The following is a 55,028-nucleotide window of genomic DNA, read 5'->3' as shown; positions in this document are numbered from 1 at the left end:
GCGGCGATGGCTGCGCGGTGGTCGCGGGTGGGGTAGCCTTTGTTGACCTCCCAGTTGTAGCCGGGGTATTGGAGGGCTGCTTTTTCCATGAATTCGTCGCGGTAGGTCTTGGCGAGGATTGAGGCTGCGGCTATGTTGCCGAGCTTGGAGTCGCCTTTGACTACGGTGACGTGGGGGATGTCTTTGTAGGGTTTGAAGCGGTTGCCGTCGACGGCGATTGCACCGGGGACGACGTCGAGTTTGTCGAGGGCGCGGTGCATTGCGAGGATGGATGCGTTGAGGATGTTGATGCTGTCGATTTCGGCGTGGTCGCATGACGCGACGGCCCACGCGACGGCATCGCGCTCGATGATGGGGCGGAGTGCTTCGCGCTGACGCGGGGTGAGTTTTTTGGAGTCGTTGAGGAGCTCGTTGGTGTAGCCGTCGGGGAGGATGACTGCGGCTGCAAACACGGGTCCTGCAAGGCATCCGCGCCCGGCTTCATCACAGCCGGCTTCGAGGATGAAGGGAGTGGTGGAGGAAGGGAGCATGTCTTTAGTTTTTTGTTTTTAGTATAGAGATTAAAGTATAGAGTATAGATTTTTAAGTATAGAGATTAAAGTATAGAGTATAGATAATAGTATTGGCTGTATGGGGAGGAGGGTGATGAGGGAGTAAGTAAGGTGGATGGAGAGAGTAAGGATAGGTGAAGTGAAGAAGGGATAGGGCTTTGAGAGTGAGGGGATAGGGTACTTACACTTAGTGCTCTTCCCTCTATACTCTATACTTTCCCCTCTATACTATAGTGCTTTATCCTCTATACACTTTACTCTCTATACTCTATACTTTACCCTCTATACTCTTTATATGTCCATGAATCCGTAGCCGAGGCCGGAGTGGTTGACGATGTTCTGGCCGTAGACTCCGAGCTTTTTGCGGAGGCGGGAGATGTTGACGTCGACGAGGCGGGGGTTGTTCATGTCCTCACCGGGCCAGGCGGTGGCGAAGATTTCCTCACGGGTGAAGAGCTTGTTGCGGGAGCGCAGGAGGTGGGTGAGGATTGTGAATTCGGTGGGTGAGAGCGAGATTGTGTCGCCGTCGATTATGAGTCCACGGGAATCGACGTTAAGGATAAGTGTGCGGTACTCGATTGTGCGCGAGGTTGCTACGGGAGCGAAATTTCGGTGTCGGCGGAGCACAGAGCGCACTCTCGCCATGAACTCACGGAGCGAAAAAGGTTTCACCACATAGTCGTCAGCACCACTGTTGAGTCCTGCGATAATGTCGTTCTCTCTGTCGAGGACCGTACAGAACACCACCGGGATGTGGCGGGTCATACGGTCGTCCTTCATGCGGTCAAGGAGTTCGAATCCGTCGATTTCACCGGGGAGCTTTATTTCGGTGATAACGAGGTTGAAGGATTCGAGCGGAAGTGTGAGTGCTTCTTCTGCTTGAGAAACCGACACAACACGGTAGCCTTCGCTCCGAAGGTTTGCCTCGAGGAGCGACGTAATGTTTTTGTCGTCATCAACGAGCAGGATTGCTGGTGTTGTCTGTGGTTCTGAATTACTCACGGATGTAGATAGATTTAAAAGAGAAGAAAGGATAATACTAACGGTTGACTGTAATGCAAAAATAAGAACTCTTTATGTTTCTGAAAAATTTGTAACCAAATTGTGTGATGTTTGAAATCAAATTGTCATGAAAAATCGGTGTTAATCTATTATAAAATATGTGTATTTTAAATTTTAGCTGACAATGGTTGGGTAATTGGCGGAATAATGATTACCTTTGTTGATGTAAGCACTTAAAAACAAAAAATCCAACATAAATATACTATGGAACCTAAATACAGAAGAGTCCTTCTCAAACTCAGCGGCGAATCGCTGATGGGCAAGCAGGGCTACGGCATCGACAGTGACCGTCTGAATGAATATGCGCGCCAGATAATGGAGATATGCTCGATGGGCGTGCAGGTTGCGATCGTCATCGGCGGAGGCAATATCTTCCGCGGAGTCTCGGGTGCAGCCAAGGGTTTTAACCGTGTGAAGGGCGACCAGATGGGTATGCTCGCCACCGTCATCAATTCGCTTGCGCTCTCGTCGGCTCTCGATTCGATCGGACAGCCCGCGAAGGTGTTTACGGCGCTCAACATGTATCCCATCGGTGACTACTATTCAAACCGCGTGGCCATCGAGGCACTGCAGCGCGGCGAGGTGGCAGTGATTGCCGGCGGAACAGGCAACCCCTTCTTCACTACCGACACCGGCAGTGCGCTGCGCGGCATCGAGGTTGAGGCCGACGTGATGCTAAAGGGCACACGCGTCGACGGTATCTATACCGCTGACCCCGAGAAGGATCCGACAGCTACCAAGTTTGACAAGATTACCTACGATGAGGTCTACAACCGCGGACTCAAAGTGATGGACCTCACTGCTACCGCGCTCTGCAAGGAGAACCATCTGCCGATTATCGTCTTCGACATGGACACTCCCGGCAACCTCCTCAAGGTCATCAAGGGTGAACCGATCGGAACCCTCGTCTATTAACAGGATGACCGTTCCTGTCACCACTCAATACTTTATACTTGCCACTTAATACTTAAAAATATATGGAACCCTCCGACTACTTAAATCCGGCCGAAGAAAAGATGGAGTTGGCCGTGGCTTATCTCGATGAGGCACTTGCCCACATCCGTGCCGGCAAGGCCAATCCGAAAATTCTTGATTCAGTACGCGTGAGCTACTATGGCACGAATGTGCCTGTGTCGCAGGTCGCTAACGTGTCGGTCCCCGATGCGCGCACCATCACCATCACTCCCTGGGAGAAGCCGATGTTCAAGGAGATTGAAAAGGCTATCATCAATTCCGAGCTTGGCATCACTCCCGAGAACAATGGTGAGATTATCCGTCTGTCGATTCCGCCGCTGACCGAGGAACGCCGCCGTGCGCTCGTGAAGCAGTCAAAGGCTGAGGCAGAAACTGCCAAGGTGAGTGTCCGTAACGCACGCCGCGATGCCATCGACGGTCTGAAGAAGGCTGTGAAGCAGGGCATGAGCGAGGATGTGGAGAAGGATGCTGAGAATGATGTTCAGAAGCTCCATGACCGCTATCTGAAGAAGATCGACGAGCTCTTCGCCGCCAAGGAAAAGGAAATCCTTACCGTGTAAGTGCTTACCCACCGATAAGGGAAGGGCACATAAGGACATAAAATCAGAAGGGACATAAGTTTTTTCAGCTGATTCAAAACACTGAATTTAATTTATGTTCCTTCTGATTTTATGTCCTTATGTACCCTTCTATCTTATGTGTCCTTCTATAATGAGGCACAGTGGGGATTATTTCTTGTAGAGGACGGGGTTGGTGGAGGGGTCGTTGTACATTTTCATCTGGCGGTAGACTTTCATGTACTTGCGGCCGGCGGCGATGTCGTCGAGAAGCTGGTCGATGGCTGTGGTCAGGTCCTGTTCCTGCTGGAGAAGCACATCGAGCTTTGCCTGACACTTTGCGACGTGTTCGGGGGAGGCATCTGTGCGCTCGACCTCACGGGCCATGTGGTAGATTTTCAGAGCGAGAATCGAGAGACGGTCGAGGGCCCATGCGGGGCTTTCGGTGTTGATTGTCGCTTCGGGGAGGGGTGTCACTCCGGAGTATTTCTCACGGAAATAGGTGTCGATTTCCTCCACCATGTCGGTACGGTCCTGGTTCGACTTGTCGATGCGGCGTTTGAGGGCGAGAGCTGCGACAGGGTCGATGTTGGGGTCGCGGATTATATCTTCGAGATGCCACTGCACGGCATCAATCCAGTTTTTGGCGAAGAGAGTGGCTTCGATGCTTCCTTCGGGGTAGGGGTTGGCAACACGGGCGTCGACGTCGTCGGTGACGTGGTAGAGCGCTGTAGTGTCAGCGAAGATTCTGAAAGAGTTGCGTGCGAAATTCATGGGTTATAACTTTTGGTTAAAGTGTGGATAATTAATAAATGCAAAGATGGCGATTTTTATTGTCTAAAACAAAGGAGAGGCCCGAAAAAAATGCTTAATTTTGCTCTTCAGGTGCCTTGAAGGTGTCGTTTCCTTTAGAATTTTAAGGGAATGATGAATCAGGAATCAAGGAACCGCGATATGAAATAAATTTTGAAGAAATGCAGACCGTACTCTTCCATTCAACTATTTTCGGCCCGATCCGGTCGCGCCGTCTCGGAGTCTCGTTGGGTGTGAACCTCACGCCTGACGACGGTAAAATCTGTTCGTTCGACTGCCTCTATTGCGAGGCGGGATTCAATGCGCAGGGGCCGGGAACCACCGGTTTTCCACCGCGCGAACGCGTGGCGCGGCTGCTGGAATCGCGTCTGAAAAACATGAGTGAGGCGGGCGAACCGCTCGATGTGATTACCTTCTCGGGCAACGGTGAGCCAACGCTTCATCCGGAATTCGGAGGGGTGATTGACGATACAATCCGCATCCGCGACAAGTATTATCCTTCGGCGAAGGTGAGCGTGTTGAGCAATTCGACGCGTCTTGACCGCGAGGAGGTGTGCAAGGCTTTGCGCAAGGTCGACAATAATATACTGAAGCTCGACTCGGCCGTCACGGAGACCATGCGATTGATTGACCGTCCGAATAGTCCTGCATTTACGTCTGAGAAGGTCATCGACGAGATTGCTCAGTTCAAAGGGCAGTGCATTGTCCAGACAATGTTTCTGCGCGGAGAGTTCGAGGGCCGGAAGATTGACAATACCACTCCTGAGGAGGTCGATGCGCTCATTGAGGCGTATAAGAAAATCACTCCAAGGGAGATTATGATTTATTCCATCGACCGCAAGACTCCTGCTGAGACGCTCGAAAAAGTTGAGCGTCCAGAACTGGAGAGGATAGGGGAGAGGATTGCAGCCGAGACCGGAATTCCGGTTCAAGTTGCGTAGGAGAGCCGGAGGGGGAGAGACCGGGGATTGGATTGGAGTCGGACAATTTGGACGAGTCGGACGAGTCTGACAGGTCCGACAAGTTTGACTCGTCTGATAATTCTGGCGAGGTGGCCGGAGGATGGTTTGATTGTTGTCCAAGGTCGTTTGGCATACGCGCTACAGCGCGTCCCTACAAAGCTCCGCTATTATCTCTATACTCTATACTTTACTCTCTATACTAAAAAACTCTCTATACTAAAATCATGACTGAGCCTGTAATTACACCGCGTCCGCTTGCCAAGGGGGACCGCATAGCTATAGTGTCGCCTGCGGGGATTATAAAGCCGCAGCTTGTCTACAACTGTCTGCCGGTGCTTGCCGACAGGGGGTGGGTCCCTTACGTCGGTGAGAATACCTTTAACCGTGCGGGAACTTACGCAGGCACGGACGAGGAACGTTACAAGGATTTGGAGACGGCATTGACTGACCCTGACACGCGTGCTATCATCTGCGCGCGCGGTGGCTACGGTTGTGTCCATCTTCTCGACCGGCTCGACCGACTTCCGCTGCGCGACGACCCGAAGTGGATTGTCGGTTACAGCGACATCTCGGCGCTCCATGCGCTCATGACAAAGCATGGGATAAAATCCATCCATGCTCCAATGACGAAACATATAGCGCAGCATCTCGGCAAGGATGACGACTCGCTTCTCCTATTCAGCGAACTCGAAGGTGCGACTCCCGACATCGAGTCGGAGGGACATCCGCTTAACCGTCCAGGCAAGGCCGAGGGGCTGCTGGTGGGGGGTAACCTTGCGGTTATAGCAGGACTGGTGTCGACCCCCTTCGATGTGATTCGTCCGGGACGCATACTTTTCATCGAGGACATTGCCGAACCTATTTATAAAATCGAACGCATTCTCTACACTCTCCGTCTGAGCGGAGCGCTCGGCTCGCTTGCCGGTCTTGTGGTCGGGCAGTTCACCGACTATGCCCCCGACAGAAATTCGGCAAGCATGGAGGAGATGATCTCGCGCATGGTCGAACCTTACGGTTTCCCCGTGGCCTTTGGTTTTCATGTCGGTCATGTCGACCATAATGTCCCGATGATTTGCTCTTCGACCGTGAGACTTGAAGTCGACAGAAATTTTTCAAAGCTCGTGACGATAGGGTAGGGGAGAGGTTTGCCGAAAATTATAAAGAGAATACTGAAAATATACGTTGATAAATTTGAAATGTGTCTGCTATTTTAACAAGGTCTGTTAATTGGCTAATAAAATAGTTGTGGCTTCGAGAGTTGAAAATTCGTGAATAAGTGACCGAATCTTTTGAAATATTCAATTCTCAGAGGCTTAAAATTGGTCTTGAATTAGGATAATATGTTGATTATTAATAATTTAATGTTGATTTTTGGCTGTCGCCAAAGCAGGACATTTAAAAATTTTGACGTTAATTGAAAAATTGATTAACTTTGTAACATGAAGAAAATAGAGTGGCTGACCGATGGCACGACTAAGATGCCCGAATTTGTTGACACCGCACGTCTCGAAAAATGGATTGCTGCGGTGGCGGCCTCACACAACCGCATTGTTGGCCCTCTCACCTATATCTTTTGCGACGACCCGAAAATCATCGAGGTCAACCGTCAATTTCTCAATCACGATTATTTTACAGACATCATCACCTTCGACTATTGTCGCGGGAAGATGATTTCAGGCGATATGTTCATTTCACTCGATACTGTCCTGTCCAATTCAGAGATGGTCGGCGCCACATACGAGCGGGAATTTCACCGCGTCGTCATTCATGGTGTGCTGCATCTCTGCGGAATCAACGACAAAGGGCCGGGTGAACGTGAAATCATGGAATCTTTTGAAAACAAAGCACTAATATTATTAGATGAGATTTGACTATGACCTTGTGGTCATAGGTGCGGGTCATGCCGGATGTGAGGCTGCTCATGCTGCCGCCCGTCTTGGCGTCCGTACCCTGCTTATGACCATTGACATGAACAAGATTGCGCAGATGAGCTGCAATCCTGCTGTCGGCGGTATCGCCAAGGGACAGATTGTTCGTGAAATCGACGCTCTCGGCGGAATGATGGGTATCGTCACCGATGAGAGTGCTATCCAGTTCCGTATGCTCAACCGTTCGAAGGGCCCTGCAATGTGGAGTCCGCGCGCTCAGAGTGACCGTATGGAATTTTCACGCCTCTGGCGAAATATTCTTGAGAATACCCCCAATCTTGACATCTGGCAGGACTCGGCGACATCGCTTGTCATTGAGGATGGACGCGTGACGGGTGTGAAAACCGCACTCGGCGTGGTCTTCAACACCAAGAGCGTCGTGCTTACTGCAGGCACGTTCCTCAACGGACTCATGCACATCGGACCCGTACAGCTTCCGGGTGGACGTGTGGCCGAACCTGCGGCCCACGGCATAACCGAACAGTTGCGTGAACTCGGTTTTGCAACTGACCGCATGAAGACGGGAACCCCGGTGAGAATCGACGGGCGTTCGGTCAACTGGAGCCTCACCACCCTGCAGGAAGGTGACGACGATTTCCATAAGTTCTCCTATCTTTCCAACATACACCGCAAGCTGCGTCAGCGTCCCTGCCACACGGTCTATACCAATCCGGAGACCCATCGCATACTCCGCGAAGGTTTGCCCGATTCGCCGCTCTACAATGGCCAGATAAAAAGCATCGGGCCGCGCTACTGTCCGAGTATCGAAACAAAAATCGTCACCTTCGCCGACAAGAATGAGCATCAGCTTTTCCTTGAACCGGAGGGTGAGGTGACGACTGAATATTATCTCAACGGCTTCTCCTCTTCGCTTCCGGTCGACATTCAGATTCGCGCTCTTGAAACCGTCCCGGCACTTAAGGATGTCCAGATTTACCGTCCCGGCTACGCCATCGAATATGACTTTTTCGACCCGACTCAGCTCTACCATACCTTGGAGACAAAGATGATTTCCGGCCTATATTTTGCCGGTCAGGTCAACGGAACCACGGGTTATGAGGAAGCTGCAGGGCAGGGATTGGTCGCAGGAATAAACGCGGCATTGAAAATCAAAGGTCAGGAGCCTTTCACTCTTGCCCGTGACGAATCGTATATCGGTGTGCTCATCGATGACCTCGTCACCAAGGGTGTCGACGAGCCTTACCGCATGTTCACATCGCGTGCGGAATACCGCATACTTCTTCGTCAGGACGATGCCGACATGCGTCTCACTCCGCGCGGCCATGCCATCGGTCTCGCCACTGATTACCGCTATGAAATCATGGAGAGCAAGCGCCGTCAGCGCGACGCGCTGATTGAATTCTGCAAGGAATTTTCGGTGAAGGCAGCGTTGATAAATCCATATCTCGAAAGCATCGGAGAGCAGCCGTTGAAGCAGGGAGTGAAGCTCTACGACCTCGTGTTGCGTCCCGCTCTCAACATTCATATTCTTGCCGAAGGGATAGAGCCGTTGGCCGATTTCCTTAAGAATGAAATCGAGGAGGAGCGCCGCGAGGAGATAATCGAAGCTGCCGAGATTCTTATAAAATATCAAGGCTACATTCAGCGCGAAAGTCAGATTGCCGATAAGCTTCGCCGTCTCGAAAATCTGACTATCCGTGGAAAAATTGACTATTCAAAACTGACTTCCCTCTCGACTGAGGCGCGTCAGAAACTTGAAAAAATCAATCCTGAAACAATTGCCCAGGCATCGAGAATTCCCGGTATTTCGCCTGCCGACATCAATATCCTCCTGCTCCTGATGGGACGCTGAAAAGCGTGTTTCACGTGAAACAATTCCGGTAAAATTACAGCAAAAATTTCCGCAAAAGCTGCGATTATGCAAAGCGTCATTCGTTAGAATTGAAAGCAGTCCTGTCAAAAAAAAGGAATGCGGAAAGAGGTCGGATTGAAGTTCGCCGGAATTAGATTTGCCAGATTGAGATTCGTCGGATTGAGATTCGTCGGATTGAAGTCCGCCGGAATTAGATTTGCCGGATTAAGATTCGTCGGATTGAAACCTGCCGGATTGAAGTTCATCGGGCATACGTGCTACAGCGCGTCCCTACAAGCCATCGACCGACAACCCAAAACTAACAACTGTCAACTCAAAACTCACAACTCCCAACTGAAAACTTTAAACTTAATACTTATAAAGAAATGGAATATCTAAAGCGACGCATCCGCGATGTCTATGACTTCCCTCAGAAGGGCATCATCTTCCGCGACATCACCACTCTCCTTAAAGATCCCCGTGGACTTCACATCATCGGCTGGGACCTTTCACAACTTTACCGCGACAAAGGTGTTACTAAGGTTGTAGGCATCGAGTCGCGCGGCTTCATCGGAGGCTCCATCCTTGCTTTCGAACTCGGTGCAGGATTCGTGCCTGTCCGCAAGCCCGGCAAACTTCCCGCCGACACAATCAGCACTTCCTACGACAAGGAATATGGCAAGGACGTGATCGAAATCCACCGTGATGCAATCACTCCCGATGACGTTGTCGTTATCCATGACGACGTGCTTGCTACCGGTGGCACTATGGCCGCTGCCTACGAGCTTGTGAAGTCAATGAACCCGAAGAAAATCTATATCAATTTCATCATCGAGCTCCTCGATCTCAAGGGCCGTGAAAACCTCCCTGCCGAAGCCGAGGTGACCTCGTTGATTACATATTGATTCATCGAACGGATACAATTCACAGTTCCTGAGTCTGCACGTTTATTGTAGACTCAGGAACTTCATCTGAAACCGTGCCGACGGATTCAACAAACGCACGGAAACACCCTCTAAACGTCCTTACTGTTCACTATGGCCAAGCATAAGAAATCGGCCTCGCTGACCGAGAAAATATCCATCCTGCCAGACACCCCCGGAGTGTATATGTACTACGATTCCGAGGGAACGGTCATCTATGTAGGCAAGGCCAAGAATCTGAAAAGGCGTGTCAGCTCATATTTCAACCGCACCCACGATTCGCTCCGCACCAATCTTCTTGTGCGGGCCATCGTCGATATGAGCTATATTGTGGTGCCTACCGAGCAGGATGCACTCAACCTTGAGGCATCCATGATAAAGGAGTATCAGCCGCGCTATAATGTGCTTCTGAAGGACGATAAATCCTACCCCTGGATAGTGGTGACCAACGAGCCGTATCCGCGAGTTTTCATGACCCGTCAGCGCATCAAGGACGGGTCGAAATACTATGGACCGTACACCGACACCGGCTCCGCGCGCGCCACTCTCGAACTCATCAAGAAGGTCTATCAGGTGCGTTCCTGCCGTCCGCCGATGACTCTCGAATGGGTCCGTGCGGGCAAGGGCCGTCTCTGTCTTGACTATCATCTGAAGCGCTGCAAGGGGTGCTGCACAGGGCTTATCTCGCCCGAGGACTACAACCGCGACATCGACAAAATCCGCGCCATTCTGCGCGGCGAGACGGGCGAGCTTCTCAACTATCTCCGTGGCGAGATGGAGAAGCTTTCGATGGAATTGCGCTTCGAGGAGGCGCAGGAATTGAAGGAGCAGTTCGACCTCATCAAGCGTTATCAGGCCAAGAGTGTCATCGTCTCCCAGACCATCGAGGATATTGATGTGTTCGGTATCGACGATGAAGAATCGGATGTCTACATCAACTATATGCACGTCCGTCGTGGAGCCGTCGTGAAGTCTGTCACTCTCGAATTCAAGCGCCGTCTCGACGAGTCGCGCGCGCAGCTTTTGGGCTATGCGATGTCGGAGATTTCCGAGTCGCTCGGCATGAAATTTTCCGAGGTGATAGTGGCGGAGGAACCCGACGTGGAGATGCCCGATGTCAAGTTCATAATCCCGCAGAGAGGCGACAAAGCCAAGCTGCTGGAGGTGTCGGAAAAGAATGCCCGACAGCATCGCGTCGATAAAATCAAGACCATGGAGAAGCGCAATCCGGAGACGAGAACCGACCGGATACTGACGCGCATGATGTCGGATTTCCACCTCTCGGAACTTCCGAGGCACATCGAATGTTTCGACAATTCAAACATTCAGGGCACGAATCCTGTGGCATCCTGTGTGGTCTTCAAGGACGCAAAACCGAGCAAGAAGGACTACCGACATTTCAACATCAAGACCGTCGTCGGACCCGACGATTTCGCTTCGATGAAGGAGGTGTTGACGCGGCGCTACACACGCCTTGTCAACGAAGATCAGCCCCTCCCGCAGCTCATCGTTGTGGATGGTGGTAAGGGTCAGTTGTCGGCGGCTGTGGAGGCTCTCGACGATATGGGACTGAGAGGAAAGATTGCCGTTGTCGGCATTGCGAAGCGTCTTGAGGAAATCTATTTTCCGGGCGACAGTATTCCTCTCTACATTGACAAAAACAGCGAGACGCTGCGCGTGGTGCAGCATCTGCGCGACGAGGCACACCGCTTCGGAATCACCCATCACCGCGACCGTCGCAGCAAGACTCAGGCGGTATCGGAACTTGATGGAATCAAGGGTGTCGGCGAGAAAACGCGCACTGCATTGCTGACTCATTTCAAGAGTGTGAAGCGTCTGCGCGAGGCCGACCTTGACACCATTGCCGACGTTGTCGGCCCCTCAAAAGCATCCATTGTCTACGGTGCTTTGCATGGCGGAGAATAAGAGAATCGAGGCGGTTTCGACAGGCTCGGAGCGGGTGGGTTGGAGTGATTGATCTTGCATACTTGCGGCATTGTTTGGTGGATTTAGGGGCGGCTGTTTGGTGGATTTTGGGGCGGCTATTTGGGGATTTAATATGTGAATTTTTTTTGCGGGAGATTTGCATTATCGCAGTAAAAACCGGGGTCCGGAATATTAACTTTGCAATGTCGGGAATGTAGTTTATTTGGCATAGCGGTTCATCGGGATGCGAGAATATTATGGGGAATCGGTTAAGGGGCCGATTCAAAATTTGGGTCAAAATCCGAGTCAAATTTGGGTTAAAATTCAAGTCAAATTTGATTCAAATCCGATTCAAATTTGATTTAAAATCCGATTCAAAATCCGTGTGAATTTGGTGCATCCAAAGTTCATTTAGCATACGCGCTACAGCGCGTCCCTACAGCCAAAACTATTATCTATACTCTATACTTTAACCTCTATACTAAAAAATCTATACTCTATACTTTAATCTCTATACTTTAAATTTTAAAGCAATGAAAATGCTTCTCCTCGATTACTTCTGTGTGCTTCTCGCGGTTCTTGCCGACCTCATCAGCGGGGTTAGGAAAGCCAAAATGAGAGGCGAAAAATGCACCTCTTCCGGGCTTCGCCGCACGGTCGACAAGATAGGTCGCTACTATCTCGCGCTCTTCTCCATGACCATTATTGATGCGCTACTGATTGCCTCGCTCCACTATCTGAAAAGCTCCGGAGTAAACCTCATTCCGCTCTTTCCCTACCTGACATCTTTCGGTGCCTTGGCGCTCGCTCTGATAGAGGTCAAGAGCATCTGCGAACGCTCGGATGAGAAAGGCGACCTCCGCACCACTGTCGCCCAACTTCTCGACCTCCTTACCCGTCTCCGCCTCAAATAGTGAATGCCGCCTTATCGGTCCTCGCGCATGGTAAATTCATGTCAAAACACGATGTGTCGTAACCAAACCCCAATATCATAACCAAACGACAATGTCCTTGTAGGGACGCGCTGTAGCGCGTATGCCCGATGAAATAGTAAACTCCATGAGAAAATCAAGAGGTACAGAAATTCAAAAATGACAGAAATTACAGGCGTTTTTCAAAGCAGATTTGATTAATTCATCAAGTCTACGGTAGCTGAAAAAACATCTGTAATTTCTGTTATTTTTGAATTTCTGTACCCCTTTAATTACAAGGGTAATTTCTATTTCATCGGGCATACGCGCTACAGCGCGTCCCTACAGACGGCATGTCCGGCTTGCCTGTCGTGGGGCGTGGCCGGACAGCCGTGGGGATTAATTTTAGCGCTTGATCTTAAGCGTTGCCGGAGCAATCGTGCGGGAGCTGAGACGGAGCAGATAGAGGCCGGGAGCGAGGTGTTCGAGTGAAGTCTCGCGGGCCGATACGCGGAGCGAATCCATCAGTCTGCCGTCCATTCCATAGACCTCAAGGTTTGCACCGATGGCCTCGTCGCCGGTGGTGAGAGTGTGTGTGAAGCTGTCGTAGGAAACCTCAGTTCTGACGATGACACTCTCGATTCCGCTCTGTCCGAAATCGTTTGTCATAAGCTCACCCATGAGCGAATTCAGATATACTTCAAGGGCTGTATAGCCTTCTGAATTGAGAAGATTGTTGTCGGCAATCTCAGGGTTGAGATTGTTTTTCTTCTCCCATTCATCGGGCATACCGTCGCCGTCGGTGTCGGTCGGTACAGTGTAATTCTTGTCATACTCATAGAAGCCCTCGACGTCGTTCTCAGTGTCGATAATACCGTTGTTGCCATGGCTGCCGGTTCCGTTCTGCACGTCGGCTGCCACTCGGCGTTCGACTGCATCGCGGTTGACTGTACCTGCTTTGGCTACAACTGTCTTGAAGGCATCCTCTGCACTCTCGAAGTCATAGAGCATGTATTCCTCGGGGACATACTGACCGTAGGGCTTGACAACGCTGTATCTGTACCACGGAGTCTTTGTCACGATGCGCTCGTCGACACGGATGTCGGAGAGACTGTAGGTCTCCGCTGCCATTCCCTGCCAGTTGTCGGCTGTGGCGTTGGCGATACCCTCGGCGATGTTACCGTTAACATACCACTTCGCGGGACCCCATGAGGTGGCACCGGGACGGGCGTAGCTTGAATTCACGAACTCTACCTTCGACTTATCCGAAACGGGACCGGGCTTGTAGTAGTTGTTCATGAAGTTACATTCGTGGGCCGAATTGTTGCCGTTGAACTTGGAAATCTCAGCAGTGTTCTCACCGCCGTAGCATCCGCCGCGTTTTCCGTAGTTGTAGTTGACGTTGTTGACGTATTCCATGAACACCACATAGTCCTCGCCACGCGCGCCGTTCAGACGAGGTGAGCGGCTGTTGTTGTGGGCAAGAAGATTGTGGTGGTATGTGGCAGGCGAACCGCCCCACTGGCAGCCGTAGCCACGGGCACCCTTCGAATGTCCGGCGTCATAGAGACCTTCGTGGACCATCGAATACTGGACGGTGAGGAAGTGGGAATCGGCGGTGTTCATATTCTCCTCGACCGACCATCCGAACGAGCAGTGGTCGATGATGAAGTTCATGCAGTTCTCGGCTCCGAGAGCATTTGCGGCAAGCACATTTCCCTTGACATCTTTCTGTCCGACACGGAAGCGGACATTGCGCACGATGAAGTTTTCAGAACCTCCGAAATTGACTTTGTTGTGGGTGATGACGATGCCTTCGCCGGGTGCGGTCTGTCCAGCGAGAGTCCAGTCGGAACGCTTGACACGCATGTCGGAGTTGAGCACGATTTCACCGCTCACCTCAAAGACGATTGTGATGGGTTCGCCGGGATACTGGTTGAAGGCCCAGCGGAGTGTACCCTCGGAATTGTCATCGGCGAGGCTTGTCACCTTGACCACCTTTCCGCCACGGCCACCGGTTGCATATTTGCCGAAACCTTCAGCGGTCGGGAATGCGAGGGGACGGACATCTTTGGGGACGTTTACGGCCTCTGAGGTCACGCCGTGGCGTGAAACCGAAGCAACGCTATAGTCTGTTGCCGAAGTGCCGTCAGAAAGCTCGAAAGTGCTGTCGGCGGTCATGGCGACGAAGTTGCCGTTGAGACGGATGATGTAGGCTACGCTTGCATCATTGCCTTCCCAAGAAATCGAACCTGACGAAACTGAAAAATTAGTAGGTGCGGGCGCGCCTTCGAGGATGCCTGCGAAATCAAAGGGCACGTCGGATAATTCAGAGAACAGGAATTCAGGATTCATGTAGGCCTTCACCTCAGCCTCTGTAGCTTGGTGGCTGAAGGATACGCGTCCTGAGGTAGCAATCGGGTTTCCGGCTGCATCAGTGTTGCCGTATTCATAGAATGAAGCTGTGTTCTCGCTTCCGCTCCAGTCTTTCCAGCCGAGAGCATTGATATGGGAGCCGAGGCGGCAGTTGATGAACATTGTGCCGGCATCCTCTTTCCACGGGCGGCCGAGGTAGTATTTGCCGTCAGCAACGCCCTCTTCAGCCTTGATGTCGCAGTTGCGGAAGAAGAGACCTGCGCGGAATTTCGACTCCGAGAGTTCGGGATACATGCGCTGCGAAAGCACAAGGCGCGAGTCGGAAGGAGCCGCGATATAGCCTCCCCCATTCAAGCAGAGGATGGTGCAATTTTCGAACCATTCGAGACCGCTGTCATAGATGAAGTCTGTCGCGCCGGAGATGGTGCAACCGGTGAAATATCCGCGTGAACCTCCTGCGGCTTTGTAGGTATCCTGATAGCCGGAGATGATGCAGTTCTTGAAGACATGAGCATCTGCTTCGGTGTAGAGTGCTTCGGCTCGGCCTACATTTCCGGCAGTGTTGCGGATGGTCAGGTTCTCGGCATAGAAGCGCGGGGTATAGACGTTGAGAGCGCTGCAGTCGTAGTATTGGCTGATGCTTCCGCTATCGCGGTCCTTTGACGATGTGAGGATGGTTGTTGCAGCGTCAGCGCCGATGAGCGAGATAAACTTGTCGTGCTTCTGGCGGGTGCCGCAATAGATGTTCTCGTCATAGACACCGGGAGCAATGTAGATGATGCCACGGTTGCCGTCGGGCACGGCGTCGATCGCAGCCTGGATGGTGGTGTGGTCGCCTGAGCCGTCAGGGTTGACGTAGAGGAGTGTGATTTCCGCATCGTCGTCGGGGGCGGGAACCGCGGGCTGTTCGGGTTCATCGCCTCCACCTTCAAATCCGAATTTCGAGAGGTCGGTCAGCTCGCCGACAGCTCCGACGGGATTGGCTTTGGCGTAGGCTGCAGCTTCGGCAGTCAGTTGGTCGCCGTAGATTTTGAGCTTATGGACACGGGGAGCCTGACGCTGTGCGAGCGGGTCGATTGTCTGCCATGAGAAGTCTGCTTTCTGCACCTGCGAATCGCTGTTTGCAGCGCCGTCGCCGTCCCAGACTCTCCAGCGGAGTGAGACATCTTTCTTGTCGATGACATTCTCCATGAAATATCCCTGGTCAGAGAAGATGGTGTAGCCAGACTTGTGCTTCTCCGAACCCATCCATACGAGGGGTTCCCAGTCGCCATCGCCGACCTTGATGTCACACTTGATACCGCGGCCCCATGAGGTTGATGACCATGACCACTGTATGCGTTCGACGTAGGGGATGTGGTCGATTTCCATCCATCCGTGGAGCGATGTCACGCCGTCTTCGGATGGATTGCGACACATCTGTACGAATCCGGCCTCGCCTTTGACGGGCTTGCCGTTTTCAAACACGATGTTGTCTTCAAGATAGGTCGTGTGGCCGGGCTGCTTCCAGTCGTTGTAGGTTGTCGCGTTCTTGTCTTCGTAATACTGGCGTGAGAATGCTGCCGTAGCGGCCGCAAGTCCGTTGCTCGAAGCGGTGGTGGCGAAGGTGCAGTTGTGGAATAGAATCGGATAGTTCACGCCTTCCGAGCCGATAGCCGGAGTTGTGAGGACGGCGTTGACATAGACACCCGATGCGAATTCCGGACATTGCATTCCGGTGCCTGAATTGCCCCATGTGTTGGGCCAGGAGGTGTCGGAAAAGTTGATGTCGATGATTTTCGGGGAGGTTGAGGTGTCGGTCCATTTCTCGACAATGCACGATGGATCTTTTTCGCCCGGTTGCTGGGCATAGAGGTCCACACTTTGCCAACCTGCTGCTACGAGAGCCCCCACTGCAAGATAGCGGTAGATTTCTTTCATAGGTAGGATTTTAGGTGGTTTATTAAAAATGTATTTCTTAACTTTAAATTCTTTTGCAAATATATTAATTATCTGATTTATTGCCAAATCCCACCCTGCGGAGATGTCCGCATTTTAAGAATGATTGTGAATTTACCGCAGCCTATTTGTCGTTGTAATGGCCTTCAAGTTCAATTACCATTACCATGACCTTATCATCATAAATATCATATATAATCCGGTCGTGAGCGCTTATATGACGTGAATAAGTCACGTCTCCTCCTCCTTTCAGCGCTTCTGGATGGCCTGTGCCCGTGCGTGGATGCTCCATGAGTTCATGGAGTATCTTTAGTAGTTTCTTATGCAGGAATGGATTGGATTTTTTCCACTTCCCGATAGTTTTGCTGACTTTTGGGTGAAAGTTTAGGCTATACATCAGAGAGAGTTGAAAAATTCATCGAGTTCTTCATGAGTGCTGCATTCAATGCATTCATGGTTGCGGTATGCTTTGCGTGCCTCATTGATTTTTTCCTGCAATTCGGGTGTGACAGTGAGTTCATCCTCGCTGACGGGGATGATAGCATATAGCTGCTTGTTTCTGCGGATGAGGATGCTTTCGCCATTATCCACCCGGTTGAGAGAGGCGGCCATGTTGTTTCTGAAATTGCTTACGCTTATCGTATTCATCTGTCGGTCATTTTTATTGCAATGTAAAGATAGTTGTTTTTACTCATACAAACAAAAATTATGTACAAAAATATGTACATATTTATGGATAGTTAATCTTCCCGTCATTATCAAGCTCCTTGTTGATATAATTTCACAGTTGGAGTGAACTTTAGTTGTCGCCGGAGTGTTTGACTGAAAGTTAACAGTTACTCACAATTTTTCAAATTCATAAACTGATGAAGAAGTTCTATCTATTGCTTATGGTGTGCGTGTTTTCATGCGTTGCATGGAGTTGTTCGGATAATGACGACGACGATTGGGATGTGCCCATCTCGATTTCCGACCTTCCTATCAACACTCAATCCTTTATTTCCACATTCTATCCCGGCGAAAGGGTAGTTAAAGTCACAAAGGAGATCGAACATGACACATTGAAGTATGAGGTTGAATTCGCCAGCGGTCTGGAAATTGAATTTGATGAGTATGGCGACTGGACTCATATCGAAGCTGCCAAAGGTCAGCGCATCCCGACGGGTGTCGTGCCTGAAATCAGCGAATATGTGGGTCTGCATTTCGGAAATATGGGCATCCACGAGATTACCTATAAGTATTGGGGTTATGAAGTGGAGCTGCTTGACGGTACCGAGCTTCTTTTCGATTCTGATTTTACATTCATCGGCTACGACAGCTAAACTTAAAAATACATTTCTGCCTGACTTTGCAATAAAAACCGGGCCCGGATTCAAAAAAGCGTTTGAATCCGGACCCGGTTGCCTTTTTGTATAGCCTACACGATGACGCATATCCATAGAGTTGCCTGATTTGTCGGTTATAGGGGGATTTTGGTAGGTAAATGGTGGTATTTTGAAAAATGGAAAAAGTCTGTAAAAGAATAAATATGTATAATTGTGTTAAATTAATTTAACTTTTGTATTATATTTTATTAACAATTGGGGGGGGGTAATTTTTAGGTTTTAATAATTTTTATTCGTTCCTTTGCAACACGTTAGTGTATCAATTTGCTATTTTAATCAGTTTAATTGTTGCAAATCGTCACAAAACTACAGCCTAAATACTACATATTATACATTCTCTCCATGTTGTAGGTACAATAAGCCAATAAAATCAAGATATGAGTATTTAATATTTTTTTGTTAAGAAAGTTTTATCGCAGTTTATATATGTTTAATTCCAATTAGTATGAAAAAGCTATTTTTCTTGCTGATGACAGTCCTCGCGGTCACGCTCAGTGCAAGCGCTCAGACCAGGACCGTAAGAGGTATTGTCATCTCCGGCGACGACGAAGAACCGGTCGTTGGAGCTTCCGTGATGGTAGTGGGGACCCAGTTGGGTGCCAGCACCGATGTTGACGGTAAGTTTTCAATTCCCAACGTGCCTCAGAGTGCCAAGTCGCTTCGCGTAAGCTATGTGGGTATGACTTCACAGGATGTGCCTATCACCAAGGGTGAGATCCGCATCGTTCTCGGTCTTAATTCCGAGCTTCTCGATGAAGTCGTCGTGACCGCCCTCGGCATCTCGCGCTCGGAAAAATCCCTCGGCTATTCGGCCACTCAGGTCAGCTCAAAGGAGATTGAGAGCGCCCAATCCAGCAATGTCATGCAGGCTCTGCAGGGCAAGGTGGCCGGTCTTCAGATTCAGGAAACATCAAGCGCTCCGGGTGCCGCACCCAATGTCAATATCCGCGGTCTCGGTTCTATCAACGGCAGCAATCAGCCCCTCTATGTGGTCGACGGTGTGCCTTTGCAGAACAGCTCATACTCCGGTCAGGGCAATGCAGTGTCGACCGGCGGTGTGACCAATATCTCCCCCGACGACATCGCCTCGCTCACCGTCCTCAAAGGTGCTGCCGCCACATCGCTCTACGGTTCGCGCGCGGCCAACGGTGTCATCATCATCACGACCAAGAGCGGAAGCAAGGGTGACGGCAAGAACTACTCCATCACCTACAGCGGCAACGTCGAGGCTTCGCGCGTGGCTTTCCTCCCCGAGATGCAGAACAAGTGGGGACAGGGATGGAACGGTAACCAGACCTATATTGAGAACGGTTCGTGGGGTCCCGCGCTCGACGGCAGCCGTCAGGTCTACGGTCCCATCTGGAACCACCAGCAGCTCATCCACACCTATGATGCCAAAAAGAACAATGTCCGCGACTTCTTCGACACAGGCTGGTCGCAGAAACACAATGTGGCCCTCAGTGGTGTCAGCAAAGACCAGGCGATGACCTACTATCTCTCGTATGGTTTCGCAGGTGTCGACGGAATGATTCCCACCGACCAGGACTCCTATCGCCGCAACACCATCTCCTTCCGTGGCAGCTATCAGCCCGAAAAATGGATCAAGGTCTCGAGTTCGATGAACTTCGCCAACTACCGCACGAAGACAGTCGGCACCTATCAGGGTACTTCAGTGATGGACGGTGTGCTTGAGATGCCCCGCGATGTATCCATCGTCGACATGAAGAACCTCAGCAGCCCCTTCAACACTCCGGAGGCCTATTTCACTCCCTACGGTATCACCAACCCCTACTGGGCGCTCAACAACAACAAATTCGAGACCTACGGCAAGCAGATTTACGGCAAACTCCAGCTCGACCTTATGCCGGTCGACGGTCTTACGCTCACCTACCGTTTCGGTCTCGACTATTCGGACTACGACAACAAGATGGGCTATCCCCAGATTGCACTTGACGATGCCCTTATCGACGAGGACTATGGCTATGCTCCCAGCAACATGAACCAGGCAGGCTACGTATATGCTTACTACCGCCGTGCCCATGAGCTCAACCATGACTTCCTTGCGAACTACAACAAGAAATTCCTTGACAACCGTCTCGATGTCAACGTCACCGCAGGTGTCAATGTCAACGAGCGTTACTCGACCTATCTCAGAGGCCAGTCCGACGACCTCGCCATCAACACCGGCTACTGGCAGCTCGGCAACGGTGCCACCTGGACCACCCTCGGTGAAGGCCAGACCAAGCGCCGTATGGTCGGTCTCTTCGGCTACCTCTCGCTCGGTTGGGACGACTTCCTCTTCCTCGATGTCACAGGCCGCAACGACTGGTCATCCACCCTTCCCATCAACAAGAATTCATTCTTCTATCCCGGTGTGACCCTCAGCGGAATCTTCACCCGCTTCATCGAGGACAAGAGTGTGCTCTCGTTCGGTAAGATCCGTCTCGCCTACGGTAAGACCGGTAACGATGCCGATCCCTACTACACTTCGACTAACTATTCCCAGGCCTACACCAACGGTTACTATGGAAACTATATCATCCAGTTCCCGTTCAATAGCGTCAATTCCTTCATGGCCTCGAATACCTCCGGAAGTAATACCCTCCGTCCCGAGATGACCTCGGAGTTCGAGGTCGGAACAAACCTCAAGTTCTTCAACGGCCGCATAGACCTTGATGCAACTTACTACAACCGCGTCACTGACGACCAGATCTTCACCCTCCCGATCGACCCTTCTACCGGTTTCAGCTATCAGGTGACCAACTTCGGTAAGGTCCGCAACCGTGGTGTCGAACTCATGCTCAACACCATCCCTGTCCAGCTCCCCAACTTCCAGTGGGAACTCGGTCTCAACTTCTCGGTCAACCGCAACAAGGTGCTCTCCATGCCTGAATCGCTCGAAGGCGGAAAGGTCAATATTTACAATTTCAGTGCCGGCGACGATGCTGTCTACATGTATGCCGAGGAAGGCAAGCCTCTCGGAACATATTACACCTATCTTCCCCAGTTCGTGACCGACAAGGACAGCCCCTACTATGGCTCTCCCATCGTCGATTCCCACGGTCAGCCCGTGATTTCCGATGAGCTCCAGTACACCGGCTCAACCATGAATCACAAATGGACCGGTGGCGTGACCACCTCGTTCACCGCCTACGGTGTCACCCTCAGCGCAGCTCTCGATGTCCGTTATGGAGGCAAGATGTTCTCGCGCACCAAGAACCTCATGCAATTCACCGGCAACGGTGCTGTCACCGGCTACAACGAACGCCGTCCCTTCATCATCCCGAACTCGGTCGTTGACAACGGTGACGGAAGCTATTCGGAGAACACAACTCCCATCTACATAGCCGACAGCAGTTACCAGACCTATTTCAATGACTATGGCTGGGGTAACGGTGGCATGGCTTATCTCATCAACCGTACCTACGCCAAGCTCCGCAACATCTCCCTGAGCTGGAACGTGCCCTCAAAGTGGCTCAGCAAGATTTATCTCAAGGAACTTGTCGTGACCGCCTACTGCAACAATGCCTTCATCTGGACTGCAAAGGACAACCGCTATGTAGACCCCGAGACCACTTCTGTGACCTCCTACGGTGACCTTGCCTACGGTTTCGGTGAGCTCTATTGCAACCCTTCGAGCCGCACATTCGGTCTTAACCTCAAAGTTAACTTCTAATAGGAAAGCAAGACAATGAAAAAAATCATATTGACCGGCGCATTGGCCCTCTCGCTCGGACTCGCATCATGCGACAACTACCTCGACATAAACCAGAGTCCCAACTCGCCTGCGGTCGAGAATCTTACCGCAAGCATGATATTTCCGGGTGCGGAGATGGCCTTCGCCAACAGCTACGGTGACTATTTCCGCATCACAGGCGGATATTTCGCCCAGCACTATTCACAGATATTCGGTACATCGAACTACCTTGACTACAGCAAGTTCATGCAGAGTGCCGTCCGTTCGAGCTCGACTTACACCAATCTGACCACCCGCACTCTCCAGAACATGGAGACTGTCAAGATTCTCGCTGAGAAGGATGGTGACTGGGGTTCGTATCTCGCCGCCACTGTTATCCGTGTGGCCACTTACGAAGCTTTTGTCGATGCCTACGGAGAGATTCCCTACTCCGAGGCGCTCGATATGGGCACCATAACTCCCCACTATGACGACGGCAAGGATGTCTACACAGGCATTGTGGCCGAGCTCGACGCTGCTATCGCAAAGGTAAACGGCACCGAGAGTGTCTGCACCAACTTCCTTCTTCCCGGCGCGCTTGCATCGGAATGGGTCAAGGTTGCCAATGCGCTCAAACTCCGTCTGCTCATGCGTATGAGCAATGCTGTCGATGTGCAGTCGCAGCTCGCCTCCCTCATCGCAGCCGACAATTTCCCTTCTGCCGATGTTTCGTGGGCTAATTGCTGGAGCAATTCGAGCGGTCAGGCCAACCCCTTCTATCAGGAGGAATTCGCTACCTACTTCGGAAGCACCCAGCAGAATGCCATCCTCAATCTGGCCCTCTATGCCACCATGGATGCTTCCGACGACCCCCGTCTCAAGGCCTTCTTCGATCCCAACATCGCCAAGGGTGACTACACCGGTGGTGTCTCCGGCACTAACTTCTCGACAACCGCCGACTATAAGGCCAACTACTGGTGCCGTCCGGCAATGACCTACGATGCTCCCGTCTACTTCATCACCCTTTCGGAAATCGAATTCTTCCTTGCTGAGTATGAAGCCCGCTACGGTTCAGCCTCTGAAGCCGAGAGTCACTACAAGGCAGCCATCGAGGCCTCCTTCGCCTCGGCAGGCGTAAGCGGAACGGAAACCGTCCTCGCAGCCTATCCGTGGGATGCTTCCAACTATAAGAAGTGTATCGGTATCCAGAAGTGGGTCGCACTCAGCGGAACCAACAACTTCGAGGCATGGTGTGAGTTGCGCCGTCTCGGCTATCCCGCCTTCGGCACTGTCACCGGTGACCAGATTTATGATGAACTCAACGATGCCTACAATCCCTCGCTCCTCGTGCCTGGTACGCTCTACACACCCATCAAGTATAATTCATCGCTTGGTGCCAACAAGGTTCTGCAGCGCTGGCCCTATCCCGAAAGCTCGGCCAACAGAAACCAGAATACTCCCGACTACAAGGGGGATGCCACTCCGGTCTTCTGGGCAAATTGAAATTAACCGCTAAAAACGAAAAATGACAATGAAAAGATATATTTCTTTATTGGCTGTATCGCTCGCGATGGTGACCTTCACCTCCTGCGACAAGGATACCGAGGGATTGACCGACATCACCTACTATCCTGTGGTGGAACTCGAAGGCCCGGTCTATGAGCTTGTCACCGCAGGTCAGGCATTCACCGACCCCGGATGCACGGCAACTCTCGACGGTGTGGACGTGACCGACCAGATACAGGTCACCACGGCTCTCAATTTCAGTAATACTGCTCCCGGCTACTATCCGATTGTCTACAGCGTGACGAACGCAGACGGTTTCAGCGCATCGGCCACCCGCTATGTCCTCGTGGCTGACCCTGACGAACCAGCATCAGGTTTCTATACCGTCAGCACCGACAGCTACCGTGACTACAACGGCATCACTTATTTCGGAGGCTATCCGTTGACGGTGGTGGGCGACGGTAACGGCAACTATGAGATTTCAGACCTTCTCGGCGGTTGGTATGAGTATCGCGCCGGCTACGGCTCGGCCTACGCTCTTCAGGGTGACGTGAAGATTGATGCTGATGGTGTCATCACCCTCGTCGACAGCTACCTGATCGGTTGGGGTGACTCGGCCAACGGTATCACAGACGGCAAGTTTGACGCTTCGGCAGGGACGATTACATGGAATGTCAGCTATACCGACTATCCCTTCAATTTCATTGTAAACGCCACAAAGAATCAGTAAAAACAAAGCTCTAAAATTCTATTGAATCATGATAAAGACCTTGAAATATTTGTTTATGACGCTTGTCGTGGTGGCTCTCACCTCATGCGACAAGGAGGATATAGGGGAGACCGCTACCGTGAGCCTTGCAGGCGAATGGATGGTTACTGTTGATCTTGTGGACGCTTCGGGCAATGTCATTGCCGAGGATCCCTACGGCCTTGGTGTGATGCAGATCATCACATACAACACGGCTGCCAACGTCCCGACTGAGATGTGGCTCAGTGATCTCAGTAATTTCTGGGATTTCACAGTGAAAGTTCCCTGTGATGCTGCGGCTCAGACTTTCGGAGCGTCAAGCCCCTTGCAGAACACTTCCTACGATTGCACCGTGACCATTACTGACGGTAAGGTGGTCTATGGCGGTACTGTCTCGCCGAGCGGAGCCAAGGCTGATGCTATCAGCTTCCTCGTTGAGTTCAGCGATGACGACCCCGGCATGAAGTACCTCATGCACGGCTACCGCCGCACCGGCCTCAATGGCGGAGCAGAGTAGGATGAAGGGGAGTTGGGCTTCGGATGGTTCGGACCTTTCGGACCTTTCGGACCAGTCGGACAGTTCGGACAGTTCGGACAGTTCGGACAAGTCAGACAAGTCGGACTCGTCGGACCTTTCAGACCAGTCAGACCCGTCAGACTCGTCCAACATCTCCCACAATTCCGACCTTCGAGGAGTTTCTTCTCTCCGACATTAAGCCTGAAATAAGTTGCTGACCCTATCGGATATATAGTAGTTACTAACCCTATACTAAATTTGTTCAATAGTTAACAATTCAAATAGCGAAGTAGAAACAGAATAATTTTCTATGACAAAGGGACCTCCCGGGCGTGATGCCTCCGAGGTCCCTATTTCTATGCCTTGATGTCCGCATGAGATTACCTCGTTCGTTTTAGTTTTCGACAGTCGGTCGGCATTGATTGCAGCTTTATGTTGTGGTTGGAGGTGGTTTTCACCGGGGGTGCAGTTGGGAGAGGTTTTCATTGGTGGTTACAGTCGGGTCGCGGTTTTCATTGGAGGTTGTGGTTGGGTCGCGGTTTTCATTGGAGGTTGTGGTTGGGTTGCGGTTTTCATTGGAGGTTGTTGTTGGGTTGCAGTTTTCATTGGAGGTTGTGGTCGGGTTGCGGTCTTCATTGGAGGTTGTGGTTGGGTTGCGGTTTTTATGTTTTGATGTCCGCAGGACATCGATTTTTTCGTAACCCTGTACATCGGAGCGTAGCGGAGATGTGCAGGGATTAATGCCCGCAACGTAGGCGGGGTGTCCGTCAGGACACCGATTTACGGATTTAGATTACGGATTTAGATTACGGATTTAGATTACGGATTCAGATTGCAGATTCAGACTACAGATTTAGATTTCCGAGTTTATTTGGCATACGCGCTACAGCGCGTCCCTACAGCATGTCCGATTGAGTCCGATTGAGTCCGAGTGGGGTCCGAGAGTGGACGGATAGGCAAAAAAATTCACCCCCGCTGTCGGTGGATGACGGTGGGGGTGTGTAGGGGTGTAATGTGTGTTCAGAGGGGCGTAGGATTATTTAGAGGCTGCGTCCTGGGCGCGTTCGAGATATTTCTTGATGTCTACGCCGATTTCTGAACCATAGTTGGGATAGTTGTTGAGGATTTCCTCATAGATGGCTACCTCAGCCTTGAAGTCCTTCTGTTCGCGGAGCACGGTTGCTTCTTTGAGAAGGAAGGCGGGAGTGTAGTGGGGATTGTTGTCGGAAATCTTTACGGCATCCTTGTAGCAATCGATGGCCTGAGGATATTGCTTGAGGTTCACATAGCAGTCGCCTTCGAGTGACTTGGCGGAAGCGCCGATGATTGTCTCTGACGAAGAATAGCTCTTGAGATAGTTGATAGCCTCTTCATACTTGCCGTTCTTGTAGAGAAGGATAGCGGCGTTGAGGTTGGCAAGGTTGCCGGCATCATAACCGTGGTCGGCTGCCACCTGCTGATATTTGGCGAGGGCGATTGAATCGTTGCCCATGAGCAACTCAATGTCGGCCTGACCGAGAGCGGTATTGGCTGCGTTCTGACCGGGCTGGCGGATTGCATAAACGTAAAGGAGAATGATTGCGACAACGGCTGTCACAGCGACACAGGCCCAGACTACAACCTTGGGATTGCTCTGGACTTTTTCACCAATGCCGGTGAGGGTGTCGTTCACCTCGTCGATTGAGGTGCGGGTTTCTTCAGTGGGCTTGTTGTTTGCCATTTTTATGTGATTCGTTTTGATTTATTAACTAAATTGACGGTAAAATGCGGATTTAAAAGCTTTTATCCGCTTCCAATGTGCAAAATTAGGGAATATTCTCCAATAAATGAAATTTATAAGCCGGAATTTTGCTGATATTAATGATAATGAGGGATTATAGGGTAGGGGTTTGAACCTTCCGCGCCTTGCGTGCGTATTACTTATATAAGCATCAACTATTTATTTCAAGTATTTATTTCAAGGCGATGAAAGTAGGATTTTTTGTGCCGTGCTATGTTGACATGCTCGCGCCCAGGGCGGCGATTGCGAGCTACGAACTTCTGCGCAGGTTTGATCTCGATGTCCATTATATAGAGCAGGCCTCATGTTGCGGTCTGCCGATGACCGACATGGGCTATGAGCGCAAGGCCTGTCATGTCGAGAACAATCTCGTAAAGTATTTCTCCGGTTATGACTATGTGGTGATTCCTTCGGGAATCTGCACGGATCAGGTGCGCTATCATCTTGATTCAGTCGAGAAGACCCCGGAGGTGCAGCATATACTCGACACCACCCACGACATTGTGGATTTTCTTCATGATGTCCTGCAGGTCAAGAGTCTGCCGTGGGCGAAGTTTCCCCATCGTGTGGCGCTCCACAACGGTTGCCATTCGCTGCGCTATCTCCATCAGGCACGTCCGACCGAACTGATGATTCCCGATTTCTCAAAGCCTGCCGACCTTCTCAATCTCGTCGAGGGTCTGGAGGTGTGTTATGCCACCCGTCGCGATGAGTGCTGCGGGTTTGGAGGCACTTTTGCCATCTGGGATCAGAGTTGTGCGGGACAGCAGGGTCTTGACAAGGTGAGTGACTATGAGCGCAATGGCCTGAAGTATGTCACGAGCGCCGATTTCTCCTGCCTCATGCATCAGCAGGGTGTGGCGCGGAAGTTCGGCGTGGACATCAAGACCTACTATATCGCTGAAATCCTTAATGGAACGGCGGAGGCATGAGTTATCCTTATCATAGTATAGAGATTAAAGTATAGAGTATAGATAATGGTTTTGGCTGTCGGTATTTTTATGATGCCTTATATTGGCGTTGTAGGGACGCGCTGTAGCGCGTATGCCGGATGTGGTCTCACTATTTAGGTTCGCTTCAGCCAATTATTTATCTTGCTATTTGGCATTTCTATTAATCTCGATTTTCTAATCTCTATTTTCCCACCCGCCCAATTATCGAAAAAATAATATCAAAGGTTTAGAGTCAAGTTATGAGTCAGGTCAATCAGGTTAAATTGGGAGCGAAGTTCATTGCGGATACTCCCCATCGCGTGAGCCACGACCGCTGTCTGTGGGCTGCGCGTATGCGTCGCGACAAGGTTGCTTCGGAAATTCCGGAGTGGGAGGAGATGCGGAGTCTTGCTTCGCAGATAAAGCTGCACACGCTCACTCATCTGGACCGTTATCTGGAGGAGTTTGAGACCCGTCTGAAGGAGAACGGCGTACATGTCCATTGGGCTGAGGATGCGGAGGAACACAACCGTATTGTCCATGAAATCTTCACCGCCCACCATGTTAAGACCGTCACCAAGGGTAAGTCCATGCTGATGGATGAATGCGGGATGCGTGAGTATCTTGAAGCGCGCGGAATAGATGTCTACGAGGCCGATTTAGGTGAGCGTATCCAGCAGCTCGACAATCAGCGTCCGTCGCACATCGTGATGCCTGCCATCCACAAACTGCGGGGAGATGTGGCCAAACTCTTTGCCGAGAAACTCGGAAGCGACCCGGACATTGATGATCCTCACTATCTCAACAGTGTCATGCGCAAGAATATGCGTCAGAACTATATAAAGGTCGATGCGGGGATGAACGGTGTGAACTTCGCCGTGGCTGAGACGGGTACGATTGTCGTGGCTACAAATGAGGGGAACGCTGACATAAGCGCTAACGTGCCTCCGCTCTTTGTGGCAAGTGTCGGAATTGAGAAACTGATTCCGAGACAGCGCGATCTTCCTCTGTTCATCCGTCTGCTCTCGCGCAGTGCCTTAGGCTTTGACATCACGCAATATACGTCGCACTACACCCGTCCGCGCAAGGGGCAGGAGATGCACGTCATCATCGTCGACAACGGACGGTCGAAGCGCCTCGGTGCCGACTATTTCGAGGTGTTGAAGTGTATACGCTGCGGTGCGTGTATGAACACCTGTCCGGTGTTCCGACGCACGTCGGGTATCAGTTACGATGCACCTTACATGGGCCCCATTGGTATAGTCCTGGAGCCGAGTTATGACCTTCACAGCTATGCGCGTCTCCCCTATTCCTGCACCCATTGCGGTTCATGTGGGAATGTCTGTCCGGTGAAGGTGCCGATTCCTGAATATGTGTTCTATTGGCGCACCGAGGTTGTGGAACGGCATGAGGATGAGCTTATGCACCGCATGGAGGAGAGCGGAATGGCTCTTGCATTGCGTAATTCGACCAATCTCTCACATGCGGAGAAGCTCGGACTTTGGGCACTTCGGAATCTTCCGAAATGGCTTCTCAATTCTCCTGCCAATCCCTGGGCCAAGGACCATGCCAACCCCGACCCTCCGAAGGAGACGTTCAGGGAGTACTATTTTAGAAGTATTAAGGATAAAGGATAAAGTGTTAAGTTTTAGTATAGAGGTTAAAGTATAGAGTATAGATAATAGTTTTGGCTGTCGGGGTCGTTATTTGCCTCGTTATTAGGACTGGTTGTAGGGACGCGCTGTAACGCGTATGCCGAATGACCATTACATACGCCTAAATCAATTATACACTCTTACAATGACTGTTATATGCTCTTGCTGTTTGTATGACTACGGTGCCTTGGCTAAAAATTATATATTTTTGGTGTGGAAATGACCGGATGGGTCCTTTGAATTATGAATTTAGAATTATGAATTTTGCATTATGAGCAAGGATGTTCTTTCGGCTTCGGTTCAGGAGTCGTCGCGAGATAGGATAATGGCCCGCATACGGGCAGGACGTGAGCGCCACACAGAGGTTGGTTTGCCGGATGTGCCTATGTATGACATCAAGGGTGATAAGGTGGAGAATTTTATTGCCAAGCTTGAGGGTTTTGACGGTAAGGCTGTGAGGGTCCCGACCCGTGGGGATGCGCTCAGATGGCTTGCTGAAAATCTGGAGACTGACGGTAAGACCGTTTATTCGGCGGTCGCAGGTTTCAAAGGCAATTTCGAGGTTGATTCCACGACCGATCCTCATTCGGCCAATGTGGTTGACATCTGCGTGGCCAACGGTATCCTCGGAGTCGGGGAGACGGGTTCGATATGGGTCACTGAGGAATCGCTCGGACTGACGGCCTGTGCGTTGTTCTCGACCGATCTTTATCTGCTTCTCGAAGTTGACAAAATCTACAGCGGTCTGCATCAGGCCTACGCCGCGCTCAATCTGGCAAACGGCCGCTATGGAGCTTTCTACACAGGTCCATCGGCCACTGCCGACATAGAGGCTGTCCATATCACCGGTGCGCAGGGCGAAATCTCACTCACTGCTATACTGATAGGATAAAAAGGGATGTCTCTTGCTGTTGGAAATTCGGAGGGAGTTGCGTAACTTTGGGGCATGAAAAAGATTGTGATTCTCGACGGCTATGTGGCCAACAGCGGCGACCTTTCGTGGGATGCCCTGAAAGAGTTAGGGGAGTTGACGGTCTACGACCGCACGGCTCCTGATGAGGTTGTGGCCCGTGCCAAGGATGCCGAGGCCATATATACCAACAAAGTGCTTATCACCGATGAACTTATGGGTGAATTGCCCGACCTGAAGTTTATCGGAGTGCTTGCGACGGGCTACAATAACGTGGACATCGAGGCCGCCAAGCGTCGCGGTATCACCGTCTGCAACGTTCCTGCCTATTCGACTGATTCGGTTGCGCAGCTCGTGTTTGCCCATCTTCTCCACATCATAAACACCATCGGCGATTATGCAGATTCTGTCAACCATGGCGAGTGGGCCGGAAACCGCGATTTCAGCTATCGACTGAGTGCTTTCAACGAGCTTGCAGGAATGACGATGGGAATCATCGGCATGGGTAACATCGGGCGTCGTGTAGCCGCCATAGCTCAGGCTTTCGGGATGAAGGTGATTACCAATTCGGGGCGTGAGCTTCCCGAAGGGGTGGAGCGCGTCGGACTCGACGAGCTTTTCAAGCGGAGTGATGTGATTTCGCTTAATTCAGCCCTCACTCCTGCCACGAAGGGAATCATCAACCGCGAGGCTCTGGCGATGATGAAACCTACTGCTGTATTGATCAACACTTCCCGCGGACCGCTTGTCGACGAGGAGGCTCTGGCCGATGCTCTGCGTGAGGGACGGATTGCCGGTGCAGGAATAGATGTGCTTTGCGAGGAACCGCCACGTTCGGGTTCGCCGCTTATCGGATGTCCGCGCTGCTATGTCACGCCTCATATCGCCTGGCAGTCATCACAGGCCCGTCAGCGTTTGGTCGACATCTCGATTGAGAATCTGCGGAAGTTCTGCTTCGGGGAGCCGCAGAATGTGGTGTCGTGAAGCAGATACAAAAGAACAAAAGGAGAGAAGGGACAAAAGAATATATGCAGTCCCTTATTACAGCACCTCTTCTTATGAATCTGTGTAACTAACCATCCATCTCCTATTTAATAATAGGCTTGAGGAAATAGTGTGGGTGGTTTGCGTAAATACACGCATAAGGGTTTGCATAAGAAAAAATTTGTGACTACCTTTGCAGCGGTCAAAGCCGGGCATAACTCTTCAAGGGTCGCCTTAAGGCTATGGACTATCGGGGCGTAGCGCAGTCCGGTTAGCGCACCTGCTTTGGGAGCAGGGGGTCGCGAGTTCGAATCTCGCCACCCCGACATGAAATAAAGAATCCATCTGTAAGTAACATTGCAGATGGATTTTTTTTGTTTTTGATGGGATAGGGGGGAAGGTAATTGGAAATTGTGGGAACCGTGTGTCAGTTGAAAATATTATAATTATATTATAATTTTCATTATAATGTTATTGTAATATTGCAAACATTCCATATCTTTGCGTCGTTGAAGAGAAATAAGGATTATGTTGATCCTATACGTCATCGACAACCTGACAGCTTTATAGATTATACTAATTAATTTCAGATTATCATGTTAGCCAAGATTTCCCAAGTCGGTACATCTGTCGGGGTAATTATCCCGCGATACATTGCAAATGAAGGCGGATTCAAGAAGGGTTCGTCAGTTAATATCGAGTTTAAAAACAATCAGATTGTCATCTCAAAACCTCAGACAAGACGCGAAGGGTGGGCAGAGGCATTCGCTGAATATGCGAAGGAGGGTGAGGATGCTATGCTGCTGCCTGACCACCTTGATTCAGAGTCTATTGAATTGATATGATATTTTTTCTGTTCAATAAGAAAAATTTTAAACCGAAATAAAGCCGACTATGAAGAGATTTCAATTGTATTGGGTGAATCTTGATCCAACCGTGGGGGCTGAAATGAATAAGACGAGGCCATGCCTGATTATCTCGCCCGACGAGATGAATGCTTTCCTCAGGACAGTGATGATTGTGCCCCTGACTTCACCGGAAAGGAATCTACCAACCAGAATACTGATTAAGGCAACAGAGACAAGTGGGTTGAAGAATAATAGTTATGCGGTACTTGACCAGATAAAGACAGTCGATAAATCAAGACTGTCCGGATTGATTGGAGAAATATCAGAGGATGAGATGCATGATATAGTGGATACGTTACAGCGGATGTTTGGGTATTGACCTGCGCATTGAATTTTGAGTCAAGGAAGCCTGCCTATACATTCCGGTTGCTTTTTGTTCCATTTCATACATGAGTAGGGAAAATAGATTATAGTCTTCGGGGTGTCAGCCGATGATTTGCTGGAGGATGGCGACGGCGGTTTCGACGGTGTCGACGTCGGCGATGGCGAAGGAGCGTTTGCCGTTGCGTTCGCGTATCTGGACGCGGCGCGGGTTGGCGGTGAGATAGTTGAGCATTTTGCCGAACATCTCGGACTGATAATATGCCTTGTTGCTCTCGTCGACAAAGAAGGTGTACATCTTACCCTGTTTCAACGACACTTTCTCGATGCCGAGACGGCGGGCGAGACGGCGCAGACGGGGGATGCGCAGGAGTTCGGCTGTCACCGACGGGATGGCTCCGAAGCGGTCGGTCAGGCGGTTCTTGAAGGCCTGGAGGTCGATTTCGCGTTCGATTCCGTCGAGTTCCTGATAGAGGGATATGCGTTCGCTTTCGGTGGGTACATAGTCGGCGGGGAGAAGCAGTTCCATGTCACTCTCAATGACGCAGTCGGCAACATAGTCGGTGGTCTCCTCGTCGCCGAGGCGATCGGCTTGCTCGAGGTCAGAGAATTCTTCGGTGCGGAGTTCGGTGACGGCTTCCTTAAGGATTTTCTGATAGGTCTCGTAGCCGAGGTCGGCGATGAAGCCTGACTGTTCGGCACCGAGCAGATTGCCCGCTCCACGGATGTCGAGGTCCTGCATGGCGATATGGATACCGCTGCCGAGCTCGCTGAAACTCTCGATGGCCTGCAGACGGCGGCGCGCTACGGGCGAGAGGGGGACGTGGGGCGGTACGAGCAGATAGCAGAATGCCTTGCGGTTGCTGCGGCCTACTCGTCCACGCAACTGATGAAGCTCGCTCAGACCGAAATTTTGGGCGTTGTTGACGATTATGGTGTTGACGTTCGGCATGTCTATGCCGCTTTCGATGATGGTCGTGGCGATGAGCACATCATAGTCATGGTTGGCGAAGTCGATGATAGCCTTCTCGAGTTTTTCGGGGGGCATCTGGCCGTGGGCCACGATGATGCGCGCGTCGGGCACAAGGCGTTTCACCTGCGCTTCGAGTTCGTAGAGACCCTCGATGCGGTTGTTGATCATGAACACCTGGCCGTTGCGCGACAGCTCGAAGTTGACCGCTTCGGCGATGATGTCGTCGCTCCCTGCGCTGACGGAGGTGATGATGGGATAGCGGTTGGCCGGAGGAGTATTGAGCGATGTGAGGTCGCGCGCACCCATGAGCGAGAATTGGAGTGTACGGGGGATGGGGGTCGCACTCATGGTGAGGGTGTCGACGTTGACCTTCATCTGTTTCAGCTTCTCCTTGACTGCCACGCCGAATTTCTGCTCCTCGTCGACGATGAGGAGGCCGAGGTCCTTGAACTTCACCTCCTTGCCGATGAGCTTATGGGTGCCGATGAGGATGTCAATCTTGCCTTCGGCGAGGTCCTTGATGATTTCGCGCACCTGTTTGGCGGTTCGTGCGCGGGATATGTAGTCGACCCTCACGGGGAGTTCCTTAAGGCGTTCGCGGAAGGTGTTGTAGTGCTGATAGGCAAGGACTGTGGTCGGGACGAGCACGGCTGTCTGCTTGCCGTCGACAGCGGCCTTGAACGCCGCGCGGATGGCAATCTCCGTCTTGCCGAAACCGACGTCGCCGCAGATGAGGCGGTCCATCGGCTTCTCGCTCTCCATGTCGGCCTTCACGGCTTTTGTGGCTGTGAGCTGGTCTGGGGTGTCCTCATAGATGAAGGATGCTTCGAGTTCCTGCTGCAGATAGCTGTCGGGGGCGAAGGCATGGCCTTTCTCCTCCTTGCGGGCGGCATAGAGCTTGATGAGGTCGCGGGCAATGTCCTTAAGTTTCGACTTTGTGCGCTCCTTCATCTTGTTCCATGCGCCGGAACCGAGTTTGTTGATTTTCGGCGGTACACCCTCCTTGCCACGATACTTTGCGAGCTTGTGGAGGGCATGGATGGAGACGAAAATAATGTCATCGTTGGCATAGACGAGTTTTATCATCTCCTGAGTCTTGCCGTTGACGTTTGTGCGGAGGAGACCGGCGAATTTTCCCACGCCGTGGTCCACATGGACAATGAAATCTCCCGGCTCTATGGCGCTGAGTTCCTTGAGCGAGAGTGCGAGCTTGCCGGAGCGGGCACGATCGCTCTTGAGGGTGTATTTATGGAAACGGTCGAAAATCTGATGGTCGGTGAAGACGCATATCTTGAGCGAATGGTCGGTGAAACCTTCGTGGAGTGTTGAGAGAACGGGCGCGAAGACAATGTCGTCGCCACGGTCGGCGAAGATGACTTTCAATCGCTCAATCTGTTTCTCGCTGTCGCTGAGGATATAGATTTTGTAGCCTTCAGAGAGGAATTTGGTGAAACTTTCGCTGATTAGCTCGAAGTTCTTGTGGTAGATGACCTGCGGGGAGCATTTGAAATCGAGGCTTGCCTTTGCCGAGGGGTCGGGCTGGGCGGCGGCAGTGAAACGCAGTTGGGTGAAACCGACGAACTTGCGGGCAAAATCATCGCCGTCGACCACCTGCTTCATTGCATTGGTGTCGGACTCGCCGGCAACAATTGCGCTCTCCGAGAGTTCCTCGTTTCCGATGGCTTTCACGCGCTCTACGGTGAAAAGGGCGTCGCGCACCACAAAGAGAGTCGATGGGTCAATGAAATCAAGAAGCGATTCGCCGGATGCCTGCGAGGCCACTCCGGATGTGATGGCCACTTCGTCCATCTGCTTTTCGGACAACTGGGTCTCGATGTTGAACGTGCGGATCGAGTCGATGTCATCGCCGAAGAAGTCGACACGGAAGGGGAGTTCGTTACTGTAGCCGAAGATGTCGAGGATTGAGCCTCGCGCAGCGAACTGCCCCGGTTCATAGACATAGTCCACCTCGAGAAATCCATTGGCGCGAAGCCATTTGATTGTTTCCATGAGGTCTACCTGGGTATCCTTGCGCAGATGGAGTGTGTGTTTGTCAATCACCTCGCGGCGCGCAACCTTCTCGGCAAGAGCTTCGGGATAGGTGACCACATAGACCGGAGGATGCTCGGAATACCAACGGTTGAGGGCCTCCGTGCGGAGTATCTGTGAAGGAGGGTCGACCTGACCATACTTGATGTCGCGCTTGTAGCCGGAGGGGAACATCAGCACCTTGTCCTCGCCGACGAGGCGAGAGAGATCATGATAGAGATAGCCGGCGTCGTCGAGCGAATCGCCTACGACTACGGTCGGAACCTTGCGCGGAGGTATTGCGCCGAGCATCATCGCTGGAGCCGATCCGGCGAGGTTGTAGACGGACACTATCGCAGCCTCGCCGCCGAGAGCCTTCTGAAGGGCTTCCCGGCGGCGGGCAGTCATGAATTCATCGCTGAGTTGCTGAATGGTCATAATCAGATGCTATGTTCTGTTCCGGAGTCTTGAAGGGCACAGAAAGACATAATGGTCAGAAGAGACAAAAGATTCTTTCAAAGATTCGGGAAGGGTCCGTTGATTGCCCCATTCCCTGATAAATATTTATGTAATTTCTGACCTTCTGTCCTTCTGTGCCTTTATCTTAATATCATTTATTCTTGCCGAGGATCTCGTTGAAGCGAGGGGTGGTGAGGACTTCGACAGCCGAGTCGATGGCCGCATCGTCGCGGAGCGAGTAGATGACCTCGCCACGGTTGAAGTAGTAGCGGTTGAGGATCTCGCGGGCGATATAGGGGCTGAGGTTTTTGCGGTTGATGTCGAGGTCATGTTTGAGGTCATGTTTGAGCAATGAGGCGAGGATGTCGAACTGAGCTGCGGTCGAGTCGTTCATGTAGCCCTCCACCTTTGCAATCTCGCGGAGCTGGTCGACGGCGTTCTCGCAGACCTTGTCATAGTTGAACTTCGAGGGGTCGATGAAGTCCTTGAACTGTTCGTAGATTTCATCGGTGACCTCGAATGTCTCCGGAGTGGGGACGGTGTCGTGTTCGGAGGCATATTTAGTAGCGAAGTCGAAGGCCCAGTTGTCGCGCACGACGTTGTAGGTCATGCGGTTCACTTCGGGATACTCGATTTTGATGTCGGGGGTGATGCCGCCGCCGTCGCGCACCTCACGTCCGCCTGCGGTCTTGAACACGGTGGTGAGGCTGTCGGGGATGCGGGCTACAGAGCCGTCAGGATTGCGGTGGGAGTAATCGATGGCCTGAATGAGACGGCCGGAGGGAATATAGTATTTCGCAACAGTTACTTTCAGAAGGCCGTCGTAGGGGAGTTCGCGGGTGCTCTGCACCAGACCCTTGCCAAATGAGCGGTTGCCGATGACCACGGCGCGGTCGAGGTCCTGAAGCGCACCTGTCACAATCTCCGAGGCCGAAGCCGACGCACCGTCGACGAGGACCACAAGGGGAATCTTCGTGTCGACCGGATTGACACTTGTGCGGTAGACCTTCTCGTTCAGGACACCTTTGCCACGGGTTGTCAGCACGGTGGTGCCTTTCGGGAGGAACATACCGAGGATTTCGACAGCGCTCTCGACGAGACCGCCCCCATTGCCACGGAGGTCGAGGATGAGGCTTGTGGCGCCATCCTTGATGAGTTGTTCAACGCCGGAACGTACTTCCGGGTAGCTCTTTTCGGAGAAGGTGGTGAGGTTGACGTAGCCCACACCCGGACGGAGCATCCCGACGTAGGGGACTGACGGCATCTGGATTTTGGCACGTTTCAATTCAAAGTTCAGGATTGAGTCCTCGGTCCAGGGGCGTTTCATCACGAGGCGGAGGGTAGAGCCGCTCTGACCTTTGAGCTTCTCGCTCACCTTGTCGGAGGGCCAGCCGGTGACGGTGTCGCCGTCAATCTGTAGGAAGATGTCGCCGGGACGCAGACCCGCAAGCTGCGCGGGGCTTCCCTTGTAAGGCTCGACCACCATCACGCCTCTCTCGTTCTGCTGGATGACAGAACCGATGCCGCCGTATTCGCCGGTGGTCATGGTGCGGAATTTGTCCTGGTCCTTCGAGGAGAAATATTCCGTGTAGGGGTCAATATCGTTGAGCATCGCAGATATGGCCGTATTGATTGACTTTTCGGCATCAATCGAATCGACATAGAATGTCTGCAATTCCTTATATAAGGCATTGAAAATATCAAGGTTCCGCGAAATCTCGCTCTTCTTGCTGCGCGTGGCCGCAGAGGCGAGGAGGCTTATGGTGACAAGCAGGGCGGCAACGAGGGTAAGTTTTTTCATAAAAATCGGCTGAATTGATGAAATCGTTGAAACGGAGACCAAAGTTAGTCAATAATTACAACAATCAAACTACTAAATAGTCAGATTTTTGAAAAAAAATCCATGAAAAAATCATTTATCTTGCATTTTTTTTCAGAAAAGGTTGCACAATTGAAAAAAACAGCGTAATTTTGCATCGCAAAAAACAGAGGAATCCTTTGTAACTTGCACTTGCGGTAAGCGTATCGCAGTCCTAATTGCTTCAGTAGCTCAGTTGGTTAGAGCACCTGACTGTTAATCAGGGGGTCGTTGGTTCAAGCCCATCCTGAAGCGCAAAAATGAAGAAATGTAAGCGAGATGAAAACTCAAAAGGTTTTCATCTCGTATTTTTTTATGCTGATAGATGAAGAAAGAGGTACATAAATTCATAAATGACATAGATTACAGAATTTGGAGACATTGAATTATTCTATTTGATAAATCATCTGTAATTTATGTGATTTCTGAATTTATGTACCTCTTTCTTATAAGGTTGGGGTGTTTTTAGGTTGAACCAAATATTTATCGGTGAGGGGAGGATGTTAGAAAACAGCAAATAGTTGGCCTTAAAAGGTTGTTTTTAACAAAAATGTTATAAAATGTTATCTTTATTATGCTTATCTTTGCGGGTGATAATTAACTTATATCTAACGAAAATTCAATAACCATCTCAAAACACAATTGCTTATGAAGAAAATTTTACTCTCGTTGGCACTCCTTGTTGCCATGATTCTTCCTGTTCTACACTTGCCAGTTCGGTGCAAATTTCAATCAGGAGTCTGTCAGCTCTTATGATAACGGTTGGAAAGTGAAGGTCGGTGACAATATCTGGACTCTCACAAACTTCAACAATAACAATAATAAATGGGACTATGTGAAGTGTGGCCGTAAAAACAATGCTTCCGTTGGAACAGTCACCACAGACTTCGCTATTCCGGAAGCAATATCTTCGGTTGTTGCCAACCTTAACGCTATCACAGCTGCAAAGATTAATGCCATTAAACTTGAAACATCTGCTGCTGCTGATTTCGCTACAATTGAAACCACAGTGGAGATTCCAGCGGAAAATTTCAAGGCAGGCAACATGACGTTTACTCTTCCTGCTCCCAAAGGAAATCTTTACTACCGTATTACATTTGACTGTGCCTCCGGTAGTGCTAATGGTCTTGTGACTCTCAATACCATTACATATAATGATGGTGATGAGGCTCCTGTCGAAACTGAAGAAGTCGCTGATATCGCCGCATTCATCGCAAAGGCCGACAAGATTAATCCCGTCATCATCAAGAATGCCGTTGAGGTTATCTATCAGATTGGCACTAACCTTTTTGTAAAGGATAATTCAGGCCGTATCCTTATTTATGGCAAAATTGATCAGACCTATCAGTCAGGCGACAGCATTCCCGGCGGATTCCAGGGCGTTTACGGTGTATATGGAGGTAATCCTCAGATTACCAAAGCTGAAGGTCTCGAAGCTGCTTTCGGACATAATGAAGTAGCTCCGCGAGTCGTCACTCTTGCTGAAATCACTGCGGCTGATGTGTTTGACTATGTTGAAATCAACGGCGTAACTTTTGCAGCCGTTGATAACCGCAATATCACCTTCAAGCAGGGTGAGACTGAATTTGCAGGTTACAACCAATTCAACAGCAACGTAACTCTTCCCACCGACTTCGAGGGCAAGACTTATAACATCAAGGCCATCATCGGTAGCTTTAACGGCAATGTTCAGGTGCAGCCTGTCGAGATTGAAGAGGCTGCCAGCAGCGCCATTGATGAAATCGGTGCCGACGAGAATGCCCCTGTCGAATACTTCAACCTTCAGGGTATCCGTGTAGACAATCCCGAGGCCGGTCTCTACATCCGTCGTCAGGGTAGCAAGGTTAGCAAGGTTGTCATCCGCTAAGGATAATTGAAATAGATAATAGTTCAGCGCTTGCCTTTCGAGGCAAGTGCTGTTCAAGAAATAGAATCCATGTGGCTGCCGGAAAGGGAGCTGCATGGATTTTTTTCTTAGGGGAGGGGAAAGTCTAATAAGCCTAATAGGCCTAATAGGGCTAATAAGTCCAATAGGGTAAATAGGGCTAATAAGTCTAATAAGCCCAATAGGGCTAATAGAGAGGCATAACATGGAAGCAAAGGCATAAGTAACATAAAAGCCAAAGGCATAAAAATCAGGGCATAAACATAAAAAGGAAAAAGGATTTTTCAGCCAATCGAATAGCTGAAAAATCCTTTTGTTTCTTCTGCCCTTATGTCTTTCTGTGCCCTTCCCGCAGGTGTGCCCTTCCCGCAGAAGTGACTTTCCCGCAGGCGAGCCCTTCCCGCAAAAGGGAATTCCGGCAAAATGCCTTCCCGCAAGGGTTTTCTTAATGCTTTCTGGAGATTACGAAGTCGAGGAGGGCTTTGAATTCGTCGGTGACGGGGGTGTTGAACTTATCGAGGATAGCAACGGCTTCTGCCCTCATGCGCTCCATTGTGGCGTAGGCATAGTCGATACCGCCGTTCTGATGGGCGAATTCGATGAGGCGGCGGATGTCGCTGTCGGACAGTGCGCGTTCCTCGCGGAGCATGGCTATCATCTCCTCGCGTCCGGGGGCATCGGTCTTGGTAAGCGCATAGAGCAGCGGAAGTGTCACCTTACCTTCGCGGAGGTCGTTGCCGGTGGGTTTACCTATGATTTTGGAATCGAAATAATCGAAGATGTCATCCTTTATCTGAAAACAGCGTCCGAAGAGTTCTGCAAATTCGCGGATGGCCCCGAGACGCCAGTCGTCGACACCGGTGCAATATGCTCCCATCGACACGCAGGTCACGAAAAGCGATGCAGTCTTGTGGGATATGACCTTGAAATACGACTCCTCGTTGAGTTCGTGGTAGCGTGCGTTGTAGATCTGGTCCATCTCTCCGAGAGAGAGAAGTTTGCCGAGATCGGCGATGGCACGGATGACGCGCAGATCCTCTGTCTCCACTGCAAGTTTGAGCGCGTTGGAAACGAAGAAGTCACCGACGAGGACTGCCACATGATTGTCCCACACGGCATTGATAGTGTCGTGGCCGTGTCGGCAATCGGAGTCGTCTACCACATCGTCATGGATGAGCGAGGCATTGTGGAGGATTTCAACGGAGGCTGCTGCGGTGAGTGCATTGTCGTTGACTCCGCCAAACAGCTTGGCCGTCAGCATGACGAGCATCGGACGGAGCTGCTTGCCTTTATGACTCAAATAGTTGTTGATTACCTGATTCATCAATGGGTTTGACGAATCAAGGGTGCGGCTGATGAGTGTGTCGAGCCGCTCAAGCTCGGGCTTTAGTGATTGCCTTATGTCTTCTATGGCGCTCATAACTGAGGTGCAAATTTACGAATTTTCACTGAATTGCAAAAACATGCGTGTGCTGTCCTTATTATAAAATATGTGATACACGGGAATTTATTCGGAAGCCCACTCCCGCCCACATCAGTTTTATGCAATAAATAGGGTAAAATAGTATCACAATTGCCACTTAAATTTGCATAAATTTGCAAGCGGATGCATTTCGACATCCTCATAACTCATGGGAGCATGGGACTCTACTGACCGACATCTTCTTACCTTAAAAATAAAATTGATACATCGAAATTAACCTCTAAAACCAAAAACCACCGCTTATGATGAAACACTTACTCGCAAGCGTGCTCATGGCAGCCGCAACTTTCACCGCATCCGCCACAACTATCACCGTATGGGAGGGAAGTACGAAACTGACCGGCTGGAGCGACAATGTCAGTGTTCCCGCCTCGGAATTCACCGCTGCCGCAGAAGGCTGTCAGCTCGTGGTCAACCTGACCGTTGACATGAACCTTGACCCTTCCATAAACTATACCAATCTCGGAATCAAGACCAATTCCGATGGCTGGCCTGAACTTGACGGAACATCGTTCAAAAATCCCACCGAACCATCTGCCTCATGGGATCTCAATGCCACTGCCGCCGCACAGTTGAAGGCTACAGGACTCATAGTGCAGGGCCAGAATCTTGTGATTAATTCAATTCAGCTCGTGACAGCCGACGATGTTGACCCCAACCTTCTTTTTGAAGGTGAGCTCGTGCTTTCAGGCTGGAACTCCGGAGCTACAATCAATCCTTCAAAACTCGAAGCAGGGGATGCTCTGAAGTATACTTTCTCGGCAGCCGGTTCCTCAGGTGCGCAGGTGCTTGTCAAGGGTAGTGATTGGCAGAATCTTCTCGGAACAAGCAAAATCACACCCTCCGACATGGCGACCGGAACGGTTATTGTCGGCGTTACAGCTGCTATGCTTGAAAATGCCGGTGGTTCTATCTTCGTGCAGGGCGACGGTGGTCCGACTATCACCAAGGTTGAGCGCATCCCGGGCGCATTTGACGCAACCGGTGTTGTCTGCTACGGCGAACGTATTCCCGGCGTCAGCGTATTCGCTACCCTTTCCGAAACCACCACTCAGCTTGCGGTGGTCTTCGCAAAGAAACCCAACTGGGCACAGCTTTGCAACTCATCATGGACTGCTCTCCACACCAACGATGATGCGACAACAGTCGAGAATGCCGACGGATCAGCTACAATGACCTTTACCTTGACAGCCGATGATATTGCAGCTATCAATGCCAACAAGGAATTCATCATCAATACCGATGCCAACCTCCTTTCGGTCTACCTTCCCGGTGATACAAGTGCTATCGGCAACGTTGGTGTCAATGAGGAAAACGCTCCCGTTGAATATTTCAACCTTCAGGGTATCCGCGTCGACAATCCTGAAAATGGCCTCTTCATCCGCCGTCAGGGCAACAAGGTGAGCAAGGTCATCATCCGCTAAAAGCATTTCCATTGCCAATCCCGATGCTATTGGGATAGAAAATCAGTAATAAAAAAGAAGCCTGCTGTGGTTCGGACGAATCGCAGCAGGTTTTATTTTTTGCGGGAAAGGTTTAGGGTTGGAAGGGTACATAATGACATAAGGTCAGAAGGGACAAAAGGGTTTTTCAGCTTAGAATTTTTTTGAGGGAAGGCCCTTGTAGGAAGGCTCTTGCGGGAAGGGTACATAAAGACATAAGGTCAGAAGGAACATAAGGATTTTTTCAGCATAGAATTTTTTTGAGGGAAGGCCCTTTTAGGAAGGCTCTTGCGGGAAGGGTACATAATGACATAAGGGTCAGAAGGAACATAAGGATTTATAAATATTTATAAATATTTATAAATAATGTGGCTACATAAATAATAATGAGGCCTTATATTCAAAGACCTCATTATTATATGATTGAACAATAAAATTGTAGAGTTGAATAGTAGGACTAAAAGATTAAATAACAAAAAAACTTTTGTTTCTTTTGCCCTTATGTCTTTATGTACCCTTTCCCTCAATCCGGCATAAACCATTCCTGCATGAGCCTTCCCTCAATCCGGCATAAACTCCTTATCGGCGGTCGAAGGAGTTGCCGAATTGGTTGCGGTTCATGAAGGGATCGTCGAAGAATTCATCTTCCTCCTCCTCTTCCTCTTCAGGAGCCTCCTCGCCGCGTTTGCGTTTGGGCTTATTCTTCTTGATTTCCAGGGGTTTCTGCATGTCAATAGGCAGCTCATAGATGTTCCATGTCTGTTCTACGCCCCAGTTTTTCTTCAGTGTGACCTTCTTGGGGTAGTAGTAGACCTCCTCCGGCTGTATCGAGTCAAGGATACCGGTGGTGTAGACGCCGTTGCTGTCGGAGTCGATGAACAGGCGGGCATAATAGGTACCCGGAGCCAGATACTCCACACGTCCGAGACTGCCGTTTACGGGTGCGGAGGCTACAACCTTATCCGAACCGTCAAGCACTTCAAGGATGGCCGGACGGTTGTCGAGTCCGGTGATATTGAAGGCAAGCGATGAGTATTCATCGAGCTTCTTGACTGTGAACTCATGGCTTATCGGGTCGCTTGCAAGCCCGTAGATGTCATAGACGGCTGCCGAGTCGATGGTGAGCTTATATTTCTCACCCGGCGACCACTTGTATTCAGCCATGAACTTCATTGAGTTGAGCGAATCAATCTGCTTTATGACCGGTTTGGGTAACGGATACCACAGCGAGTCCACAAGCCATTCGAGTTTGACCGCCGAGGTGTCGAGACTCGCCACCGGAGTTTCAGACGTGAAAAGCAACGGACGATGGACATCCTGAGCGTTGCTCGACGATACCTTGAACTTAACCGGTTCCGGACGGGGAGGAATCGTGTCGGCAGCATCGAGCGAATCAAGGTTCACGCCCTGTTTTTCAAGCTCCTTGCGTTCCTTCTCGCGCTCTTTTTCGCGCTGCTGTGCCTCCTTTTCGAGCTGACGGCGACGGTTTTTCGCACCCTTGTCGACGAGTCGCAGGGTGTCGGTCTTCATCGAGAGTTGTTCGAGTGTGTCGGTCATCAGGTAGCGCGCCTCGACCATGAGGGTGTCAAGTCCGATGAGAGTTGTGTCGGTAATCCAGTAGCGGAGGGTGTCGAGGGTGGGATTAGCCTGAAGCACAGCCCACTCGGTGATGTCGGCGCCCGCGCGGGGTGAGTTGATAAGCTTTATGATGGGGAGAGTGTCGGCCTTGGCTGCAAACTCGAAGTCGATGGTGCGCTGGTCGGCACGGGCATAGTTACGCAGATATTGCGGATTGTAGCCCTCGTTGAACCAGGTCAGAAGGATGTCGTCGGGGAGGAAGCGTGTCCCCTGACGGGTGACAATCGAATCTTCACCGGCAACATTTACGAGTGTGTCGGTGAACTGAGCCGGGGTGGAGGAGGGGGAGACTGTCACATCGAAAAATGCCACATCCTCCGAGCGGTCCCAGTGATAGTCACGGTTGACATCGTTGACTGCATAGATGCGGTAGGTTCCCTCTTTGAGTCCGCGCAGGGTGAACTGGCCGAGCTGATTGGTCTTGGCGATGCGTTCAAGCGGAAGGGTGCGAATGGCAGTGTCAGAAAGGTTGGAGTAGACACCCACAATCATTCCCTGGGCCGGTTCGAGGGTGCGCGCCTCGAAGAGCATACCTGAAATCTGCAGGGTGTCGATGCTGTCGCCGGTGGCGAAGTCGAGAGCGAAACCGTCGAGGACATTGCTCTCGTTGAGGTCCTTGATGGCATCGGAGAAGTCGATGGTGTATGTGACATCCGGTTTGAGCGTATCGCGCAGCTCGACAGTCACTCGGCGGCCGTTGGCGCTGACCACCGGAGTGGTACGCTGGGCGGGTGAGACCACGACCTTGTTCATGGCATCGTCAAGAGCCACATTCTCGTCAAATTCCACCACAATCTTGTTGCCCGATACATTGACCTGACCCGGACGGGGTGTGGAGCGGACGAATACGGGAGGGGTCACGTCGCGCGGACCACCTTCCGGACGGCCCATGCTCGCGCAAGCGGCCAGAAAAGCGGTGACAACGATTATGAAGAGCAGCCGGAGTGCTGAAACTGAGCGCATAGGATATATCTTGTTTGGAAAACTGCAAAATTAAAAATTTTCTGCAACATAAGTGCCCCGCTCCGCGTTAAATAATCATTAACATTCAGTGTCTGATGGCCAATAATGGTCAGGACACCTCCCCGTCTCTTGACGGCGGCTCATCATTGCCGGAGCTTAACTCAAAACTAACAACTAAAACCCATTACCCCACCATGTCACCTGTCATAATCAATATCGTAGGCTACGCTGCCGCCATCTGTATGATATGCGGTTATCTTCCGCAAGCAATCTACACGATCCGTACCCGTGACACCGACGGAATCGCGATGACCACCTTCCTTCTGCTCGGTTTCGGAAGTATTTTCTTTGTGATACAGGGCTTCATGATAAATAATTGGCCTCTTATCATCACCAACCTCATCACGACCATTTCGTCCATTATCGTCTTCGTTATCAAGGTTCAGAACGACCGAAAGAAGAAGAGACACTGACCCGCATATCATTCTACTCAGGCGATGTAGGGACGCGCTGTAGCGCGTATGCCGGATGAAATAGAAATTACCCGTGCAATAAATCAGAAGGGTACAGAAATTCAAAAATAACAGAAATTACAGACATTTATTCAAGGCAGATTTGATCAATTCGTCAAGTCAGCGGCCACTGAAAAAATGTCTGTAATTTCTGTTATTTTTGAATTTTTGTATCCCTTGGTTACTGGAATATGGTCATTTGGCATACGCGCTACAGCGCGTCCCTACAATGGGATACCTGCTCTGCATTATGACTGGGAAAAACGACACACAGCGTGCCCTCACGGGTACGCTGTGCTCATCGTAGTCTAATAATATTGTCAATTATTAGGCTTGTCTATGTATTAAATATTACTCTCTTTTGTGTGGTTTTATTATTTCCCGGTAGGGATTTTGCCATTTTGACCAGCCATTTTAGCCACATCCTCGAGGGTGATATCGCCATCGATGACAATCATTGTCGGGCGAGATTTCTGGATGATTGAGAGGACGAATTCATTCTTGTTGTCGGGAAGTTTCTTTTGGAAAATCACCACATTGCTTTTGTCATCGTTGATTTCCATCAGAGAGCTGTAGCCGGTCTTTTGTGTGAATTCCTTGCGCAACTTTGTGAGGAAATTTATCCCTTTCGAGTTGTCGGCTGTCACTATGAGCACATTGTCAATCTTGTCTTTCAGTTGGGCCAGGTTTCCGGCATCCATCGGACCCATATTGCCTGCCATCTGCAACATGGCTTTCGAGACAAATACGGTGGTTAGATTGCCCTCTTTCTGACACTTTTCGTAGATTTTGTTGAGCTGGGCGTTTGCTCCCGTCGCTATTGCGACAACGAGCAGGAGGAGTGTGAGTAAACGTTTCATGATGAAGTGTATAAAATATGTTTTAGTTTGATTCAATGTATAGACCGATGTTCTCAAGCGATTTGAATGCCTTCGAGGTTGCGCTTGCAGTCGCTTCGTCGGCCTCTTCGAGCTGTGTATAGCCCTTGTTGAGCACGTCGGCAAATGTTTGCAGAGCCATTTCTGTCTGTGCGTATGCTTCCTCGGGTGTCATCTCCATGGATTGTTGTTTTGTGGGCCGCGAGATAAGGCCGATGCCGATACAGACGAGGATTGCCACGCTTGCAGCCACGCTCCACCAGGCCTTTGTCCATGACTGACGGTGAGCCGCAGGCTGTTCTTCCGACAGAGCTGCCATGGAGTCGATTTTCTCCGAGAGGCGCTTTTCAAAATCATCCGGAGGAAGGAGAGAAGCGAGATGGCGGGCCATTTCGCGGTCGGCATGTAATTCCGCCGGAAGGTCGTCACGGTCGAGCAGGGAGAGAAGTTCGCGGTTCTCTTCTGCGGAGGTCTCGCCGCCGTAATATCGGTCGAGGAGGGAGTGGATTCTGCGTATATCTTCTGGTTTCATTTTGCGAGTCGGTTGAATGTTTGTGTTCATTTTGAAAACCTGCTTCTGATGGCTTTTCGCGCACGGCTCAGAAGCTGCCGGATGTTGTCGGGCGAAAGCCCTGTCTGTGTCTGAATCTCTTCGTTGCTCTGCTCCTCGATGTCGTGGAGGACAATCACACGACGTTGATTCTCAGGCAATCCGTCGATTATTTCCAATGCTCTCCGCAGACGGTCGCGGGCCTCTATACCGTCGGATGGCGGGGGAGCGGTATCTGTGGAGGTTCCGCTTTCGTCAAACGAGGCAGCGTCGTCGGGTTGGGCGGTCACGAGGGTCAGACAGCGGTTGCGCAGCATGGCCATCGCGTAGGCACGGCGGTTGTCGATTCCATCCAGCTTCTCCCGGCGCTCCCAGAGGTTGGCATAGGTGTCCTGCACCGCATCCTCTGCATCGGCGCTGTCGCGGAGCAGCCTCAATGCTTCGGCATACATCAGCCGGTTCATCGGGAGAAATGTCTCTTTGAATGTCACAACGTCCATGTCTTTTTTCTTTTGGATTAGTAGGGCGGTGAGCCGCGCCTTCATCTGATAAGAGTGCAATAGCCCCCGGTTTGTGACACGAATAGTGAAAATTTTTTTCTTGCGACACTTCCCGGGCCCGGTAATCATGGCGTGAAAAGGGCTTCTCGGAAGGAAAAATTCTGCTGTTACTTAGGGGCGTCTGTCTTTTTGTGCGTATAAATATAAGGATAGTTTGCCGATATTTAGTAACTTTGCACATCATTTTGCAATTTTCCGCCCTCGCGGGTTTTACAGCCGTCGGGTGTGGAGGGCTTGCGGATGTGCCAACACGAACTTCATTCAGATAATTCCAACCATTGTCATGAACATATCATATAACTGGCTTAAAAAATATCTCGACTTCAACCTGACCCCCGACGAACTCGCGGCGGCGCTCACATCCATCGGTCTGGAGACCGGTTCGGTTGAGGAGGTCGAGTCAATCCGTGGCGGCCTGCGCGGAATCGTTATCGGCAAGGTGCTCACCTGTGTCGAACACCCCAACAGCGATCATCTCCACATCACTACCGTTGACCTCGGCGACGGCGAGGCTACGCAGATTGTCTGCGGTGCGCCCAACGTGGCCGCCGGACAGACAGTTGTTGTCGCCACTGTCGGCACAACCCTCTATGACGGCGATAAGGAATTTGCCATCAAGAAATCGAAAATCCGTGGTGTGGAATCGTTCGGCATGATTTGCGCCGAGGATGAGATCGGTGTCGGCTCGTCGCACGACGGCATCATCGTTCTCACCGAGGATGTGAAACCCGGCACTCCCGCCGCCGAATTCTATGGCCTGACCTCGGACTATGTGCTTGAAGTCGACCTTACCCCCAACCGCATTGATGCAGCTTCCCACTACGGGGTTGCCCGCGACCTCTCCGCATGGATGAGCGCCCACACCGAAGCCGCTCAGCTCCGCCGTCCCTCTGTCGATGCTTTTGCCGTTGAAAATCCCGAAGGCGGTGTGACTGTCGAGGTGGAGAACACCGATGCCTGCCCCCGCTACACCGGTGTGACCGTCCGTGGCGTGACCGTCAAGGAATCTCCCAAATGGCTTAAGGATGCGCTCTCGACCATCGGTCTGCGTCCCATCAACAATATTGTCGACATCACCAACTTCCTCCTACACGGCATGGGTCAGCCCCTTCACTGCTTCGACGTGGCCAAGGTCGCAGGTGGAAAAATCATTGTCAAGAACGCGAAGGAAGGTGAGAAGTTCGTCACTCTCGACGGTGTTGAGCACACCCTCGACTCCCGCGACCTCATGATTTGCAACACTGAGGTGCCCATGTGTATCGCCGGTGTGTTCGGAGGTCTCGACTCGGGTGTAACTGAAACCACCACCGATGTCTTCCTTGAAAGCGCATATTTCAACCCGACTTCCGTGCGCAAGACTGCGCGCCGTCACGGCCTCAACACCGACTCATCCTTCCGCTTCGAGCGCGGTGTCGACCCCAACAATACCCTCTACGTCCTCAAACTCGCTGCCCTTATGGTCAAGGAGCTTGCAGGAGGTGAGATTACAGGTCCGCTCTGCGACAACTATCCCGTCCGCATCGACCCTGCTTTCGTAAGCCTCAGTTTTGACTACTTCGACCGTCTCGTCGGCAAGCACATCCCCGCCGACACCATCGTGTCGATTCTCAAGAGCCTCGAAATGGATCTCACCGAGGTCACTGCCGAGAAGGCCGACATGAAGGTGCCGACCTATCGCGTAGACGTGACCCGTCCCTGCGACGTTGTCGAGGATGTCCTCCGTATCTATGGCTACAACAATGTCGAGATTTCAACCTCCGTGCGTTCGGCCCTGTCGTCGCAGTCGTTCGAGGACCAGGACAACAAGCTCCGCAACCTCATCAGCGAACAGCTCACAGCCGAAGGTTTCAACGAAATCCTCAACAATTCGCTCACAGCCGAGGGTTACTATACCGACCTCACCATCTATCCTGCCGACCACTGCGTGAAGCTGCTCAATCCGCTGAGCAACGACCTCAACGTGATGCGTCAGACCCTCCTTTTCGGTGGTCTTGAATCGCTCAGCCACAACATCAACCGCAAGAACGGCGACCTTGCCATGTATGAATTCGGCAACGTCTACTTCTTCAATCCCTCGGTTGAGGCTACCGCTGAAAACGTGCTTGCCCCCTACCGCGAGGCTTCGCGTCTCGGCCTCTGGCTCACCGGTGCGCTCCGTCCCGGCAACTGGGCACGTCCCGAACAGCCTGCTACCGTCTACGACATGAAGGCTGTCGTTGCCAACATCCTTGCGCGCCTCGGCATCAATCCCGCCGAAATCAAGCTTTCGGCCGGCTCGTCGGAAATCTATTCGGCCTCACTCGACATCAACACCCGCTCAGGAAAGAACCTCGGTTCGCTCGGCATAATCTCCAAGAAGCTCGCTTCCAAGTTCGACATCAAGCAGGAGGTCATCTACTGCGAACTCGACTGGCACGCGCTTGTCAACCTCTCGCTCCGCAAGAGCGTCAGCTACTCGGCCCTCGCCAAGACCATGCCTGTGAAGCGCGACCTCGCACTCCTTCTCGACAAGGCTGTCAGCATGGAGCAGGTTGAGGCAACTGTCCGTGAGAGCGAACGCCGTCTGCTCAAGGAAATCACACTCTTTGACGTCTACGAAGGCAAGAACCTCCCCGAAGGCAAGAAGTCATACGCAATCACCATGACACTTCAGGATGCCGAAAAGACCCTCAACGACAAGCAGATTGAGGCCGTCATGAACAAGATTATCGCCAACCTCACCAAGAAGCTCGGCGCAGAGCTCCGTTAAAATTTAAAACAATAATAACAACACAATAAAACTCAACTGTAAAACTCACAATGGGAAGAGCATTTGAATACCGCAAAGCACGCAAGCTGAAACGCTGGGGTAACATGTCGCGTACATTTACCCGTATCGGTAAGGAAATCACTATCGCCGCCAAGGCAGGTGGTCCCGATCCCTCCACCAACCCCCGTCTCCGCGCACTCATGCAGAACGCCAAGGCTGCCAACATGCCCAAGGACACCGTCGAGCGCGCAATCAAGAAAGCAACCGATAAGGATGCCGGCGATTACAAGGAGATTACTTACGAGGGATACGGCCCCCACGGCATCGCTATCTTCGTTGAAGCTGCTACCGACAACAATACCCGCACCGTGGCCAACGTCCGCTCATATTTCACAAAACATGGCGGTTCGCTCGGCACCCAGGGTTCGCTCACATTCCTCTTCGACCACAAGAGCGTTTTCAAAATCAAACCCAAAGAAGGCGTTTCTCTCGAAGATCTCGAACTCGAACTCATCGACTACGGCGTGGACGAACTTGAAGACATCGTTGACGACGAGACAGGCGAGGAGCAGGTGATTCTCTACGGTGCGTTTGAGGAATATGCCAACATCCAGAAGTATCTCGAAGACAACGGCTTCGAAATCATCTCTTCTGAGTTCGAGCGCATCCCCAACGATCTCAAGGAAGTGACACCCGACCAGCGCGCTGCAATCGAGAAGCTTCTCGAAAGAATCGAAGAGGACGAAGACGTGCAGAACGTGTTCCACAACATGAAGGAAGAAGACTAATTCCTCTCCCTGTCCTGATTTCCTAAACTGAAAAGGCACATAGGGACAAAAGGTCAGAAGGGACATAAGATTTTTCAGTGAATCGAACAGTCAATTAAGTAGCTGTCGATTGAATAGCTGAAAATCTTATGTCCCTTCTGACCTTTTGTCCCTATGTACCTTTCCCGGAAAAACACCTATTATTATTCCCCTTCGATTATTATTCCCCTTCGAGGAACTCAATTTCATCAAGCATTGCTTTGCAGATGGAGTGGGTGAGGGGGGAGTTGGAAGCCAGTTCCGCTTCCGCGAAGGGCTTGATTTCCGCAGGCCGGGTGTAGAGAAGATTGAACATCAATCGGAAGCCACCATAGCGCTCCATCTCATTGTCGGAAGTGACGGCATCGACTGCCACATCCATAGCGAACGGAAGATGGCGCAGGAGGCGGTGGCAGAGAATGTCGGCAACCTCTGTGACAGTCACCTCACGGAGCATTTCCGAGGCACGTTGGCGTGTCATCTCATCGCGGGGATAAATCATCGGGGCAAGGAGCATACTCTCGCGTGTGCGTGTGTCGGCCCAGAACTGTTCGGCGAGTTCGCGTGAGGGTTGTATGCCGTCGGCAATCTCGATAATCTGCGGAAGATTCAGACCGAACACCATTTTATATTGCAGTCCGCCCTTGCGGATGGTGTCGGCGACAATGCCGTTGCGCATCGCGAAAAAACGGCGTTTGATTTCCTGTGTTTGATTGAATTCTGCCATTGCTGGTGGAGGTTAACATGATATATTTCAACAAAAATACTCTTTTTTAATCATTTTTCATAATTGGATTGTTAAAAAGATAGAGCCTTCGGGTTCTCCCTTCATCACGCTCAACACATTCATTTATGAGACATCGCATTATTCTTCCGCTTATTCTGGCACTTTTCATTTTCAGTCAGCAATCCCGTGCAGCCGTTGCCGACACAATCCCTGTGGTCACTTCCGAAGGTTTCGTGACTGCCGGAGGAGGATTCGGTACGCCTCCGCGCCCCGACCGTCCGAGTGTGGGCCTTGTCCTGAGCGGGGGAGGTGCGAAAGGCATCGGCCATATCGGCTTCATCCAGGCTCTGGAGGACAATGATATTCCGATTGACTACATAACGGGTACATCGATGGGTGCGATTGTCGGCGGTCTCTATGCCTCCGGTTTCAGCCCGAAGGAGATGCTTGAACTGATTGCATCCAAGGGTTTTGCCTATTGGAGCACCGGTAAGATTGATCCCGCCTATACATATTTCTATTCCTCTACTCACGACACTCCCTCGTTTGTCACGCTGAATCTCGGAAAAGATTCAACGCAGATCACCTCTGTGTTGCCCATAAGCCTCATCAATCCTATCCCGATGAACTATGCCTTTCTGGAGATTTTCTCCCCCTACACCGTTCAGTGTGGCGCAGATTTCAACAAGCTCTTTGTGCCGTTGAGGACGGTCACTTCCGATGTCTATGCGAAGCATAAGGTCGTACTCGGGCGCGGTCCACTCGGCGATGCGGTCAGGATGTCCATATCCTTCCCGATGATTTTCGAGCCGATTCTGCTCAACGGAGTGCCGATGTATGATGGCGGTATCTATGACAACTATCCTGTGGATGTGATGATGGAGGAATTCAAGCCGGATGCTGTTATAGGCGTAAATGTAGGGTCGGGAAATTCGGCTCCCGACACTCGCAATATGATGGATCAGCTCGAAGAGATGATTATGCAGCCCAACGACTATCCTTTCCCGACCGACAAGGGGGTCAACGTGCGCATCGACCTCGATGAGTTCGGTCTGCTTGCATTCGATAAGTATCAGGCCATCTATGATATAGGCTATCGTCGCGGTCTTGAGGTGATGGACTCCATCAAGGATAAGATAAAAGTGCGTGTGGCGAAAGCTGACCTCGAGGCTGCGAGAAAGAAATTCAAGGAGGCAACCCCGACAGTAAGGATCGACAAGGTGAAAGTGAGCGGTGGCACCCCGGTGCAGAATGCTTTCCTGAAGTCGTATTTCGACCATCGCGACGGCCCTATGAGCGTGGTCGAGGGGCGCGATGCCTATTATCAGGCCATCAGTTCCGGGAAGTTGCAGAATTTCGTCCCTACACCGATGTATAATGAACGTGACAGCATGATTGACCTCGATTTCCGTGCCATAGTCAAGGACCCGTTCACTGTGGGTGTCGGAGGCTATATCTCATCGTCGACCAACAGTATGCTCTTCTTCAACGCCGGTTACAACACTCTCAACTATAATTCCATCAAGACCAACCTCAATGCGTGGCTCGGACAGAGCTATATGGCAGTCGAGGGTGATTTCAGCCTTACTCTGAACACGACACGCCCCTCGGCGGTGCATGTCAAGGTGGTCAGCTCACGGCAGAAATTCTACGAGACGGAGAAGCTCTTCTATCAGATTCATGAACCGGATTTCATCCGTAAGTCGGAGACTTTTGTGCGCGCATATTATTCGATGGCCCCGACACTCCGCAGTGTGTTCTCGGCCGGAGCTACCTACGGTCATCTCACAGACCGCTATCATGTGGATATGCTTGAAGGACAGTCCAATCCTGAGCATGAAAAGGGAATTTTTGATCTCGGTCAAGCCTTTGTTACATGGGAGAAGAATACCCTTGACAATACCTATACGCCGACATCGGGTGTCGACTTGCGCGCGACTCTGATGGGTGTTGCCGGGTCTTATCATTACCGTCCGGGTGGAGCGGAGGACCGCGACAGGAATGAGAAGGTAAAGTGGGTTCAGGCCCATGTAAGCGCTGCAGATTATCTTGATATAAACAAATACTTCTCGCTTGGATTGACCGGGCAGGCACTGCTCTCGACACGCAAGCTTCTCCAGAGCTATGATGCCTCGATTGTCGCTGCCGAGTCGTTTCATCCCACACCTGCGAGCTACAATCATTTCAATGCCAAGTTGCGTGCCAATTCCTTCATCACCGCCGGTCTTGAACCGATATGGAAGATTTCAGGCTCTTTCCAACTCAGAGGCTCATTCCACTGTTTCCTGCCCCTGCGCAAGATAACTTACGGAATGCCTGATACTGCCACAATCCCGGCGGAACTCAACGCCTACGGAGGGTCTGACGGTGTAAGCCGTTCCAAGTCTCTTGTCAGCACAGAGGCCACTGCGAAATATGGAAAATGGCTGAGTAATCCCGAATTTTTTGGCGAGTTGCAGGCTGTCCTCGCGCTTCCCTTCGGTTCAATCAGCGCATACGGCAACTACACCTCCGCCCACGACAACAACTGGAACTTCGGCATCTCCATCGGAGCCTTCATCCTCGCCCCAAGATTCATGCATTAAATCAGGAGTTTATCTCTAAAATTACAATTAAGCGATGAATAATGGATTATATGTGTGATTAAAAGAGATACAAAAGAACAAAATAGACAAAAGTAACAAAAGTAACAAAAGTATAATTTGCTGTAAATTAATCTTTTGTGCTTTATGGCCCACCATATAACAAATTTGTTATATTGCATCTAAGCTGATGCGGAACGCGTTATAGGGACTTCTGTCTTTGTGTCCCTTTTTCTGGTATCATCTACTGTAATTCCGGTTTATATATCATGTACTGTAATTCCGGTCTGGGCCGGAATAATCATCTTTCGGATTTGGGCAGGGATAATCATTTTTCCGGATGGCAATTGGAAAGCTGCGCAGCAGCGCTGCGGTGATAGCCCCGCATCGAGCGGCGACGCAATGAAGCCCGCAGGGCGAAATTGCGTCACCGCGAAGGTGTGTGGGTAAATGGATGTCATTCCCGTCACGGGCATCGAAGATGTCCGGTAATAACGCGCGTCTCCGGATATTGCGAATAATTGGAGATGTCAATAGGGGGAATGGTAAATTCCGGATATTACCTGTTTTGTTATTTGAAACGGGTCGATGGTTTGTCTATGGTGGGATGATATTATCGGACATCTTCGATGCCCGTGGGTGCGTGTCAACCGATACCCCCACACCTTCGCGGCACGCAATTCCGCCCTTCGGGCTTCATTGCTTTGCCGCTCGATGCGGGGCTACCACCACATCGCTGCTTCGCAGCGTAACTCTCTGAGGGCCAGGGAATATTGGCATAAGGATGTCACAGCTTGGCAGCTTAACTATCTCGGGGTTAGGGGATGTGGCGTGGAGATTTCGCTGTTTCGCAGCTTAACTATCTCGGGGGCCAGGGG

Annotated in this window: 42 protein-coding genes and 2 tRNA genes; 29 read left to right on the top strand and 15 right to left on the bottom strand. The window is 51.1% G+C overall.

The window, feature by feature from the left end:
* Together QZ310_RS10000 and QZ310_RS09995 are read right to left on the bottom strand one after the other, a co-directional pair.
* Window positions 1–530 (bottom strand): ribonuclease HII (locus tag QZ310_RS10000; protein ID WP_297072364.1); only part of this gene is annotated, 530 nt, incomplete at its 3' end.
* A gap of 312 nt (window positions 531–842) precedes the next feature.
* Window positions 843–1,553: a response regulator transcription factor gene (locus QZ310_RS09995; protein WP_297072363.1), complete on the bottom strand. Its 711-nt coding sequence runs from the start codon at window positions 1,551–1,553 to the stop codon at window positions 843–845.
* Between the two features lie 264 nt (window positions 1,554–1,817).
* Between QZ310_RS09995 and pyrH the strand changes: the two genes are divergently transcribed.
* On the top strand, window positions 1,818–2,528 hold the full coding sequence (pyrH, locus tag QZ310_RS09990; protein WP_297072362.1) for a UMP kinase: 711 nt from the start codon (window positions 1,818–1,820) through the stop codon (window positions 2,526–2,528).
* A 62-nt stretch (window positions 2,529–2,590) separates the two neighbouring features.
* Window positions 2,591–3,148 carry a ribosome recycling factor gene (frr, locus tag QZ310_RS09985; RefSeq protein WP_297072361.1) on the top strand — a complete coding sequence of 186 codons (558 nt, stop codon included), beginning with the start codon at window positions 2,591–2,593 and terminating at the stop codon, window positions 3,146–3,148.
* A 168-nt stretch (window positions 3,149–3,316) separates the two neighbouring features.
* Here frr and QZ310_RS09980 read toward each other — a convergent pair whose 3' ends face one another.
* A complete protein-coding gene (locus tag QZ310_RS09980; protein WP_297072360.1) occupies window positions 3,317–3,919 on the bottom strand; it encodes a DUF4254 domain-containing protein in 603 nt (200 codons plus the stop codon).
* A gap of 200 nt (window positions 3,920–4,119) precedes the next feature.
* Here QZ310_RS09980 and QZ310_RS09975 point away from each other — a divergent pair, with 200 nt between their 5' ends.
* From QZ310_RS09975 to QZ310_RS09945, 7 genes are all read left to right on the top strand, one after another.
* Window positions 4,120–4,899 carry a radical SAM protein gene (locus QZ310_RS09975; protein ID WP_297072359.1) on the top strand — a complete coding sequence of 260 codons (780 nt, stop codon included), beginning with the start codon at window positions 4,120–4,122 and terminating at the stop codon, window positions 4,897–4,899.
* 245 nt (window positions 4,900–5,144) lie between these two features.
* The gene (locus QZ310_RS09970) at window positions 5,145–6,056 is read left to right on the top strand and encodes an LD-carboxypeptidase (RefSeq protein WP_297072358.1); all 912 of its coding nucleotides are present in this window, start codon (window positions 5,145–5,147) and stop codon (window positions 6,054–6,056) included.
* A gap of 342 nt (window positions 6,057–6,398) precedes the next feature.
* Window positions 6,399–6,791: an rRNA maturation RNase YbeY gene (ybeY, locus tag QZ310_RS09965; RefSeq protein ID WP_297072365.1), complete on the top strand. Its 393-nt coding sequence runs from the start codon at window positions 6,399–6,401 to the stop codon at window positions 6,789–6,791.
* On the top strand, window positions 6,781–8,661 hold the full coding sequence (gene mnmG / locus QZ310_RS09960; RefSeq protein ID WP_297072357.1) for a tRNA uridine-5-carboxymethylaminomethyl(34) synthesis enzyme MnmG: 1,881 nt from the start codon (window positions 6,781–6,783) through the stop codon (window positions 8,659–8,661). The genes ybeY and mnmG overlap by 11 nt, the downstream gene beginning before the upstream one ends.
* Window positions 8,662–9,047: 386 nt before the next feature.
* Window positions 9,048–9,566 (top strand): adenine phosphoribosyltransferase, encoded by a 519-nt coding sequence (locus tag QZ310_RS09955; RefSeq protein WP_297072356.1) that lies wholly within the window; start codon window positions 9,048–9,050, stop codon window positions 9,564–9,566.
* A gap of 132 nt (window positions 9,567–9,698) precedes the next feature.
* Window positions 9,699–11,510 carry an excinuclease ABC subunit UvrC gene (uvrC, locus tag QZ310_RS09950; RefSeq protein WP_297072355.1) on the top strand — a complete coding sequence of 604 codons (1,812 nt, stop codon included), beginning with the start codon at window positions 9,699–9,701 and terminating at the stop codon, window positions 11,508–11,510.
* Between the two features lie 533 nt (window positions 11,511–12,043).
* Window positions 12,044–12,424 (top strand): phage holin family protein, encoded by a 381-nt coding sequence (locus QZ310_RS09945; RefSeq protein ID WP_297072354.1) that lies wholly within the window; start codon window positions 12,044–12,046, stop codon window positions 12,422–12,424.
* 402 nt (window positions 12,425–12,826) lie between these two features.
* On the opposite strand, the gene QZ310_RS09940 is transcribed toward QZ310_RS09945, so the two are convergent.
* From QZ310_RS09940 to QZ310_RS09930, 3 genes are all read right to left on the bottom strand, one after another.
* A complete protein-coding gene (locus tag QZ310_RS09940; protein WP_297072353.1) occupies window positions 12,827–16,717 on the bottom strand; it encodes a pectinesterase family protein in 3,891 nt (1,296 codons plus the stop codon).
* Between the two features lie 142 nt (window positions 16,718–16,859).
* Window positions 16,860–17,135, bottom strand: a complete 276-nt coding sequence (locus QZ310_RS09935; RefSeq protein ID WP_366141973.1) for a type II toxin-antitoxin system YoeB family toxin — start codon at window positions 17,133–17,135, stop codon at window positions 16,860–16,862.
* Window positions 17,132–17,383: a hypothetical protein gene (locus tag QZ310_RS09930; RefSeq protein WP_297072351.1), complete on the bottom strand. Its 252-nt coding sequence runs from the start codon at window positions 17,381–17,383 to the stop codon at window positions 17,132–17,134. Before QZ310_RS09930 ends, QZ310_RS09935 begins: the two co-directional genes overlap by 4 nt.
* A 218-nt stretch (window positions 17,384–17,601) precedes the next feature.
* Between QZ310_RS09930 and QZ310_RS09925 the strand changes: the two genes are divergently transcribed.
* The 6 genes from QZ310_RS09925 to QZ310_RS09900 all read left to right on the top strand — a co-directional run bounded on the left by QZ310_RS09925 (window position 17,602) and on the right by QZ310_RS09900 (window position 24,766).
* The gene (locus QZ310_RS09925) at window positions 17,602–18,057 is read left to right on the top strand and encodes a PepSY-like domain-containing protein (protein WP_297072350.1); all 456 of its coding nucleotides are present in this window, start codon (window positions 17,602–17,604) and stop codon (window positions 18,055–18,057) included.
* Between the two features lie 508 nt (window positions 18,058–18,565).
* A complete protein-coding gene (locus tag QZ310_RS09920; protein WP_297072349.1) occupies window positions 18,566–21,796 on the top strand; it encodes a SusC/RagA family TonB-linked outer membrane protein in 3,231 nt (1,076 codons plus the stop codon).
* Between the two features lie 15 nt (window positions 21,797–21,811).
* On the top strand, window positions 21,812–23,299 hold the full coding sequence (locus QZ310_RS09915; protein WP_297072348.1) for a SusD/RagB family nutrient-binding outer membrane lipoprotein: 1,488 nt from the start codon (window positions 21,812–21,814) through the stop codon (window positions 23,297–23,299).
* A gap of 28 nt (window positions 23,300–23,327) precedes the next feature.
* Entirely contained in the window at window positions 23,328–24,032 is a 705-nt protein-coding gene (locus QZ310_RS09910; RefSeq protein WP_297072347.1) for a BT_2262 family domain-containing protein, read from the top strand.
* Between the two features lie 40 nt (window positions 24,033–24,072).
* Window positions 24,073–24,567 carry a lipid-binding protein gene (locus QZ310_RS09905; protein WP_297072346.1) on the top strand — a complete coding sequence of 165 codons (495 nt, stop codon included), beginning with the start codon at window positions 24,073–24,075 and terminating at the stop codon, window positions 24,565–24,567.
* Window positions 24,551–24,766 carry a hypothetical protein gene (locus QZ310_RS09900; RefSeq protein WP_297072345.1) on the top strand — a complete coding sequence of 72 codons (216 nt, stop codon included), beginning with the start codon at window positions 24,551–24,553 and terminating at the stop codon, window positions 24,764–24,766. The genes QZ310_RS09905 and QZ310_RS09900 overlap by 17 nt, the downstream gene beginning before the upstream one ends.
* Before the next feature lie 837 nt (window positions 24,767–25,603).
* Here QZ310_RS09900 and QZ310_RS09895 read toward each other — a convergent pair.
* Window positions 25,604–26,287, bottom strand: coding sequence for a tetratricopeptide repeat protein (locus QZ310_RS09895; protein WP_297072344.1), 684 nt, complete (start codon window positions 26,285–26,287; stop codon window positions 25,604–25,606).
* 245 nt (window positions 26,288–26,532) lie between these two features.
* On the opposite strand from QZ310_RS09895, the gene QZ310_RS09890 reads away from it, so the two are divergent.
* The 7 genes from QZ310_RS09890 (at window position 26,533) to QZ310_RS09860 (ending at window position 32,055) form a co-directional block, all read left to right on the top strand.
* A complete protein-coding gene (locus QZ310_RS09890) occupies window positions 26,533–27,279 on the top strand; it encodes a (Fe-S)-binding protein (RefSeq protein ID WP_297072343.1) in 747 nt (248 codons plus the stop codon).
* A gap of 260 nt (window positions 27,280–27,539) precedes the next feature.
* Complete coding sequence (locus tag QZ310_RS09885) at window positions 27,540–28,916, top strand: lactate utilization protein B (RefSeq protein ID WP_297072342.1); 1,377 nt, start codon at window positions 27,540–27,542, stop codon at window positions 28,914–28,916.
* 289 nt (window positions 28,917–29,205) lie between these two features.
* Entirely contained in the window at window positions 29,206–29,826 is a 621-nt protein-coding gene (locus tag QZ310_RS09880; RefSeq protein ID WP_297072341.1) for an LUD domain-containing protein, read from the top strand.
* Window positions 29,827–29,880: 54 nt separating this feature from the next.
* Window positions 29,881–30,828 (top strand): D-2-hydroxyacid dehydrogenase, encoded by a 948-nt coding sequence (locus QZ310_RS09875; protein WP_297072340.1) that lies wholly within the window; start codon window positions 29,881–29,883, stop codon window positions 30,826–30,828.
* Between the two features lie 251 nt (window positions 30,829–31,079).
* Window positions 31,080–31,154, top strand: a tRNA-Pro gene (locus QZ310_RS09870).
* A 270-nt stretch (window positions 31,155–31,424) separates the two neighbouring features.
* Window positions 31,425–31,673, top strand: coding sequence for an AbrB/MazE/SpoVT family DNA-binding domain-containing protein (locus QZ310_RS09865; protein WP_297072339.1), 249 nt, complete (start codon window positions 31,425–31,427; stop codon window positions 31,671–31,673).
* Between the two features lie 49 nt (window positions 31,674–31,722).
* Entirely contained in the window at window positions 31,723–32,055 is a 333-nt protein-coding gene (locus tag QZ310_RS09860; protein WP_297072338.1) for a type II toxin-antitoxin system PemK/MazF family toxin, read from the top strand.
* A 105-nt stretch (window positions 32,056–32,160) separates the two neighbouring features.
* Here QZ310_RS09860 and mfd read toward each other — a convergent pair whose 3' ends face one another.
* Together mfd and QZ310_RS09850 are read right to left on the bottom strand one after the other, a co-directional pair.
* Entirely contained in the window at window positions 32,161–35,496 is a 3,336-nt protein-coding gene (gene mfd / locus QZ310_RS09855; RefSeq protein WP_297072337.1) for a transcription-repair coupling factor, read from the bottom strand.
* A 172-nt stretch (window positions 35,497–35,668) separates the two neighbouring features.
* A complete protein-coding gene (locus tag QZ310_RS09850) occupies window positions 35,669–37,318 on the bottom strand; it encodes a S41 family peptidase (protein WP_297072336.1) in 1,650 nt (549 codons plus the stop codon).
* Window positions 37,319–37,556: 238 nt separating this feature from the next.
* On the opposite strand from QZ310_RS09850, the gene QZ310_RS09845 reads away from it, so the two are divergent.
* Both QZ310_RS09845 and QZ310_RS09840 read left to right on the top strand, forming a co-directional pair.
* Window positions 37,557–37,630 (top strand) — tRNA-Asn (locus QZ310_RS09845).
* A 514-nt stretch (window positions 37,631–38,144) separates the two neighbouring features.
* Window positions 38,145–39,242 (top strand): hypothetical protein, encoded by a 1,098-nt coding sequence (locus QZ310_RS09840; RefSeq protein WP_297072335.1) that lies wholly within the window; start codon window positions 38,145–38,147, stop codon window positions 39,240–39,242.
* A gap of 463 nt (window positions 39,243–39,705) precedes the next feature.
* Here the strand turns inward: QZ310_RS09840 and QZ310_RS09835 are convergent, their stop codons facing one another.
* The gene (locus QZ310_RS09835; protein WP_297072334.1) at window positions 39,706–40,680 is read right to left on the bottom strand and encodes a polyprenyl synthetase family protein; all 975 of its coding nucleotides are present in this window, start codon (window positions 40,678–40,680) and stop codon (window positions 39,706–39,708) included.
* 305 nt (window positions 40,681–40,985) lie between these two features.
* Here QZ310_RS09835 and QZ310_RS09830 point away from each other — a divergent pair, with 305 nt between their 5' ends.
* A complete protein-coding gene (locus QZ310_RS09830) occupies window positions 40,986–42,167 on the top strand; it encodes a hypothetical protein (protein ID WP_297072333.1) in 1,182 nt (393 codons plus the stop codon).
* Between the two features lie 597 nt (window positions 42,168–42,764).
* On the opposite strand, the gene QZ310_RS09825 is transcribed toward QZ310_RS09830, so the two are convergent.
* Window positions 42,765–44,786, bottom strand: a complete 2,022-nt coding sequence (locus tag QZ310_RS09825) for an Ig-like domain-containing protein (protein ID WP_297072332.1) — start codon at window positions 44,784–44,786, stop codon at window positions 42,765–42,767.
* Between the two features lie 194 nt (window positions 44,787–44,980).
* Here QZ310_RS09825 and QZ310_RS09820 point away from each other — a divergent pair, with 194 nt between their 5' ends.
* Complete coding sequence (locus tag QZ310_RS09820) at window positions 44,981–45,259, top strand: SemiSWEET family sugar transporter (RefSeq protein ID WP_297072331.1); 279 nt, start codon at window positions 44,981–44,983, stop codon at window positions 45,257–45,259.
* A gap of 413 nt (window positions 45,260–45,672) precedes the next feature.
* Here the strand turns inward: QZ310_RS09820 and QZ310_RS09815 are convergent, their stop codons facing one another.
* Genes QZ310_RS09815 through QZ310_RS09805 form a run of 3 tightly spaced genes read right to left on the bottom strand, consistent with a single transcriptional unit; the run spans window position 45,673 to window position 47,226 of the window.
* A complete protein-coding gene (locus tag QZ310_RS09815) occupies window positions 45,673–46,158 on the bottom strand; it encodes a DUF4252 domain-containing protein (protein ID WP_297072330.1) in 486 nt (161 codons plus the stop codon).
* Between the two features lie 22 nt (window positions 46,159–46,180).
* The gene (locus QZ310_RS09810; protein ID WP_297072329.1) at window positions 46,181–46,708 is read right to left on the bottom strand and encodes a hypothetical protein; all 528 of its coding nucleotides are present in this window, start codon (window positions 46,706–46,708) and stop codon (window positions 46,181–46,183) included.
* A 26-nt stretch (window positions 46,709–46,734) separates the two neighbouring features.
* A complete protein-coding gene (locus tag QZ310_RS09805) occupies window positions 46,735–47,226 on the bottom strand; it encodes a sigma-70 family RNA polymerase sigma factor (protein ID WP_297072328.1) in 492 nt (163 codons plus the stop codon).
* Window positions 47,227–47,569: 343 nt separating this feature from the next.
* Here QZ310_RS09805 and pheT point away from each other — a divergent pair, with 343 nt between their 5' ends.
* Both pheT and QZ310_RS09795 read left to right on the top strand, forming a co-directional pair.
* Window positions 47,570–50,035: a phenylalanine--tRNA ligase subunit beta gene (gene pheT / locus QZ310_RS09800; protein ID WP_297072327.1), complete on the top strand. Its 2,466-nt coding sequence runs from the start codon at window positions 47,570–47,572 to the stop codon at window positions 50,033–50,035.
* Between the two features lie 50 nt (window positions 50,036–50,085).
* Entirely contained in the window at window positions 50,086–50,823 is a 738-nt protein-coding gene (locus QZ310_RS09795) for a YebC/PmpR family DNA-binding transcriptional regulator (RefSeq protein WP_297072326.1), read from the top strand.
* Between the two features lie 199 nt (window positions 50,824–51,022).
* Here the strand turns inward: QZ310_RS09795 and QZ310_RS09790 are convergent, their stop codons facing one another.
* Complete coding sequence (locus QZ310_RS09790) at window positions 51,023–51,568, bottom strand: hypothetical protein (RefSeq protein ID WP_297072325.1); 546 nt, start codon at window positions 51,566–51,568, stop codon at window positions 51,023–51,025.
* Window positions 51,569–51,693: 125 nt separating this feature from the next.
* Between QZ310_RS09790 and QZ310_RS09785 the strand changes: the two genes are divergently transcribed.
* Window positions 51,694–54,153, top strand: a complete 2,460-nt coding sequence (locus tag QZ310_RS09785) for a patatin-like phospholipase family protein (RefSeq protein ID WP_297072324.1) — start codon at window positions 51,694–51,696, stop codon at window positions 54,151–54,153.
* The last annotated feature ends 875 nt before the right edge of the window (window positions 54,154–55,028 follow it).

Source organism: uncultured Duncaniella sp. (genome assembly GCF_910577345.1).
Lineage (GTDB): Bacteria > Bacteroidota > Bacteroidia > Bacteroidales > Muribaculaceae > Duncaniella.
Note: the sequence above shows the minus strand (reverse complement) of the source record. Positions and strands in the feature narration are given on the sequence as shown.

Bases quoted from the DNA above. Each gene is read 5' to 3' on its own strand.
- pyrH (WP_297072362.1), top strand. From the start codon at position 1,818: ATGGAACCTAAATACAGAAGAGTCCTTCTCAAACTCAGCGGCGAATCG.
- frr (WP_297072361.1), top strand. From the start codon at position 2,591: ATGGAACCCTCCGACTACTTAAATCCGGCCGAAGAAAAGATGGAGTTG.
- QZ310_RS09980 (WP_297072360.1), bottom strand. From the start codon at position 3,919: ATGAATTTCGCACGCAACTCTTTCAGAATCTTCGCTGACACTACAGCG.
- QZ310_RS09975 (WP_297072359.1), top strand. From the start codon at position 4,120: ATGCAGACCGTACTCTTCCATTCAACTATTTTCGGCCCGATCCGGTCG.
- QZ310_RS09970 (WP_297072358.1), top strand. From the start codon at position 5,145: ATGACTGAGCCTGTAATTACACCGCGTCCGCTTGCCAAGGGGGACCGC.
- ybeY (WP_297072365.1), top strand. From the start codon at position 6,399: ATGCCCGAATTTGTTGACACCGCACGTCTCGAAAAATGGATTGCTGCG.
- mnmG (WP_297072357.1), top strand. From the start codon at position 6,781: ATGAGATTTGACTATGACCTTGTGGTCATAGGTGCGGGTCATGCCGGA.
- QZ310_RS09955 (WP_297072356.1), top strand. From the start codon at position 9,048: ATGGAATATCTAAAGCGACGCATCCGCGATGTCTATGACTTCCCTCAG.
- uvrC (WP_297072355.1), top strand. From the start codon at position 9,699: ATGGCCAAGCATAAGAAATCGGCCTCGCTGACCGAGAAAATATCCATC.
- QZ310_RS09945 (WP_297072354.1), top strand. From the start codon at position 12,044: ATGAAAATGCTTCTCCTCGATTACTTCTGTGTGCTTCTCGCGGTTCTT.
- QZ310_RS09940 (WP_297072353.1), bottom strand. From the start codon at position 16,717: ATGAAAGAAATCTACCGCTATCTTGCAGTGGGGGCTCTCGTAGCAGCA.
- QZ310_RS09930 (WP_297072351.1), bottom strand. From the start codon at position 17,383: ATGAATACGATAAGCGTAAGCAATTTCAGAAACAACATGGCCGCCTCT.
- QZ310_RS09925 (WP_297072350.1), top strand. From the start codon at position 17,602: ATGAAGAAGTTCTATCTATTGCTTATGGTGTGCGTGTTTTCATGCGTT.
- QZ310_RS09920 (WP_297072349.1), top strand. From the start codon at position 18,566: ATGAAAAAGCTATTTTTCTTGCTGATGACAGTCCTCGCGGTCACGCTC.
- QZ310_RS09915 (WP_297072348.1), top strand. From the start codon at position 21,812: ATGAAAAAAATCATATTGACCGGCGCATTGGCCCTCTCGCTCGGACTC.
- QZ310_RS09910 (WP_297072347.1), top strand. From the start codon at position 23,328: ATGAAAAGATATATTTCTTTATTGGCTGTATCGCTCGCGATGGTGACC.
- QZ310_RS09900 (WP_297072345.1), top strand. From the start codon at position 24,551: ATGGCGGAGCAGAGTAGGATGAAGGGGAGTTGGGCTTCGGATGGTTCG.
- QZ310_RS09895 (WP_297072344.1), bottom strand. From the start codon at position 26,287: ATGGCAAACAACAAGCCCACTGAAGAAACCCGCACCTCAATCGACGAG.
- QZ310_RS09890 (WP_297072343.1), top strand. From the start codon at position 26,533: ATGAAAGTAGGATTTTTTGTGCCGTGCTATGTTGACATGCTCGCGCCC.
- QZ310_RS09885 (WP_297072342.1), top strand. From the start codon at position 27,540: ATGAGTCAGGTCAATCAGGTTAAATTGGGAGCGAAGTTCATTGCGGAT.
- QZ310_RS09880 (WP_297072341.1), top strand. From the start codon at position 29,206: ATGAGCAAGGATGTTCTTTCGGCTTCGGTTCAGGAGTCGTCGCGAGAT.
- QZ310_RS09875 (WP_297072340.1), top strand. From the start codon at position 29,881: ATGAAAAAGATTGTGATTCTCGACGGCTATGTGGCCAACAGCGGCGAC.
- QZ310_RS09865 (WP_297072339.1), top strand. From the start codon at position 31,425: ATGTTAGCCAAGATTTCCCAAGTCGGTACATCTGTCGGGGTAATTATC.
- QZ310_RS09860 (WP_297072338.1), top strand. From the start codon at position 31,723: ATGAAGAGATTTCAATTGTATTGGGTGAATCTTGATCCAACCGTGGGG.
- mfd (WP_297072337.1), bottom strand. From the start codon at position 35,496: ATGACCATTCAGCAACTCAGCGATGAATTCATGACTGCCCGCCGCCGG.
- QZ310_RS09850 (WP_297072336.1), bottom strand. From the start codon at position 37,318: ATGAAAAAACTTACCCTCGTTGCCGCCCTGCTTGTCACCATAAGCCTC.
- QZ310_RS09835 (WP_297072334.1), bottom strand. From the start codon at position 40,680: ATGAGCGCCATAGAAGACATAAGGCAATCACTAAAGCCCGAGCTTGAG.
- QZ310_RS09830 (WP_297072333.1), top strand. From the start codon at position 40,986: ATGATGAAACACTTACTCGCAAGCGTGCTCATGGCAGCCGCAACTTTC.
- QZ310_RS09825 (WP_297072332.1), bottom strand. From the start codon at position 44,786: ATGCGCTCAGTTTCAGCACTCCGGCTGCTCTTCATAATCGTTGTCACC.
- QZ310_RS09820 (WP_297072331.1), top strand. From the start codon at position 44,981: ATGTCACCTGTCATAATCAATATCGTAGGCTACGCTGCCGCCATCTGT.
- QZ310_RS09815 (WP_297072330.1), bottom strand. From the start codon at position 46,158: ATGAAACGTTTACTCACACTCCTCCTGCTCGTTGTCGCAATAGCGACG.
- QZ310_RS09810 (WP_297072329.1), bottom strand. From the start codon at position 46,708: ATGAAACCAGAAGATATACGCAGAATCCACTCCCTCCTCGACCGATAT.
- QZ310_RS09805 (WP_297072328.1), bottom strand. From the start codon at position 47,226: ATGGACGTTGTGACATTCAAAGAGACATTTCTCCCGATGAACCGGCTG.
- pheT (WP_297072327.1), top strand. From the start codon at position 47,570: ATGAACATATCATATAACTGGCTTAAAAAATATCTCGACTTCAACCTG.
- QZ310_RS09795 (WP_297072326.1), top strand. From the start codon at position 50,086: ATGGGAAGAGCATTTGAATACCGCAAAGCACGCAAGCTGAAACGCTGG.
- QZ310_RS09790 (WP_297072325.1), bottom strand. From the start codon at position 51,568: ATGGCAGAATTCAATCAAACACAGGAAATCAAACGCCGTTTTTTCGCG.
- QZ310_RS09785 (WP_297072324.1), top strand. From the start codon at position 51,694: ATGAGACATCGCATTATTCTTCCGCTTATTCTGGCACTTTTCATTTTC.